Origin of the sequence: Alcanivorax profundi, from assembly GCF_003597125.1 — a bacterium.
Taxonomy (GTDB): domain Bacteria; phylum Pseudomonadota; class Gammaproteobacteria; order Pseudomonadales; family Alcanivoracaceae; genus Alcanivorax; species Alcanivorax profundi.
Window position 1 is genome coordinate 114,968 of sequence record NZ_QYYA01000004.1, and the last position, 57,671, is coordinate 172,638.

The 57,671-nt window shown below is 57.6% G+C and carries 48 protein-coding genes, 1 other RNA gene and 1 pseudogene (2 of these 50 running past the window's edge); 17 read left to right on the forward strand and 33 right to left on the reverse strand.

Annotation, left to right across the window (positions count from 1 at the left end):
* The 8 genes from D4A39_RS13195 to D4A39_RS13230 all read left to right on the forward strand — a co-directional run.
* Positions 1-1,348, forward strand: the 3' portion of a protein-coding gene (locus D4A39_RS13195) for an AmpG family muropeptide MFS transporter (RefSeq protein ID WP_022986257.1). Its footprint begins 197 nt before the window's first position; only the last 1,348 of its 1,545 coding nucleotides appear in the window; its start codon lies off the left edge, out of view; the stop codon is at positions 1,346-1,348.
* A gap of 95 nt (positions 1,349-1,443) precedes the next feature.
* Entirely contained in the window at positions 1,444-2,394 is a 951-nt protein-coding gene (locus D4A39_RS13200) for a GGDEF domain-containing response regulator (protein ID WP_022986256.1), read from the forward strand.
* Between the two features lie 31 nt (positions 2,395-2,425).
* Positions 2,426-3,304, forward strand: coding sequence for a ketopantoate reductase family protein (locus tag D4A39_RS13205; protein WP_119918331.1), 879 nt, complete (start codon positions 2,426-2,428; stop codon positions 3,302-3,304).
* 127 nt (positions 3,305-3,431) lie between these two features.
* Entirely contained in the window at positions 3,432-5,336 is a 1,905-nt protein-coding gene (locus tag D4A39_RS13210; protein ID WP_119918333.1) for a TonB-dependent receptor plug domain-containing protein, read from the forward strand.
* Positions 5,337-5,547: 211 nt separating this feature from the next.
* The gene (locus D4A39_RS13215; protein ID WP_022986253.1) at positions 5,548-6,105 is read left to right on the forward strand and encodes a cob(I)yrinic acid a,c-diamide adenosyltransferase; all 558 of its coding nucleotides are present in this window, start codon (positions 5,548-5,550) and stop codon (positions 6,103-6,105) included.
* Between the two features lie 177 nt (positions 6,106-6,282).
* Positions 6,283-7,635: an ATP-binding protein gene (locus tag D4A39_RS13220; RefSeq protein WP_119918335.1), complete on the forward strand. Its 1,353-nt coding sequence runs from the start codon at positions 6,283-6,285 to the stop codon at positions 7,633-7,635.
* A complete protein-coding gene (locus D4A39_RS13225) occupies positions 7,632-8,306 on the forward strand; it encodes a response regulator (RefSeq protein ID WP_022986251.1) in 675 nt (224 codons plus the stop codon). Before D4A39_RS13220 ends, D4A39_RS13225 begins: the two co-directional genes overlap by 4 nt.
* Positions 8,307-8,539: 233 nt before the next feature.
* Positions 8,540-8,872 carry a Spy/CpxP family protein refolding chaperone gene (locus tag D4A39_RS13230; RefSeq protein WP_022986250.1) on the forward strand — a complete coding sequence of 111 codons (333 nt, stop codon included), beginning with the start codon at positions 8,540-8,542 and terminating at the stop codon, positions 8,870-8,872.
* Positions 8,873-9,028: 156 nt separating this feature from the next.
* Here the strand turns inward: D4A39_RS13230 and aceF are convergent, their stop codons facing one another.
* The 5 genes from aceF to D4A39_RS13255 form a co-directional block, all read right to left on the reverse strand.
* Complete coding sequence (gene aceF / locus D4A39_RS13235) at positions 9,029-10,687, reverse strand: dihydrolipoyllysine-residue acetyltransferase (protein WP_022986108.1); 1,659 nt, start codon at positions 10,685-10,687, stop codon at positions 9,029-9,031.
* A gap of 37 nt (positions 10,688-10,724) precedes the next feature.
* Positions 10,725-13,397: a pyruvate dehydrogenase (acetyl-transferring), homodimeric type gene (gene aceE / locus D4A39_RS13240; protein ID WP_022986109.1), complete on the reverse strand. Its 2,673-nt coding sequence runs from the start codon at positions 13,395-13,397 to the stop codon at positions 10,725-10,727.
* A 203-nt stretch (positions 13,398-13,600) separates the two neighbouring features.
* Positions 13,601-14,443, reverse strand: a complete 843-nt coding sequence (locus D4A39_RS13245) for a hypothetical protein (RefSeq protein WP_119918337.1) — start codon at positions 14,441-14,443, stop codon at positions 13,601-13,603.
* Entirely contained in the window at positions 14,440-15,006 is a 567-nt protein-coding gene (ampD, locus tag D4A39_RS13250) for a 1,6-anhydro-N-acetylmuramyl-L-alanine amidase AmpD (protein ID WP_022985012.1), read from the reverse strand. The genes D4A39_RS13245 and ampD overlap by 4 nt, the downstream gene beginning before the upstream one ends.
* Before the next feature lie 66 nt (positions 15,007-15,072).
* Positions 15,073-17,307 (reverse strand): DUF1631 domain-containing protein, encoded by a 2,235-nt coding sequence (locus tag D4A39_RS13255; RefSeq protein ID WP_022985011.1) that lies wholly within the window; start codon positions 17,305-17,307, stop codon positions 15,073-15,075.
* 197 nt (positions 17,308-17,504) lie between these two features.
* Between D4A39_RS13255 and D4A39_RS13260 the strand changes: the two genes are divergently transcribed.
* On the forward strand, positions 17,505-18,842 hold the full coding sequence (locus D4A39_RS13260; protein ID WP_022985010.1) for an alanine/glycine:cation symporter family protein: 1,338 nt from the start codon (positions 17,505-17,507) through the stop codon (positions 18,840-18,842).
* Positions 18,843-18,941: 99 nt separating this feature from the next.
* Entirely contained in the window at positions 18,942-19,781 is an 840-nt protein-coding gene (nadC, locus tag D4A39_RS13265; RefSeq protein WP_119918339.1) for a carboxylating nicotinate-nucleotide diphosphorylase, read from the forward strand.
* A gap of 93 nt (positions 19,782-19,874) precedes the next feature.
* Here the strand turns inward: nadC and D4A39_RS13270 are convergent, their stop codons facing one another.
* The 5 genes and pseudogenes from D4A39_RS13270 to D4A39_RS18840 form a co-directional block, all read right to left on the reverse strand.
* Positions 19,875-21,146, reverse strand: coding sequence for an O-antigen ligase family protein (locus D4A39_RS13270; RefSeq protein WP_119918341.1), 1,272 nt, complete (start codon positions 21,144-21,146; stop codon positions 19,875-19,877).
* Entirely contained in the window at positions 21,104-22,489 is a 1,386-nt protein-coding gene (locus tag D4A39_RS13275; RefSeq protein ID WP_119918343.1) for a sulfatase-like hydrolase/transferase, read from the reverse strand. The genes D4A39_RS13270 and D4A39_RS13275 overlap by 43 nt, the downstream gene beginning before the upstream one ends.
* 14 nt (positions 22,490-22,503) lie before the next feature.
* On the reverse strand, positions 22,504-23,691 hold the full coding sequence (locus tag D4A39_RS13280) for a serine hydrolase domain-containing protein (RefSeq protein ID WP_119918345.1): 1,188 nt from the start codon (positions 23,689-23,691) through the stop codon (positions 22,504-22,506).
* A gap of 70 nt (positions 23,692-23,761) precedes the next feature.
* Complete coding sequence (locus D4A39_RS13285) at positions 23,762-24,082, reverse strand: pilin (RefSeq protein ID WP_438502577.1); 321 nt, start codon at positions 24,080-24,082, stop codon at positions 23,762-23,764.
* A gap of 14 nt (positions 24,083-24,096) precedes the next feature.
* Positions 24,097-24,214, reverse strand: a pseudogene (locus tag D4A39_RS18840) (pilin); the annotation flags it as partial.
* 412 nt (positions 24,215-24,626) lie between these two features.
* Here D4A39_RS18840 and pilB point away from each other — a divergent pair.
* From pilB to D4A39_RS13310, 5 genes are all read left to right on the forward strand, one after another.
* A complete protein-coding gene (gene pilB / locus D4A39_RS13290; RefSeq protein WP_022985004.1) occupies positions 24,627-26,333 on the forward strand; it encodes a type IV-A pilus assembly ATPase PilB in 1,707 nt (568 codons plus the stop codon).
* 2 nt (positions 26,334-26,335) lie between these two features.
* Entirely contained in the window at positions 26,336-27,562 is a 1,227-nt protein-coding gene (locus tag D4A39_RS13295; RefSeq protein ID WP_022985003.1) for a type II secretion system F family protein, read from the forward strand.
* A gap of 2 nt (positions 27,563-27,564) precedes the next feature.
* Positions 27,565-28,440, forward strand: coding sequence for a prepilin peptidase (locus tag D4A39_RS13300; protein WP_022985002.1), 876 nt, complete (start codon positions 27,565-27,567; stop codon positions 28,438-28,440).
* Positions 28,441-28,520: 80 nt separating this feature from the next.
* Entirely contained in the window at positions 28,521-29,123 is a 603-nt protein-coding gene (gene coaE / locus D4A39_RS13305) for a dephospho-CoA kinase (RefSeq protein ID WP_022985001.1), read from the forward strand.
* 163 nt (positions 29,124-29,286) lie between these two features.
* The gene (locus D4A39_RS13310) at positions 29,287-29,475 is read left to right on the forward strand and encodes a DNA gyrase inhibitor YacG (protein ID WP_119918355.1); all 189 of its coding nucleotides are present in this window, start codon (positions 29,287-29,289) and stop codon (positions 29,473-29,475) included.
* A gap of 152 nt (positions 29,476-29,627) precedes the next feature.
* On the opposite strand, the gene D4A39_RS13315 is transcribed toward D4A39_RS13310, so the two are convergent.
* The 4 genes from D4A39_RS13315 to D4A39_RS13330 all read right to left on the reverse strand — a co-directional run bounded on the left by D4A39_RS13315 (position 29,628) and on the right by D4A39_RS13330 (position 35,907).
* Positions 29,628-30,569 carry a Nudix family hydrolase gene (locus tag D4A39_RS13315; protein ID WP_022984999.1) on the reverse strand — a complete coding sequence of 314 codons (942 nt, stop codon included), beginning with the start codon at positions 30,567-30,569 and terminating at the stop codon, positions 29,628-29,630.
* Between the two features lie 137 nt (positions 30,570-30,706).
* On the reverse strand, positions 30,707-31,909 hold the full coding sequence (gene argJ, locus D4A39_RS13320; protein ID WP_119918357.1) for a bifunctional glutamate N-acetyltransferase/amino-acid acetyltransferase ArgJ: 1,203 nt from the start codon (positions 31,907-31,909) through the stop codon (positions 30,707-30,709).
* Positions 31,910-32,035: 126 nt separating this feature from the next.
* The gene (gene secA / locus D4A39_RS13325; RefSeq protein WP_022984997.1) at positions 32,036-34,756 is read right to left on the reverse strand and encodes a preprotein translocase subunit SecA; all 2,721 of its coding nucleotides are present in this window, start codon (positions 34,754-34,756) and stop codon (positions 32,036-32,038) included.
* A 218-nt stretch (positions 34,757-34,974) separates the two neighbouring features.
* The gene (locus tag D4A39_RS13330) at positions 34,975-35,907 is read right to left on the reverse strand and encodes a M23 family metallopeptidase (protein ID WP_119918359.1); all 933 of its coding nucleotides are present in this window, start codon (positions 35,905-35,907) and stop codon (positions 34,975-34,977) included.
* A 112-nt stretch (positions 35,908-36,019) separates the two neighbouring features.
* Between D4A39_RS13330 and D4A39_RS13335 the strand changes: the two genes are divergently transcribed.
* Positions 36,020-36,472, forward strand: coding sequence for a hypothetical protein (locus D4A39_RS13335; protein ID WP_022984995.1), 453 nt, complete (start codon positions 36,020-36,022; stop codon positions 36,470-36,472).
* Between the two features lie 201 nt (positions 36,473-36,673).
* On the opposite strand, the gene lpxC is transcribed toward D4A39_RS13335, so the two are convergent.
* The 19 genes from lpxC to rsmI form a co-directional block, all read right to left on the reverse strand.
* Positions 36,674-37,588, reverse strand: a complete 915-nt coding sequence (gene lpxC / locus D4A39_RS13340) for a UDP-3-O-acyl-N-acetylglucosamine deacetylase (RefSeq protein ID WP_022984994.1) — start codon at positions 37,586-37,588, stop codon at positions 36,674-36,676.
* Positions 37,589-37,697: 109 nt separating this feature from the next.
* Positions 37,698-38,864 (reverse strand): cell division protein FtsZ, encoded by a 1,167-nt coding sequence (gene ftsZ / locus D4A39_RS13345; RefSeq protein WP_022984993.1) that lies wholly within the window; start codon positions 38,862-38,864, stop codon positions 37,698-37,700.
* A 131-nt stretch (positions 38,865-38,995) separates the two neighbouring features.
* Positions 38,996-40,231 carry a cell division protein FtsA gene (gene ftsA / locus D4A39_RS13350; RefSeq protein WP_022984992.1) on the reverse strand — a complete coding sequence of 412 codons (1,236 nt, stop codon included), beginning with the start codon at positions 40,229-40,231 and terminating at the stop codon, positions 38,996-38,998.
* A gap of 12 nt (positions 40,232-40,243) precedes the next feature.
* Positions 40,244-41,017 carry a cell division protein FtsQ/DivIB gene (locus D4A39_RS13355; RefSeq protein WP_022984991.1) on the reverse strand — a complete coding sequence of 258 codons (774 nt, stop codon included), beginning with the start codon at positions 41,015-41,017 and terminating at the stop codon, positions 40,244-40,246.
* The gene (locus D4A39_RS13360) at positions 41,010-41,933 is read right to left on the reverse strand and encodes a D-alanine--D-alanine ligase (protein ID WP_022984990.1); all 924 of its coding nucleotides are present in this window, start codon (positions 41,931-41,933) and stop codon (positions 41,010-41,012) included. Before D4A39_RS13360 ends, D4A39_RS13355 begins: the two co-directional genes overlap by 8 nt.
* Positions 41,926-43,356, reverse strand: coding sequence for a UDP-N-acetylmuramate--L-alanine ligase (murC, locus tag D4A39_RS13365; protein WP_022984989.1), 1,431 nt, complete (start codon positions 43,354-43,356; stop codon positions 41,926-41,928). Before murC ends, D4A39_RS13360 begins: the two co-directional genes overlap by 8 nt.
* Positions 43,346-44,419, reverse strand: a complete 1,074-nt coding sequence (murG, locus tag D4A39_RS13370) for an undecaprenyldiphospho-muramoylpentapeptide beta-N-acetylglucosaminyltransferase (protein ID WP_119918362.1) — start codon at positions 44,417-44,419, stop codon at positions 43,346-43,348. Before murG ends, murC begins: the two co-directional genes overlap by 11 nt.
* Positions 44,416-45,573, reverse strand: coding sequence for a putative lipid II flippase FtsW (gene ftsW / locus D4A39_RS13375; protein ID WP_102791257.1), 1,158 nt, complete (start codon positions 45,571-45,573; stop codon positions 44,416-44,418). Before ftsW ends, murG begins: the two co-directional genes overlap by 4 nt.
* Positions 45,566-46,891: a UDP-N-acetylmuramoyl-L-alanine--D-glutamate ligase gene (gene murD, locus D4A39_RS13380; RefSeq protein WP_102791258.1), complete on the reverse strand. Its 1,326-nt coding sequence runs from the start codon at positions 46,889-46,891 to the stop codon at positions 45,566-45,568. Before murD ends, ftsW begins: the two co-directional genes overlap by 8 nt.
* A 17-nt stretch (positions 46,892-46,908) precedes the next feature.
* Entirely contained in the window at positions 46,909-47,991 is a 1,083-nt protein-coding gene (mraY, locus tag D4A39_RS13385) for a phospho-N-acetylmuramoyl-pentapeptide-transferase (protein WP_022984985.1), read from the reverse strand.
* Positions 47,991-49,346, reverse strand: coding sequence for a UDP-N-acetylmuramoyl-tripeptide--D-alanyl-D-alanine ligase (locus tag D4A39_RS13390; RefSeq protein WP_052017492.1), 1,356 nt, complete (start codon positions 49,344-49,346; stop codon positions 47,991-47,993). The genes mraY and D4A39_RS13390 overlap by 1 nt, the downstream gene beginning before the upstream one ends.
* On the reverse strand, positions 49,346-50,827 hold the full coding sequence (locus tag D4A39_RS13395; RefSeq protein WP_022984983.1) for a UDP-N-acetylmuramoyl-L-alanyl-D-glutamate--2,6-diaminopimelate ligase: 1,482 nt from the start codon (positions 50,825-50,827) through the stop codon (positions 49,346-49,348). Before D4A39_RS13395 ends, D4A39_RS13390 begins: the two co-directional genes overlap by 1 nt.
* A complete protein-coding gene (locus D4A39_RS13400) occupies positions 50,824-52,545 on the reverse strand; it encodes a peptidoglycan D,D-transpeptidase FtsI family protein (protein ID WP_022984982.1) in 1,722 nt (573 codons plus the stop codon). Before D4A39_RS13400 ends, D4A39_RS13395 begins: the two co-directional genes overlap by 4 nt.
* Positions 52,542-52,808: a cell division protein FtsL gene (gene ftsL, locus D4A39_RS13405; RefSeq protein WP_022984981.1), complete on the reverse strand. Its 267-nt coding sequence runs from the start codon at positions 52,806-52,808 to the stop codon at positions 52,542-52,544. The genes D4A39_RS13400 and ftsL overlap by 4 nt, the downstream gene beginning before the upstream one ends.
* Positions 52,805-53,743: a 16S rRNA (cytosine(1402)-N(4))-methyltransferase RsmH gene (gene rsmH, locus D4A39_RS13410; protein ID WP_022984980.1), complete on the reverse strand. Its 939-nt coding sequence runs from the start codon at positions 53,741-53,743 to the stop codon at positions 52,805-52,807. The genes ftsL and rsmH overlap by 4 nt, the downstream gene beginning before the upstream one ends.
* On the reverse strand, positions 53,743-54,183 hold the full coding sequence (gene mraZ / locus D4A39_RS13415; protein ID WP_022984979.1) for a division/cell wall cluster transcriptional repressor MraZ: 441 nt from the start codon (positions 54,181-54,183) through the stop codon (positions 53,743-53,745). Before mraZ ends, rsmH begins: the two co-directional genes overlap by 1 nt.
* A 397-nt stretch (positions 54,184-54,580) precedes the next feature.
* Positions 54,581-55,387 (reverse strand): oxygen-binding di-iron domain-containing protein, encoded by an 807-nt coding sequence (locus D4A39_RS13420; protein WP_022984978.1) that lies wholly within the window; start codon positions 55,385-55,387, stop codon positions 54,581-54,583.
* Positions 55,388-55,521: 134 nt separating this feature from the next.
* Positions 55,522-55,897, reverse strand: an RNA gene (gene rnpB / locus D4A39_RS13425) — RNase P RNA component class A.
* 117 nt (positions 55,898-56,014) lie between these two features.
* A complete protein-coding gene (rsmI, locus tag D4A39_RS13430; RefSeq protein ID WP_022984977.1) occupies positions 56,015-56,845 on the reverse strand; it encodes a 16S rRNA (cytidine(1402)-2'-O)-methyltransferase in 831 nt (276 codons plus the stop codon).
* A 90-nt stretch (positions 56,846-56,935) separates the two neighbouring features.
* Here rsmI and D4A39_RS13435 point away from each other — a divergent pair, with 90 nt between their 5' ends.
* Positions 56,936-57,671, forward strand: the beginning of a protein-coding gene (locus D4A39_RS13435) for a penicillin-binding protein activator (RefSeq protein WP_119918364.1). The gene runs 1,151 nt beyond the window's last position; only the first 736 of its 1,887 coding nucleotides appear in the window; its start codon is at positions 56,936-56,938; the stop codon falls past the right edge of the window.

Genomic DNA, 57,671 nt, shown 5'->3' on the forward strand with positions numbered 1-57,671 from the left:
CTTCAAGTTCCTGTGGGCACCGCTGATTGACCGCTTGCCGGTCCCCGGCCTCACCCAATGGCTGGGGCGCCGGCGGGCCTGGCTGCTGATCGCGCAGCTTACCGTTGCCCTGTCGATTTTTGGCATCTCCCTGGTAGACCCCACCCAACCCGGGGCATTGAACCTGATGGCATTCGCCGTGGTGATGCTCGGGTTCACTGCTGCCACCCAGGACATCGTGATTGATGCATACCGCATCGAATCCGCCGGCGCCGAGATGCAGGCATTGATGTCGTCGTCCTATATCGCCGGGTACCGGATCGGCATGCTCACCTCCGGCGCGGGATCACTGGTGCTGGCCAGCGTGCTGGGCTCCACCAGCGAGGCTTATAGCTACGCCGCCTGGCAGACCACCTATGGCGTCATGGCCCTGACCATGCTGGTAGGCGCAGTCACCACCCTGATCATTCGCGAGCCGGCCAACCCCCGCCCGTCACCGTATCAATACAGCAGCGGCCAGTACCTGAAGTTTCTGAGCATTTTCGTCGCGGGCATCCTCGCCTTTGTCGCTACCTATGTGCTCACCCGCGGCATCTCAGCCAATGCCCGGGAGGCCCTGGAACTGGTGCTGAACAACGGCGCCCTGGCCGGTCTGGCAGTAGAAAGCCTGCGCCTGGCAGTCGCCATAGGGGTGGTGTTCGTGGTGATTCGTCTACTCGGGCTGACCCCGCTCTACGAAAAGCAACTGGTGCACGAGAGCTACGTTGAACCGGTACTCGATTTCTTCCAGCGATACGGCTCCCGCCTTGCATTGCTCCTGCTGGTATTTGTGGGGTTTTACCGGGTATCCGACATTGTGCTGGGGGTGATTTCCAATGTCTTTTTTGAAGATATCGGTTTTACCAAAACCGAAATCGCAGCGGTGGTGAAAACCTTCGGCCTGTTCATGACCATTGCCGGGGGCTTTCTGGGCGGTTTGCTGGCAATGCGCCACGGCGTGATCAAGGTATTGTACCTGGGCGCCGTTCTGACCGTGGCGACCAACCTGCTGTTTCTGTGGCTAGCCTATGCTGGCCATGACATCCGAATTCTGTATGCGGTCATTTCCGCGGACAATCTGACCGCCGGGCTGGCCAGCGCCGCCTTTGTGGCATTCCTCTCACAACTCACCAATGTCTCCTTTACCGCCGTGCAGTACGCCATTTTCAGCTCACTGATGACGCTGCTGCCGAAAACCATCGGCGGCTATTCCGGTAGTATGGTGGACAACCTGGGCTACCCGGGCTTTTTCATACTGGCCAGCCTGATGGGGGTGCCAGTGCTGGGACTGATCTACCTGATTCAGCGCCACCCCACCTTCCGGAACTGAGTCGCGGCGACGATCCCAACAGGGTCACAGTATAATTTTCAATCAATTCACAAACCGGCTATAGTTGACGTTTACAAAAAACAACAAGAACGCCAATGAACGTGTCGGAAATGGATATTCTGGTGGTAGACGATGCTCGTTTTTCAGCAGCCGTCGTCAATCGCACCCTGGCCGCCGCGGGTTATACCCGTATTCGTCATGCCCATAGCGCCCAGGACGCTCTTGGCCAGCTCGCCGGGCAGCCCGCAGACCTGGTTGTGGCAGACTGGCTGATGCCCGGCATGGACGGTCTGGAACTCACCCGCCGCATTCGCCAGAGCGACGAAGCCAACAATCGTTATACCTATGTGCTACTGCTCACCGCCCGTGAAGGGGTGGACGCCCTCCAACAGGCATTTGATCAGGGCGTAGACGACTTTGTCTCCAAATCCGCCATGACCGAACAACTGCAGCACCGGGTCATGGCCGCCGACCGGATTATCCAGCGCCATAACCGCGTGCAAACCGACTACCAGCGTATGCTGTCGTTCAATCGGCAGCTCAAACGTCAGGCTCTGCTTGATCCGCTCACCGGTTTCGGCAACCGCCAGGACGGCCTTCGCGCACTCAACAGCACCATCAAGCAGGCAGAGAAACGCAGTGGCGCGGCCTGCCTGATCCTGCTGCGCGTGGAAGGCTACGAATCGTTGCTACGTGAGCGCGGTCAAAAGGTCATGCAACAGGGAGTACTCGCCTTCAGTCGTCGCCTCCGTCAGGCGGTACGGCCGCTGGATCATCTATGTCGCCTGCAACCCGACCTCTTTGCCCTGGTCACCTGGCAACCCCATCTGGATAACTGCGACCCCTCTGGTTTCCGTCGTCTGTATGAAAATCTGAACCATCGTGCCTACCAGACCGCCGCCGGTTTTATCAGCCTGCAGGTCAGCATGGCCCTCACCGCCACCGAGGGCGGGACCAGTGCCGAGCAGATGTTCGACCAGGCCAGTGCCGAACTGGACCAGTCCCTGTCCGGCAAACGGATCGTGGCCGTCTCTGCCAGCGCCTGACTTTCACTGGTCGCTGGCATACCATGCGGCCATGACATCCTCTCTCCCACACTGGTTTTTGCTGGGCGCTGGCAATATGGGCACCCTGGCCGCCTGGTACCTGACCCGGGCCGGTCATGGCGTCACTGTCGTCCGCTCCGGCGCGTCCTCAGACCTGAAAAAACAACTCCATCGCGCCGGTAACCCGGAGCTTGCCCTGCAACTGCCCACCCTAGCCCCTGAAGCTATTACAGGCCCTGTGAGGCATTTGCTGGTGGCGGTTAAAACCCCCTACACGCGATCCTCGTTAAGCCCCTTGTTGCCCTGGATAAACGAGGAGACACAGGTGCTGCGACTGCAAAACGGGCTGGGAGCCCTGGATGAGCTGTTACCTTCCGGGCAGGTGGTAGAAGCCGTCTCCACCAGTGCCGTCAAGGGCCAGCATCCCGACCATGAGATCATTGCCGAAAACACCACCTGGATGGGGGGCAACGGCCCACAACCCGACTGGTTTGCCAGCCTGACCCCGCACTGGCCAGATCTTCAATGGTGTGACGATATCCGCGAACCGCAGTGGAAAAAGCTGGTGGCCAACGCAGTCATCAACCCGCTCACCGCGCTCCACGATGTGCCCAATGGCCATATTGTCAGCGACCCAGCCCTGCGAGACGCTGCTACACGCCTTTGCCAGGAAGCGGATCGGGTACTGCAAGCCCTGAACCCGGACTGGCCGGGGCATTCCCTGGACAATGTGCTAGCCGTCGCGCAAGCCACGGCGGGCAACACCTCCTCCATGCGGGCTGATCGACAGCGTGGCGCGCCTACCGAGATCGAAGCCATCAATGGCTGGCTGGTAACACAAGCCAACAGGCTTGGCATCGCCGTGCCGGCACACTTGGCGATCATTGCGTCACTCACGCGCGGCCAGTGACGACGGTCACCCGACCCAGGTTTTTTACCCTGCTACTTTTTACCCTTCTGCACTGGCATTGAGCCGCGTTTTTCGCCATCGTAGCCAGCATTGTTCGCCTACTTCTGTCATCTGTCGTGGAATCCCGATGCAGCGTTCTCTTGTTGTGGCTGTCAGCCTGCTTGCTTCTGGTCAACTTCTGGCCGCCAATGAACTCCAGACCGTCAAGGTCAGTGGTGCCACCAGCACCAGTCTGGCGCGGGAATTGCCTGTTGGCGCAGTGATCCTCGACCGTCACACCCTCAACAGCCTGCCTGCCAGCGACCTGAGTGAGATCCTCGACACGGTGGGCGGCCTGCAAGCCAGCCAGCTGTACGGCATCAATGGCAGCGGCGCCAGCCTGGACTTGCTGGGCTTTGGCGCTACCGGCAACCAGAACACCCTGATTCTGCTCAACGGCCGGCGCCTCAGCGGCATCGATCTTGGCTCGCCAAACCTGACCGGCATCCCTCTTGCGGCCATTGAGCGTATCGAAATCCTTCCCGGCGCCGGTGCCGCCCTGTACGGCAATGGCGCTACAGGTGGCACCATCAACATCGTCACCCGGCAGCGATACGAACAAAGCGCCGGACTGGAAGTGAGCAGTGGCAGCTATAACGCACTGGGAGGACAGTTCCATGCCACCGGGAAACGCGACAGAATCAGTGGCGCACTGGCCTCTCAAAGCCTGATCAGCGACGGCTATCGGGACAATAACGACACCCGCAATCACAGTGTCTTCGGCGATTTGCGTTATCAGGGAGAGGGCTTCCAAGCCTACTTTACCGCCACCGGTGAACAACAATCATTGGGGCTCCCCGGTGGCCGTACCATCGATGCGAGCCAGAACCAATTCCGCGACGACCCGCAAGGCACCAGCACCCCCCTGGATGAAGCCGAGCAGGACAACTACTGGCTGATGCCGGGAATCCGTATTGCCCTGGGGGACCAGAGCGCCCTGACCCTGGATGTCAGCCGTCGACGCCAACACCAGGATTTCGACTATGTCTCCAGCAGCAGCTTCGGTGACACCCGGGTAGACAGTTACAGTGTCACCCCCAAGCTGGAAGGCCAGAGCGCCACCGGCAGCGCAGTGCATAACTGGACCCTGGGTGTCGATCTTTATGAATATGACTACCGCAGCATTACCAGCTTCGGAAACCGGGATCTGGAACAGTCCCAGCGTGCCTGGTATATCCACGACCTGATCAGCCTCACCCCGAAATTTTCCATCAGTGCCGGTGCCCGCAAGCTGGACAGCACACTCAGCGGTGAAGGGGCCAACAAGGACCAGGACGGCGAGATGTATGAAGGCGGCCTGCGATACACCTTCACCGGCAATCTGGCCCTGTTCGCCGGCGCGCAGCGCAGCGTGCGCATTGCCAACCTGGATGAACTGTCGCCCTTCAACCCGCCAGTGGATCCCCAAACCGGCAAAACCTATACCGTCGGCGCCAGCTGGTCTCAGGGATTCCAGTATTCGACCCTGACCCTGTGGCGCAGCGAGATCGACAATGAAATCCTGTTTGACCCGGCCACGTTCACCAATCGCAACCTGGACGACCCCACCGTCCACAAAGGCATCAGCATCAATTCCCGCTGGCAGGTCGACAAGGACCTGACGTTCACCGCCAACGCCAGTGCCCAACAGGCCCGTTTTGATGGTGGCCAATACAGTGGCAACGATGTCCCGCTGGTGCCCGAGCACACGATGGCGCTGATCGCCGACTGGCAAGCGCTGCGCTGGCTGTCTGCGCAGCTCAGCCACCGCTATGTGGGCGACCGTCATTACGACGGCGATCTGGCCAACCAGTACACGAAACTGGAACACTATCGCACCACGGACCTGCAGCTGACCGCCCGCTACCGCGGACTTTACCTGCGCGCCGGCGCCTACAACCTCGAGAACCATCAGGTCGCGGATTACGGGAACTACAACGCCACAACCAACAGCGCCACCCTGTATCCCTTGCCGGAGCGCCATTACCGTATCGCGGTCGGGTTCGAACTTTAAGGACAGCCTCAAGCTCCAAGCTACAAGCGGCAACGCGAAATAAGCTCATCGCAACGTAAACGCCCTGCCCGCGGGCTTAGAAATTGTGCACGGGCGCGGCGTCCAAGGTTCCAGCCCCTGGCTTTCCCGTGTTGCAGCTTGTAGCGTGAAGCTTGCGGCTCCATCGCTTGCAGGCAAGCTCCCACATCGAGCCCCAGGAAAGGATGCTTGTATGACTGAAAAAACCCGTATCAATCGCGTCATTACCCGAACCGGCGACAAAGGCGATACCGGACTCGCGGACGGTTCCCGCGTCAGCAAGGCACACCCGCGCATTCATGCTCTGGGCGAACTGGACGAACTCAACAGTGCCCTTGGGGTACTCCGTGCGCGCTCACTGGATGCCGACCTGGACAGGGCGCTCGATGGCATTCAGCAACGGTTGTTTGATATCGGTGGAGAACTGGCCGTGCCCGGACGCGCTGTGATTGATGACCACGACCTGGTGGAAGTGGAGTCCCAGGCCGACATGATCAATGCCGAACTCCCGCCCCTGAAGGAGTTTGTCCTGCCAGGTGGCCATCCCGATGCGGCCTGGTGTCACCACTGCCGCACCGTCGCCCGACGGGTCGAGCGCGTCCTGGTTTCCCTGCATGATACCGATGAGGATGCCGTAAACCCGGTGAGTCAGGCACTGGTCAACCGCCTCTCCGATCTTTTGTTTGTCATGGCACGGCTGATCAACCTGCGGCACGAACATCCCGAAACCCTGTGGCAACCGAAGGGATAGGGACGAGTTGGAAGGCTTTTCCGTTCTTCTGAAAACCGGGAACGAATTTGGTTTTTCTATCCAATCGAGCATAGCTCGTCGCTATGCTCCGCTCGCTTTATGAAAACATTGTGCAAATGCTCCCCCGCCCACAGCGGCGCGGTACACTGGGTGTTCCAAAACCGTTGAACTGTCGCCATGGGCATTCGCAACAAGTTGTTCCTGATTTTTCTTGGCACCTTTCTGGTCCTGATCCTGGCGGCCAGTGGGTTTTATTACCTGTCATTTGTCCGCAGCCTCAACACTTACCTGGACGAACGTCAGCAGGAACAGGTGGAACGTCTCGCCGAGCACCTTGGCTCCCTGTACCAACAAACCGGCAGCTGGAATTTTCTGCTCGAAGAACCCCGCCGCCTGAAACGTCTGTATCGCCTGGCGGGTGACGAAGACCGTCACCGCGGCAAAAATGATGATCACCGCCACTTGCAGCTGCTCGATACCGACAAAGAGCTGTTAATGGGCCCGCCTGCCCCACCACGACTCCGGGTAGAAGTTCCGATTCTGGCAAACAATCAACTGGCCGGCTATCTCACCTACCCCAATCAGGAGGCCATTCGTGACAAGCTGGACGACCGCTTTCTGGAGCGCCAACTGCGGTTTGTCTTGTGGATGCTCGCGGAGGGTGTCGTACTCTCGCTGTTGGTCTCCTGGTTGCTGGCCCGTCACCTGGTCGCCCCGATTCTGGCCCTGACCCACCACACCCGTGCCCTGCAGGAAGGCGATTACAGCGGCCGCCTGAACAGCCCACGGCGCGACGAACTGGGCCGTCTGGGGCACCAGCTCGACCAGCTGTCCCTGCGCCTTGAGCAAGGGCAGCAAGCCCGCCAGCGCTGGTTCTCTGACATTGCCCACGAGCTGCGCACCCCGCTGGCCATTCTGCAAGGGGAACTGGAAGCCCTCAGCGACGGCATTCGCCCACTGACGCTCGATGCCATCAAGGCGCTGGAAACCGAAACGCGACAGCTCACCCATCTGGTGAATGATCTCCACGACCTGGCGCTGGCAGATGGCGGCAACCTGCGCTACCAGCTGGTTGAGGAAGATCTGGCGCAACTGACTCACGACGTGCTGGACAGCTATCGCCACCTGTTCGACCAGAAGCAATTCATCGTCGACCGCTGGCTACCGGAGTCCGCCTGGCTATTGATGGACCCGGTACGCATTCGCCAGCTGCTGGATAACCTGCTGCAGAACAGCCTCAAATACACCCACGACGGTGGTCAACTGCGTGTCAGCCTGGATTGCACCGGCAAACAGTGGACCCTGGTTCTGGAAGACAGCGCCCCCGGCGTCCCGGACGCCTCCCTTCCCCATCTGTTTGATCACCTCTACCGGGTCGAAAGCTCGCGCAACCGACGCACTGGCGGGGCCGGGCTGGGGCTGGCCATCTGCCAGCGTATTGCCGAAGCCCACGGTGGCAGTATCCGCGCTGAACACAGCCCCCTGGGCGGTGTACGCATTACCCTGACCCTGCCGGGAGAGTCCGTATGAGCCGTATCCTGATCGTGGAAGACGAACCTCGCCTGTCCCAGCTGGTGGCCGACTACCTGCAACACGCCCGCTACGACACCGAGCAGACCGACAGTGCTCAAACCGCCATGGCACTGGCACGGGACGGTGGCTTTGATGCCATTCTGCTTGATCTGATGCTGCCCGATGGCGATGGCATGGACGTGTGCAAATCCATCCGCCAGCACAGCCAGGTTCCCATCCTGATGATTACCGCACGGGTGGATGAAGTGGACCGGCTGCTGGGACTGGAATTGGGTGCCGACGACTATATCTGCAAACCCTTCAGCCCCCGTGAGGTAGTAGCCCGGGTGAAAGCCGTGCTGCGCCGCGCCAACCCGCAACCGGCAGAAGAAGCACAACCCGCACTGGTGCTGGATGACGACCGTTTTGAAGCGCGCATTGCCGGCCAGTCCATCGCCCTTACCGCCATCGAATTTGCATTGCTCAACACCCTGGCACGCCACCCCGGCCGTATCTGGTCCCGGGACCAGTTGATGGATGAAATCTACAATGATCATCGCGTGGTATCCGACCGCACCATCGACAGCCACATCCGCAAACTGCGCCGTAAACTCAGTGACGGCAGCCCGGATGCCCACGACTGGATCGGCAGTGTTTACGGCGTCGGCTACCGGCTGGAAACGCCTTGAGTGAAAAGTTTAATTTTCAAAGTTGAAAAGCGCCATCTGGGGCCTTCCTGAAATGGAACGCTGTTCCCCGCGCCATTACTGGGACACGCAGGCACAGCGGCTCACAACCTGCTGCCCTGATCCGCGTTTAAACTTTCAACTGCTCTTCCACATTCCCTGCATATTCCTTGCAATCTTTACAGTGATACTGACTCCATCAAAACACAGGGACTCATGTCCAGAAGGAGAGCACCATGAAAAAGATCGCTATCGTTGCTGTTGCTGTTTTCGCTATCACTGGCACCGCGTTTGCTTATGGCCCGGATCACCGGGGTGGCGAACGCATGGTTGAGCACATGACCAAGAAGCTGGATCTGAGCGAAGCGCAAAGTACGCAACTACAAGCCGTGTTCGATGAGCAGGGTGAAAAAATGAAAGCCTTGCACGATGAGACCCAGGAAAAGATCAACGCTATCCTGACCCCCGAACAGCAGGAAAAAATGGCAGAGATGAAAGAGAAGCGTAAAGAGCGGATGGAGGATCGCAAGGACAAGCGCAAGGAGAAACGAGAGAAGCGCGGCGAGTAACAGGGTGTGGTCGGACGTCTGAAGTCGGACGTTTGATGCTAAAGCCTGAAAAGCTTTGAGGATCAATTTGAAGTGACGGGTTTGTCATCCAACGTCAGACCAGCCCAGAACGAAGAAAGCCGGCGCTTGCCGGCTTTCTTCGTTCTGGGCGCACCCCTACAACAACACCCGCCGCATATCTGACAACAACTGGCTCAGATAGGTGGTAAACCGTGCCGCATCTGCCCCATCAATGACACGGTGGTCATAGGACAAACTCAACGGCAAGGTCAGCCGCGGGACAAACTGATTGCCATCCCACACCGGTTGCATATCCGAACGGCTCACCCCGAGGATGGCCACTTCCGGCCAGTTCACAATGGGCGTAAACGCCGTGCCACCAATACCGCCCAGCGACGAGATACTGAACGTACCTCCCTTCATGTCCGCCGGGGTGAGTTTGCGATTGCGCGCCTTCTCCGCCAGCTCGCCCATTTCCAGGGCGATTTCTTTGAGGGTTTTCTTGTCCGCTTCCTTGATCACCGGCACCACCAAACCATTGGGGGTATCCACCGCAATACCGATGTTGATGTAGTGCTTGTGAATCAGGGCTTCGCCACTGTTCTCAAGTGAACTATTGAAGCGTGGAAACTCCTTCAGCGCCTTGGCACAAGCGGCCACCAGGAACGCCAGCATGGTGAGCTTGACGCCTTCCCGTTCCAGCGCCTTGTTCTGCTGCTTGCGGAAGGCTTCCAGGTCAGTGATATCCGCATTGTCATGCTGGGTCACATGGGGAATGGTCAACCAGGAACGATGCAGGTTCTGGGCAGACACCTTACGCAATTTGTTCAGCTCTTCGCGCTCGACATCCCCAAACTGACTGAAATCGATCTCCGGCAGATCCAGCGACACTCCACCACTGCCGGTTGCCGGCGCGCTCTGTGATTCCAGGCGCTGTTTCACCCAGGCATGCACATCCTCTTTGAGGATACGATCCTTGGGACCGGTTCCGGTCACCTGCCCCAGATCCACGCCCATTTCCCGGGCCAGCTTGCGCACCGCCGGCCCGGCATGAACTGCCTTGCCGGGAGAGTTTGCCGCTGCGGGAATAGCGGTGGAGGTCTGCGCGGGTTTGGCCTGCTCCTGCTTGTTCTGTTCCTGTTTATCGGAGGCACTGGTCTGCGATACAGAAGCAGACGACGTTGCGGTGTTTTCTGTCGCGTTGGGCGCCGCATCACCACCGGATACCGCCAGCGTCAGCAAGGGATCACCGGTACTGACCTTGTCACCCACCTTGATGATCACGGACTCCACGGTGCCCGCCTGGGGCGCCGGGATTTCCAGCGATGCCTTGTCGGACTCCAGCACCGCGATCACCTGCTCGGCCTCCAGCACATCCCCTGCCGCCACACTCACTTCGATGATCTCGGCACCATCGATATCACCCAGGTCCGGCACCGTCACGGTTTCCGTGCGCGATTCCGTGCCGCTGGCTGACTTGGCTGGTGCCTGCTCAGCCTCTGGCTGAGGCGCGGTTTCCTGCTCGGTTGGCGTGTCAGTTGTTGCTTCTTCCTGCGACGGGGCGTTGTCATCCGCCCCTGAATCGGCCTCGACCTCCAGCAGGTCATCCCCTTCCTTGACCCGGTCCCCCACCTTCACGTTGATGGCAGTGACCTTGCCGGCTTTCGGAGCCGGGACTTCCACTGTGGCCTTGTCGGATTCCAGTACCACAATGGTATCTTCCGCGGCGATGGTATCGCCGACTTTTACGCTGATCTCGATGACGTCAACAGGATCACTGCTGCCCACATCGGGAACCTGAATCTTCTCACTCACACCAGTCTCCTTTTAGTGAGATTGTCTTGAGGTGCGATCAATGCATCACCGGATAGGGTTTATCCGTGTCGATGCCATATTGTTCGATGGCCTGCTTCACTGTGGCGGCATCCACCTTGCCTTCCTTGCGCAGCGCGTTCAGCGCCGCCAGCACCACGAAGTGACGGTCCACCTCAAAGAAGTGACGCAACTTCTGGCGCGAGTCACTGCGACCGAAGCCGTCGGTGCCCAACACGGAGTAAGGGGATTTCACCCAGGGACGAATCTGGTCGGCAAAGCTGCGCATGTAATCGGTCGATGCGATCACCGGGCCTTCGCGGCCATCCAGGCATTTCTCGACCCAGTTCTGCTCGCGCTCGCTGTCCGGATGGAGCAGCTCGTCACGGTCTTTCTGGATACCTTCACGACGCAGCTCATTGAAGCTGGTGACGCTCCACACGTCCGCGGCGATGCCGAAGTCCTCGCGCAGCAGCTCAGCGGCGGCCTCCACTTCACGCAGGATAGTACCGCTGCCCAGCAGCTGAACCCGTGGCGACCTCTTGGTCTTGCCCTTGCCTTCGCGCAGCAGGTACATGCCGCGGCGGATGCCTTCTTGGGCCCCTTCCGGCATGGCGCCATGCACGTAGTTCTCGTTCATCAGTGTCAGGTAGTAGAAGACTTTTTCGTTGTCTTCGTACATGCGCTTGAGGCCATCGTGCAGGATCACCGCCAGCTCGTAGCTGTAGGTCGGATCGTAGCTGACGCAGTTGGGGATGGTGCCCGCCAGAATATGGCTGTGGCCATCCTGATGCTGGAGGCCTTCGCCGTTGAGCGTGGTACGGCCAGCGGTGGCACCCAGCAGGAAGCCTCGGGCCTGGCTGTCACCTGCCGCCCAAGCCAGATCGCCGATACGCTGGAAGCCGAACATGGAGTAGTAGATGTAGAACGGAATCAGGGCAAAGTTGTGCACGCTGTAGCTGGTGGCCGCTGCCAGCCAGCCGGACATGGCCCCCGCTTCGTTGATGCCCTCTTCCAGGATGCGACCCTTTTTGTCTTCGCGGTAATACATCACCTGGCCAGCATCTTCCGGCTCGTACTTCTGACCGCCGGAAGAATAGATGCCCAGCTGACGGAACAGCCCTTCCATCCCGAAGGTGCGGGCCTCATCGGGCACAATCGGCACCACCCGGTCGCCAATCTGCTTGTCCTTGATCAGCGCACTCATCATGCGCACGAAGGCCATGGTGGTGGAGATTTCGCGATCACCACTGCCTTCCAGAAAACTGGCAAACACATCAAGGCCCGGAATAGTCAGCGCCTGACTGGCCTGCTGACGACGCACTGGCATGTATCCACCGAGCTTGTTGCGCTGTTCATTCATGTAGCGCAGTTCCGCTGACTCAGGATCCGGCCGGTAGTAAGGCACGTCCTTGAGTTGCTCGTCGGTAAAAGGCATGTCGAACCGGTCGCGGAATTCCTTGAGACTTTCCAGATCCAGCTTCTTCATCTGGTGGGTCTTGTTCACCGCCTCACCAGCACCGGTGGCATAGCCTTTTACGGTCTTGGCCAGAATCACGGTGGGACGCCCGGTGTGTTTGGTGGCCTCATGGTAAGCCGCGTACACCTTGAACGGGTCATGGCCACCACGGTTGAGGCGATAGATGTCCTCGTCGGACATGTGCGCCACCAACTCCTTCAGCTCCGGATAAGCGCCGAAGAAATGCTCGCGGGTGTAGGCGCCGCCGTTCTTCTTGTAGGCCTGATACTCGCCATCCACGCACTCTTCCATACGGCGGCGCAGCAAGCCCTGGTTATCTTTTTCAAGCAGGGGATCCCACAAACGCCCCCAGACCACCTTGATCACATTCCAGCCTGCACCCCGGAACACGCCTTCCAGTTCCTGAATGATCTTGCCGTTACCCCGTACCGGGCCATCCAGACGCTGCAGGTTACAGTTGACCACAAACACCAGGTTATCCAGCTTCTCGCGGCCGGCCAAAGCCAGCGCACCGAGGGATTCCGGCTCGTCCATCTCGCCATCGCCCATGAAGGCCCACACCTTGCGGTTGTCCTTCTGGATCAGCTCCCGGTTCTGCAGGTACTTCATGATGTGGGCCTGATAGATGGCCTGGATCGGCCCCAGCCCCATGGACACGGTGGGGAATTGCCAGAAATCCGGCATCAGCCACGGGTGCGGGTAAGACGACAGACCCTGCCCGTCCACTTCGCGACGGAAATTATCCAGTTGCTCTTCGCTGATACGCCCTTCCAGATAGGCCCGCGCATACACGCCCGGCGCCGAGTGACCCTGAAAGAACACCAGGTCCCCTTCGTTTTCATCGCTGGGGGCCCGGAAGAAATGGTTGAACCCCACGTCATACAGGGTGGCCGACGAAGCGAAGGAGGCAATATGGCCACCCAGTTCATCGTCGTTGTTCATGTTTGCCCGCATCACCATGGCAAGCGCATTCCAGCGCACCAGGGAACGGATACGGCGTTCCATGAATACATCACCGGGAATGGAGGCTTCGTCTTGCGGGGAAATGGTGTTCAGGTAGGGGGTGTTGAGATGGGTACGGTGGATGCCCTGTTCCTGGGCTTCGTTGGCAATGACATCGAGAAGCCAGGCAGCCCGTTCCGGGCCTTCCCGCTCGACCACTGATTCCAGTGCGTCCAGCCATTCCCGTGTTTCAGCGGGATCCATATCATCAAAAAAACTGCGTTTCTGCATGGGCGTGCGTCCTTTTTCGCGTAGCCAGGCGGCCTTGCAGGATCACTGCAAAACCGCAAAAAAACCCAAGGGTGTCTGGGCCGAGCGGATCACTCGTTGTCATTTATACTAGCCGGGGTGACCGGCGGGTCAAATGACGAAAAGCATCAGTTTTCATGGCGTTAGACTAGCGCGAGCGTCACTGCTGCACCATGCGACCAAAGTCAGGCCAGCAATACCCAGAGCGCGCAGGCGATCAACCAGATCGCCACACAGCGCAACACCAGGCCCTGTAATTCTTCCATCGGCTGCATGCGCTCAAGCAATGAACTCTGTTCGTCAATGGGACTGAGATCCGATGCGGCCCGGGCAGCATCCAGCAGCAGGCTGGCAGCAGCCTCGTCGCTATTGGCCAGAGAAAACCAGCGATGCCGCATGCTATCCATGACAGCGGCGAAATCCCCCGCCAGCGCCATGCTAAGCACCAGTAAACGTTGCACTGGCCAGCTCATCCAGCGATGCAGGGTCGCGATCGCAGAGGACTCCACCCCAACCCGTTGCAACCAGGCCTGATTCATCACCCACAGAAAGGCCCCGGGCAAACCCAGCACCATCAACCAGAAGATCACCGCAAAGACACGAAATTCACGCGCCAGGGCACGCTCGGATAATTGCTCTTGATAGGCAATCTCGGTGGGATCGCCTGTCACACCAAATTCTTCACTGGCCAAGGCAGCGAACCCTTCCGGGTCATTCATGCGTCCACGCACCAGAAGCTCATCCACATGCCGAAACTCACTTTGCCCGCCCATTAACCAGACAAGCACCAGCAGAGCCATCAACAGCCACAACCACTGCGCCCAGAACCCCTGTAACGCACACCCCAGCAACGCCAATAACACTGACGGCAGCAACACCGCCAGTAGATACAGCAAGGGCCCATTCCCCAGCCGGTTACCCAGACTCTGAAGCCATGTCTGGTGACGGCTTCGCAGCGTAAGCCACTGAGGCCAACTGACCTCCAGACGACGCAACCCCAGCACCAGAATCAACACCAGAAACTTCATGCCATTTCCTCCCTGAAACGGACCAGATCGTCACGGTAACGGGCCCATTGAAATGCCGGACCCGGATCGGTTTTGCGCCCGGGCGCGATATGCTCATGGCCAGTGATGCGAGGGTCGGTGATCGCCGGATAGTGTTGCTGGAGCAACACGGTGAGCGCGGCCAGCGAGCGATACTGCGCGGCTTCATAGGGCACCGTATCCGCCCCTTCGAGCTCCACCCCAATAGAGTAATCATTGCAGTTGTCGCGCTGTTCAAACTGCGACACTCCCGCATGCCAGGCGCGTTTGTCACAAGGAACAAACTGCAACAGGCTGCCATCGCGACGAATAAGGAAGTGGGAGGAAACCCGCAGTTCATGGATTTCCCGAAAATAGGGGTGCGCATCCGGGTCCAGCGCGTTGTTGAAAAGCGCCGGAATCCAGGGGCCACCGAACTGCCCCGGGGGTAAGCTGATGTTGTGGATCACCAGAAGGGAGATATCGTCGGGGTCGGGACGATCGTTGAAATTGGGAGAGGGGCACCAATGTGCCTGATCCAGTCGATGTCCGGTGAGGGTAAGCACCCGCGCCAACTCCTTGTCTGCAATGACGGATGTCAGCGGCTAGCGGAGCCCGGGCAGGCAGCCCTGTTAATGTTGCATGCCCGCCTGCATCTTGCGCAGATCACCGATGACAGCTTCCAGGGCCCGGTCAAACAGGGCGCCTTCCTCAATGAGTTTAGCAGTCCCTTCATGCAGGGCAACGGCAAGGCTGTAAGCAGAAAATTCCTGCACTTTGATCCCGCGCCGGTTAGTGAAAACCAGTTTCAGCCCGGCACGAATATTGGCCGCGAGCTTGGCTCGGCGAGGCTCTTCTGCGTCCAGCAACTCAATCCACTGGCCAGGGGCCAGCTGGGACGCCTTTTTCACCAGGAAATGATTGTCAGGCAAACTTGCCTTTTCGGGCTCAGGCTCTGCAGTTTCTTCTGCCTTCACCGCCACCCTCTCAGTTTGGAGCCCCTTGAGCAACTGCTGGTGAACATCACGGAAAGACACCAGCAACTGGCGAGTTTCTGCCTCGTCGTAGCTGATCCGGGAAAGGCCGTCATGCAACGTTTTCAACAGTTTCGGGCTGAGCGCCTTGAGCTTTTCCAACGCAGCCTGATCGCGGTGCTCGAGGACACTCCAGACTACCGCATCCACCACCTTCACGTGCTGCTGCCAATCCGCACTCTGCTCACCTTCTCGCAACCAGGTCAGGTAGAGCACCTGCTGCCAGCCCTGGCGCAATAAGCGGACCACGACATCGGGAAGCTTGCGTCCCGCCATGCGCTTATCAAGGACGGCAACCACTTCCTGGCGCGCGTGTTCAGCCCGGGCCTTCCCTTCTTCCGCCTCCCGAACACGCTGCTCCACCTTCTCTGAGCGAGACTTCTGCCCATCGAAGAAGTGTTGAAACTCCTGTAAAAGTGAGGCGAAAAGGCTGGCATCATCTTCGAAGTCATCGATGATTCGATGGACCGCCTGATTAATCCGTTGATACAGGTCATCCTGAATCCCTTGCTGGGGATCCCACTGACATCCCGCCCGGGCCAGCATGTTGAGCAGCTGGCGCGCCTCATGGTTGTCATTGCTGAAAAAGGATTTGTCGGTGATGGCGACTTTAAGCAGCGGAATCTGCAAACGCCCTAATAACGCCTTGATATCCGACGGCAAGCCTTCGTCATCGAGAATGAAGTCAAACAGCATGGAAACCAGATTAATGACATCATCATCTGCCTGGTCCAGTGCATGAATGGCTTCTCCGTGCTCAGTATCGAGCATCTCGGACAGATCTTCCTTAAGAGTGACCCGCTCACCCTCCTGATCATCAAGGCTACGCTCCACCCGCTGCAGACGATTCAATACTCCCAGCAAATCATCCGAGCTGACCTGATGAACCGACGCAGGATTGGCCACTGGCGCACCGTTCATATAAGGAACGCCATTTTGCATTACCGCCATGGGCGCATTCATAGCTGCCGCGCCACCTGCCCCCGTGGCTGGAGACACACCACCACCCTGCATCCCGCGCATGGTGACCAGCAGCTCCTGCAGCAACCCGAACATCTGGTCATTCATCTGCCCGCCGCCCATGGCATGCCCTTCGCCACCCTCGGCGGAGCGCCCCAGCGAACGATTACCCGGCTTACGAGCAGGCGCGATAGGAGCCGATTTCATATCCGGGAGTACCCCGGCATCAATCAGGATCTTGTTCGCCTCGCTAATCATATAGCCTGTTTCGGCCATGACTTCGCGCTCAAACAACTTCAGCACGATCAGGCGGGCCTTGATGTCGATAGAGAGCTTCTCAAGCCCATCGTTAAAGGCCGACATCAGTTTGCGGGGTTCCAGGGGATTATTTTTTTCAGAAAGAGAAACCTTGCCTTCCAGCAAGTACTCAATGCGGTGAGTAAGTACTCGCATCTGCTCATCGCAGCCGTTTCTGGCGCGTCGAGCCATATTGTCTAGCGCAACGGAAGTTTCCAGCTCATCTTCATTCACCAGGCTCAGAGAGTCCAGATCTACCGGCGCATCCAGAGCCGAAGGCGCTTCGGATAGAGGCTTCATTCCCTGAAACTGATTAACCAATGACTGACGGAAACCGGTTTCAAGGCCCGCCCGCTGGATACGCAGCTCTCGCATGGCCTCGAAATAGCGTTCGCGCTCGTTATCCGTTTCCTTCTCTGCCAGATCGTAAAGGGCATCGTCAGCCCCATCCAGCATGTCACTCAAATAGGCAGATACCAGTTTCAGGTAGCCATCACGGACCTTTTCCAGCGGACGCGGCAGCTGGCTTGGTGCCGCATTGCCGGTCACAGGCTTGAGTTTGGTGACATTGGACATGGAACCCCCAGCGGCGAGTCCGCCTCATCGGGACAAATAATTTGATACTTATAACTTACCACACAACCAAGCATACGAATTTTGAACTAGTTGGCACATGAACCAAAGTATAGGTTTGGCTTCCTGACCTGCCAACGCTTTTCATGCCCGGCGAATTCCCCTAGCCTAAGGCTTTTCAGGGGTTCTGGACGATAGCCATGGATGCAACCGTTACAATTCTCAAACAGATAAGTGGTATTTTGTGGGGATGGCCGGCACTCATCCTCATCGCCGGCACCGGCATCTACCTGACACTGGTTCTTCGCTTCCTTCCCCTGCGCCAGCTGGGCTTTGGTTTTCGCCAGATGTTTGGCCCCCAGACAGGGGTTGGCACCATTGGCGCCAGTGCCGCACTGGCCACCTCTCTCTCTGCCACCATCGGCACCGGCAATATTGTCGGGGTTGCCACCGCTATCCACTCTGGCGGCCCGGGCGCACTGGTCTGGATGTGGCTGATCGCCCTGGTCGGCATGGCCACCAAATACGCGGAAGCCGTACTGGCCGTGCATTACCGCGAAAAAGACGCTGCCGGCCAATATGTCGGCGGCCCCATGTACTACATTCAGAATGGTCTCGGCCGAAACTGGCGCTGGATGGCCCTGGCCTTTGCGGTGTTCGGCATGCTGGCAGGCTTCGGCATTGGCAACAGTGTGCAAGCGAACTCGGTGGCACACGGGTTAAGTGACAGCTTTGGCCTACCCACCTGGGTCACCGGTGTCACTCTGGCCGTGCTGGTCGGACTTGTCGTACTGGGCGGCATGAAACGGATCGCCACGGTGGCGACCTTCATCGTGCCTTTCATGGCACTGGCCTACCTGCTGGCAGGCCTGATCGTGCTGGTGGACCACGCCAGCGCCATCCCGGACGCCCTGGCGCTCTGCTTCGAAAGCGCGTTTACCGGGACAGCCGCGGCCGGCGGGTTCGCCGGTGCACTGGTGAAAGAAGCGATCCGCTTCGGTGTTGCCCGGGGCATTTTCTCCAATGAAGCCGGCCTTGGCAGCGCGCCCATCGCCCACGCCTCTGCCAACACCGACCATCCTGCTCGCCAGGGGTCCATCGCGATGCTGGGCACCTTTATCGACACCATTATTGTCTGCTCCATTACCGGACTGGCAATCGTATCTACCGGGGTCTGGACCAGCGGTGCAGAGGGCGCACCACTGTCCGCCATGGCGTTCTCTGCCACTTTTGGCGACCTTGGCAATGCCATCGTTGCCTGCAGTCTCGCCATTTTTGCTTTTACCACCCTGCTAGGCTGGAGCCTGTACAGCGAACGGTGCACCCAATTCCTGTTTGGCCCCAAGGCCGTCATGCCGTTTCGGGTCGTCTGGGTAATCGCCATACCTCTGGGCGCCGTGGTCAGCCTGAATTTCGTTTGGGCGCTCGCCGACATCATGAATATCCTGATGGCGGTACCCAACTTGATCGCTCTGCTATTATTATCGCCCATTGTGCTTCAGCTGAGCCGCGAGTTTTTTAATCGCAAGGCCCCCTGACAGATTTATAAATGCTTATTTGCCCACGACCACTGCCCGGCAGGCTCTATTGATGCCTGCCTCGCAGTTCCCGTCTGGCTCGATATTCCGGAACAAAACATGCCCGCACTACCTGACTACATTCGTGATGACATCCAGCGCAACGTCGCCTTTGCCCTTGAAGAGGACATTCGGTGTGGCGACATCACCGCACAACTCATTGATGCCAATCGCAGCAGCACCGCAACCATTATTACCCGTGAAAACGCTGTCATGTGTGGTCAAGCCTGGGCAGATGAAGTATTTCACCAGTTAGGTGATGTTCAGGTTCAATGGCATGTCACGGACGGAGACAGACTGGATGCCAACAGCACAATCTGTACCCTGATTGGCAATACCCGCCAGATCCTCACTGGAGAACGCACCGCCCTGAATTTCCTGCAAACCCTGATGGGCACCGCCACCACCGCCCGCCACTATGCTGACACCGTCGCAGGGACGTCCGTGACGATTCTCGACACCCGAAAGACCTTGCCCGGTTTACGTGCAGCACAGAAATATGCCGTACTGTGTGGCGGCTGTGAAAATCATCGCATCGGACTGTATGACGCTTTCCTGATCAAGGAAAACCATGTAGCTGCCTGCGGAGGCATAACCGCGGCAATTGAACGGGCACGGGCACTGGCTCCAAACAAGAAAATCATTGTGGAAGTGGAAACTCTCGAAGAACTGAAGGAGGCAGCAGCGCTGAGTCCAGACCAGATCATGCTGGATAATTTCAGCGCGGACATGTTGGCGCTGGCAGCCCAAATGGCCACGTCATCCGCCCTTGAAGTGTCCGGCAACTTGACTGTGGAGAACGCCAAGGTATTGCCTGCCGGCCGCCATTGGTTCCTGTCTTCCGGCGCACTCACCAAGCATATTCAGGCGGTAGATCTATCGTTGCGGTTGCAACCCTGACTCTGGGCTTCGCCAATGCCTCTGCAGTATCACCCTGCGGAAGATTGCCTACACACGAATTGCTGGAAGGGAGTTTTTCATTTTACTCCCAACTCAACTACTCAATGGCGCTTGGAGTCTCTTCACTTCTGCCAAAATGATCGCACACGCTCCAGAAAAAATTGCCGAAGGCATTGCATGATAAAAAACGCCATCATACAAAGAGAGTACGAACAAGGTTGAGAAGAGAGAAAGGCCGGCATAGAGGTAGACAGAATCTGCCCTCCCCCTTCTGCAACACACAACCCCCCGCAGGAACAAAGACAACACCACAGTGAAGAAAATCACTGAAAATATGCCCCCCCATTCCAAAGTAACCTGCAGAAAGCCGTTATGCGCCTGAACCGCAAAGCCATCAGGAAAAGCACGCACAAATGCCTCACCACCATTACCCAAGAATGGGTGTTGCTTTATTTCATGAACGCTGTCTGCCCATATCGCAAACCGATTCGTACTTATTCCGTTAAGACTCTTAACTTGAACACTTCGATCAAATGCCTTTACCCAACCCATACCTTTTTGGTCTACAGGAAATTTAGCAGAAACCGCCATAGCTGCCACCAAAAGGCCTATATACAAAACCATCACCCCTGGAGCGCGAAGCCTTTCAAAAATAACAAAGAGAAAAAAGCAACCGGAGACGGAAGCCAGAATTGCCCCTCTAGCCCCAGACCAAAGCATCAAAGAAAAAGAGAAGAAAAAAACCAAGCAAAACAGCAGCTTACTCGAAAGAGTCACTTTGGCTCCACCCCAATAACCAACAACAGAAGCAACGCAAAGCAAATACCCAAAGTGTCTTATATTTGCAAAACCGGGAGGGTCATTAAGCCAATCAAAACCTGATGGAAACTCCATCAAATACCACGCCACAATCATCCTAATCCCGCCCCAAACTGCACCGGCAGCAACTCCCAGCAAAACAGCCAAAGCAGCAGAATGAATACGGGATACGAGTACAAAAGTAGCCGCAAAAAACAGGAAGTGAGCAGCCATCCCTGATGCTCGCCCCCAATCCCCTCCTACCAAATTAATTCCAAGTACAGCTATAAAGAAAAAAACAGCTATCCAGACATAAGGACTCCTGACAAAGTCTCTTACCCCGAAAGCAGATAGCACCAAAACTGAGAACACCATCTCAATAGCTGTTACCTTTGAGTTATTCCAGTAAACTGCATCCCCATTTATTACCCCAAACAAGAAAAACGCTACAAACGCCATTCCACATAGCACTTTTTCTTTTAGCCCCAACCCCCCAAACTCGGGAAACATGAAAACACTCCCCATCACATTTCCCTTTCGCCGTTTCCAATCAAAAACCTTACCCATGGAACCTTACCTTTTTTAAAATTTCTTGTTTTTTCCGCATGATCAAGAATTGGAGGCTCATGATCTCCAACCACAATCACAGCAACCCCCGACATGAATGGGTTTTGCGCATACTCCGCAAGGTTCGCAAAGAATTGCGCGTGAAGGTTTAGGTTTCGGCATGACTGCGTTTCATCTCCAATACCAAGCTTCTCGCAATCGACCCTTCTCTTATCTAGATCCCTCAAGTCATATATGGAGTGACTATTTAACGTTAGCCAGTAATAAAAAACCTTCCCTTCTTGTTCGAACGCTCCCTGCAATTCTTCAAACATATCCGCATCACAAGCACCAGGAAAAGAATAGCAGCGCCTCTCCCAGACTTTACTCTCAAAAAAAACTGCTGAGTCAAAACCGACTTTGGGATACCAACTGGTTCGGTCGTACATCAAACCCGCTGCTCCGTGCATAGAAAATGTTTTATAACCATCTTTCTTTAAAATGTTAGGCAGGCACATAGATAGCTCATCGCGATCCTTAAAACTAAAATGTAATGGCCTAAGCGCACAAAGCTCTCTCATTTCCGCGTCAATAGTAATACCGGAGAAGTCGATATCCCCCTGAGAGATTTTAGAGATTACTGAATTTTCAGAATACAACGGCTCAAGAACAGCTTTCATTACCGCTGACTCACTGACCCCCCATGACTCTGCGACAATCAATAGTATTTTTTCTGGTTTTTCACCTCTTCCCTGAAAAAAAACCTCGGTAACGCCAAAGTTTGGCTCTTCCGCGAAGGCGACACCCTCATCGTCAAACCGATCAAAAAATGCCCCCTGCCGACTTTCAAATGCAAACACCCATTGACTGCCAATCAATCCAGTTTTGGAGACTCTCCAAACTTTTTCTCCGCTATCCTCACCTAAAATAGATTCCGCCGCATACAGCAAAACAAAAGCGTTAATAACAACAAGAAAAACCGTTTTATCTACGCGGAATAAACTATACAAAGACAGAGAGACAAACCCCAAGCAGAACAAAACCGAAAACCCGGCAAACACCTGGTAAGACCACGGCGCAACAGGAATAAACCTGGCCAAATAAAGCAAATCAAATACATCAATAATCGGAAAAACCTGGCCAACCAGAGCCAAGGCATCAAAGAAAAATGCCAAAACGACAAGAACCGCCCCAACCCATCGAGACATAAAAACCATTACCAATGCAGAAAAAAAATAATCCACATTGAAAAATGGCCTCCCCATTTCGAAATAACCAGAAAACCCCCACCAAATCGCATTAGGAACTACTGCCAAAACGACCAAAATCAAAACCACATCGTTGAAAATTTTTCTTTTAGTCACCAAGTGGCCCTTCTCTAAATTCCATGAATATGATTGCTTATTCGTACCAAGAACTTTTTCATCAATTCGCCTGAAGCGGCATTTTCAGTATCAGAATTACCAAGCCAGACAAACACATCACCAAACTGGCTCAGGGCAACAACGCCTGCAGCGCCGGGCAGATACCCTTCCTTGACATACAATAATTCACCGACACGGGGAGAATACTCATAGAACGCATAACCGAAACAGTTTCTTATCGCCTTATTATCACAACTGTCTGGGCGCCCTTGCAGTAGCAGCGAGCCAAGATCTGACATGACGATTTCGTGCATTAGAAACGCATAAGAATAGGCACTCCCTGTCATTCCCGCACCTGAAGAAATCGCATAAAAGTCAAACTTTCCACGGTTTATTTCACTGTACATTTGGTTATATCGATAATCATGCCATACCTCATCCTTCTCATACCGATACTCCGCAAACTTGATCCCCCTCCCTTCTAAATCAAAGAATTCATTGACCAGCTCTCGATATTTTTTTTGATACACCTTTTCGAGCATCACACCCAATAAACAATAATTCAGGTTCGAATACTCGACAGGCCGATCTCGATTTACTTTTAAGCTGGCCAGATTTGCCATTGAATAAGGGCACCACGGCTTATCACCAACGACAAAAACAGAATCTCTATCCCTCTGATAAAAACCCGATCGATGAGAAAGAAGATCTCCAACCTGTACTTTTAACGGCCAATCTATTTTTTCTTGATGGCCATTACCATTCCATAGAATCTGGTCAATCTCAGAATCCAGCCCGATTTTCCCATCGGCTACAGCACGCATTACCGCTGCGGCTGTAATCGGCTTGGTCAGGCTTCCGTAGCGAAACCGGGTTTGAACCGAAACCCGTTCTCCCAGGAACTCAAACCGCTGAAGCCCCCCTATCTCACAGTGGCCTACAGAACCATCGCTACGCACCAAGGCTACCTGCCCAGAAAGCGCCTTCAGATCCTTAACAGCCGAAATAAGGGCCGACTCTAACCACAAAGGACTGCCTTCTGAGCAGCGCAGGGTCAGATTCGAAACAGCAGACTCCAAAGGGAAAAAGGCTCGATTGACCTCTTTTAGCCGGGTTGTCGATAAATGAACCACCGCAGCCAGCATAAGGAGCGAAACAGAAAGGAGGAGTAGCGCTGTCTTTGATAACTTGAATTCAGACATATACGGAACACCACAACGCAAAAGGGCACCTCATGGGTGCCCTTTTGCGTTAAGCTTGTTGCAGGTTGGATCAGCCACCAGAACCGGCTGCTGCCTCGCCACAACCGGCAGGCTGGTATTTTTCATCTGCAGAAGTAGTACAGGTCCAGGTGCCAGTCTCTGCACGGGACCAGGTCAGGGTATCACCGTTGATTGCAGCGGAGGAGTTACCACCGAAAGTGGCCTCCAGCTCAGCGGTGTTAGCATCCAGGTCAATAGATGCAGAAAGACCGTCTTGCAAGTCAGCACCCAGCAGGTTGCTGCTGCTCCAACCGAAATCACAGTCGGTGTCGTCCTTGCCTTCCATCATGCAGGTCTCAACCACGGTACGCAGGGCGCCAACTTCACCCATTACACGGCTAACCTGAGACTTGGACACATAGTTCTGGTACTGCGGAATCGCTACGGCAGCCAGGATACCGATGATGGCAACCACGATCATCAGTTCGATAAGGGTGAAACCCTGTTGCATTTGCTTCTTCATGTCGTTTCTCCAACTTTTGGCAAATTTCTTATTGAGCTCACCCCTGGCGAGCATCTGCCGGTACAAATGCATGGACCGGGCCAACTTTTTTATCTCAGACTTTTTTCTGTTTCAACCCCCGAATTCCCTGCCTTTTGGCCTAGGCTCGCCGTTTTCGAACCAGCACCTTGAAACCGTACGCCACGGCAAGCCTCTCACACACCTTGTCACTAGGTGACCCATTTTGTCACACCCCCAGGAATTAATGACTTTCCTTGTCACTGCAAACACACTCTTGGGACCTTATATGAGAAACCCCTCGCAAGATGCTGATTTTCCGACCCCCGGCCTTCCCTCTGCCCACCACAAACGGTATGTTACGAAAAAAGTGTTGGGCATACCGACCATTCTAAGCAATAACAAGCAGGGTGCCATGGCCAGTCAGAACGTCACTTTCAGTGGTTTGCCGCAGCGATTACTAAAGCAGGAGCTGCTGACCGCCGATGCCATTCAGGAAATACAGCAACAGGCTCGCCAGGAACGGGTCAGCCTGGTCCACAAGCTGGTGGAATCCGGCAAGCTGTCCGCCAAAGTCGTGGCCAATGCCGTAGCGGAAGAGTTTGGCGACCCAATTCTTGATTTGAGCGCATTCCAGCGAGACAGCCTGATCAGGGACCTTGTCGATCCGAAACTGATCACCAAACACCATGTTCTCCCCCTGTTTCGCCGTGGCAGCCGCTTATATGTTGCCGTGGCCGATCCGACCAATCTCCCCGCACTGGAAGAGATCCGCTTTAATACGGGTCTGAATGTCGAAACCATTATTGTTGAGGAAGACAAACTCACCCACTGGATCGACAATCTGGAGTCCGAGGCCGATGAGGGCGCCTTTGATGATCTGGATGACGGTCTTGATGACCTGAATATCAGTGCGGCGGAAGAGAAGGACGACGAAACCAAGTCTGGCTCCGACGATGCTCCTATCGTCCGCTTCGTCAACAAGTTACTGCTGGACGCCATTAAAGGTGGCGCCTCAGACCTTCACTTTGAGCCCTATGAAAAATCCTACCGGGTTCGCTTTCGCCAAGATGGCATTTTGCAGACCGTATCCAAGCCTCCCATCAACATAGCCAGCAAGCTGGCCGCGCGCCTTAAGGTAATGTCCCGGTTGGACATTTCTGAACGGCGAGTGCCTCAGGATGGGCGGATCAAACTGAAAATCTCCAAGACCCGGGCAATCGACTTCCGGGTAAACACCTGCCCGACCCTGTTTGGCGAGAAAATCGTTCTGCGAATTCTGGATCCCGAGTCCGCCAAGATGGGCATTGATGCCCTTGGCTATGAAGAGGGCCAGAAGCAGCTGTACCTTGATGCGCTGCATAAGCCGCAGGGCATGATTCTTGTCACCGGGCCCACCGGGTCAGGTAAAACCGTCTCTCTTTATACTGGGGTAAACATTCTCAACACCCCTGAGCGCAACATCTCGACGGCAGAAGACCCTGTGGAGATTAATCTGGAAGGCATCAACCAGGTTAACGTCAATCCCAAGCAGGGAATGGATTTTGCGTCTGCCTTGCGCGCCTTCCTGCGCCAGGATCCAGATATCATTCTGGTAGGGGAGATCCGGGATCTGGAAACCGCCAACATCGCCATCAAGGCCGCCCAGACAGGTCACCTTGTGCTGTCGACTCTGCATACCAACAGTGCGCCGGAAACATTAACCCGTCTGCGGAACATGGGTGTCCCCTCGTTCAATATTGCTACCTCGGTCATTTTGATCATCGCCCAGCGTCTGGCACGGCGGTTGTGTGAATACTGCAAGGAAAGCGTGGATATCCCGAAACAATCACTGCTTGAGATGGGTTTCACGGAAGAAGATGTCGCCAGCGGCTTTACTGTTTATGGCCCCGTTGGTTGTGAAAAGTGCAAAGGCGGTTACAAGGGACGACTGGGGGTGTATGAGGTTGTCCGGATCACAGACGGTATTGCCCGTATCATCATGCAGGAAGGCAACTCCATTGAAATTGCCGACCAGTGTAGAAAAGATGGCTTCAATGACCTGCACCGGTCGGGCCTGGTCAAGGTCATGCAGGGGATAACCAGCCTGGAAGAAATTAACCGTGTAACAAGCGGACATTAATTATGGCAACGAAAGCAGCAGAACAAAAAAACGCAACCTTTCTCTATGAAGGCATAGACCGACAAGGGAAGAAGGTCAAGGGGGAAACCTCCGGCAAAGGCCCTGCACTGGTTCGCGCAGAATTGCGTAAACAGGGCATCAATGCCAAGAAGGTGGTAAAGAAGCGGGAAATCAACATTGGCGGCAAGAAGAAAATCAAGCCAATGGACATCGCTATCTTTACCCGCCAGATGGCAACCATGATGAAAGCCGGGGTTCCCCTGGTACAGGCCTTCGAAATTGTTGCCGATGGGCTGGATAACCCGTCAATGAAAGACCTTGTACTCAAGCTCAAAGTGGAAGTGGAAGGCGGGAATAACTTTGCCGGCGCCCTCTCAAAGCACCCGGATTACTTCGACGACCTGTACTGTAGCCTGATTGATGCAGGGGAGCAGGCCGGCGCACTGGAAACCATGCTGGACCGGGTTGCCCTGTACAAGGAAAAAAGCGAAGCCCTCAAGCAAAAAATCAAGAAGGCCATGAAGTATCCTGCCACCGTCGTGGTCGCCGCTGTTATTGTGACCGCCATCCTGCTGTTGAAGGTGGTGCCGGTATTTCAGGATTTGTTTGAAGGTTTTGGCGCCGAACTGCCCGCGTTCACTATGTTCGTGATCAACCTGTCCAAGGGACTCAGTAACAACTTCCTGTTCATTCTGGTCGGCATTATTGCGTTCGTGGTGGGCTTCAGCACCCTGAAACGCAAGTCTGAAGCCTTCAGGAATGCGCTGGACCGGACCTATCTCAAACTGCCGATCGTGGGTGACCTGACTTTCAAGTCCACTATCGCCCGTTATGCACGAACCTTGTCCACAACGTTTTCCGCTGGTGTTCCGCTCATCGAAGCACTGGATGCCTGTGCCGGCGCCACCGGCAACGTGGTGTACCGAAATGCGGTGCATCAGATCAAGGATGATGTGGCCACCGGGCAGCAGCTTCAGTTCGCCATGCGAGCCACCGGCGTGTTCCCGGCCATGGCCTTGCAGATGACTGCCATCGGCGAAGAATCCGGCGCCTTGGACGCCATGCTGGAAAAAGTCGCCGTGTACTATGAAGACGAAGTAGATAACGCCGTCGATGGACTGACCAGCATGATGGAACCCTTGATCATGGCGGTACTGGGGGTTCTCATCGGTGGCTTGATTGTTGCCATGTACCTGCCAATCTTCCAGCTGGGTAATGTTGTAGGCTAAGAATGCAAGACACCTTTGAATTGTTATCTGAAAGCCCAACCTTACTGGTTGGGCTTTGTGCTTTTTTCGGGCTGCTGGTCGGCAGCTTTCTGAATGTGGTGATATACCGCCTGCCTGAGATGATGATGCGCAGCTGGCGGCATGAGGCGCGCGAGATTCTCGAATTACCCGAAGAACCGGACAACGAGATATTCAATCTGGTGACCCCGCGCTCGCGCTGCCCCAAGTGTCAGCACGCCATTGCCTGGTACGAAAACGTACCGGTTGTCAGCTGGCTAGCGCTTAAGGGCCGTTGTCGCGGGTGCGCCACTCCCATCAGCAAACGCTACCCCCTTATCGAGCTCGTCAGTGGACTTCTCGCTGGCATCTGTGCCTGGCAGTTTGGCTATGGCGGATGGCTGGTATTCACCCTTGCGGCGACGTGGACACTGTTGGCCGCGGCCATGATTGATGCCGACACGACCCTGTTGCCGGATGATCTCAACTACCCTCTACTCTGGGCTGGCCTGCTTGCGGCCCTGCTGGGCATCTCGCCCGTGTCCCTGCCTGATGCCGTGATTGGCGCCATGGCAGGCTACCTCTCCCTTTGGAGCGTGTATTGGCTGTTCAAACTGCTAACCGGGAAGGAAGGCATGGGGTACGGGGACTTTAAACTGCTCGCGGCTCTCGGCGCCTGGGTGGGCTGGCAGTACCTGCCGCTGATTATCCTGCTCTCATCGGTGGTCGGTCTTGTCTTCGCAGTCGGCGCCATGGTCTTTGCTGGCCAGAAACGCACCCAGATCCCCTTCGGCCCCTACCTCGCCACGGCCGGGTGGATTGCCCTGCTGTGGGGCGATAGCATCGTCAACTCGTATCTGGGGATGTTCAAGGTCGGTTGATCCGCGCCCTCCTGCCCGTGTGGGAGCCATGCTCGCATGGCTCCTGCAAAAACAAAAAGTGAGAATACCAAGGAAATGTCATGTTCGTAGTGGGTCTTACCGGCGGCATTGGCAGCGGCAAAACCGCCGCAACGGATTATCTGGCCCAGCTGGGCATTACCATTGTGGATGCGGATCTGGCCTCGCGGGTGGTGGTGGAGCCCGGTCAGCCGGCATTGCAGGCGATTGCCGAGCGTTTTGGCGACCATGTGATCGCGAAAGATGGCGCCCTGGATCGACGCGCGCTGCGCGAAATCGTGTTTGCCGACCCGGACGCACTCAAGGCGCTGGAAGGCATCACCCACCCGGCCATTGGTCAGGAACTTCGCAACCAGATTGCTGCGAGCAAGTCGCCCTACACCGTGCTCGTTTCTCCCTTGCTGTTCGAGACAAGCCAGAAAGACCTGGTACAACGCACTCTGGTCATTGATGCACCTGCGGAACTGCAGGTGAAGCGCACCATGGCCCGGGACCAGGTACCCGAAGAGCAGGTTGCGGCCATCATGAAAGCTCAGTTGGAACGGACCCAACGGCTGGATCAGGCGGACGATGTCGTCGAGAACCATGGCTCGCTGCAGAGGCTACATGACCAGCTGGATGTGCTACACAAACTTTATCTGGATCTGGCCAGCCATCATTCGTAGGCTGAAACGCCTACGGGCTTCGCTGGCAAGCACCTCGCAACGGCGGAGATCGGCTCACGCCGATTTCCACCCTACGATGCTGACGCCTGACGCCTGACGCCTGACGTCAAAGAGGTTAAGATCCAGCCTTTCGCTGTCCACTATCAACTGTCAACTGATCTTTATGTCCGACAACACCACCCGCACCTATCCCTGTCCGCAATGCAAAAGCCTGACCCGCTTTGATAACAACCCCTGGCGGCCATTCTGTAGCGAACGCTGCAAACTCATTGATTTGGGGGACTGGGCGTCAGAGCGACATGCCATCCCGGGTGACCCGGAAGCTCCCGGGATGGATTTCGAGGAACAGTGAAGGCTGCGCGAGCAGCATACCCTGTCAAGTTTTTCGGGTTTTTCCTTGTTTTTAAGCGCATGAGGCCGCGCCCGGAATCCGGGCGCGGCCTCATGCATTGAAGTCACAACCAGTCGCTTATCGCGACACTGTTAACTATTCACTGTTAACTGTTAACTCCAAAAGGCGCGGATGCCTGCGACGCCCACCGCGCCATGCTCTCGGGCAAGGCAGATGTCCTCCGGCCCCACTCCTCCCAGCATGTAGCAGGCAAGGGGTAACCCGCAGGCCCATTGGCCCGCTCTCTCCCAGCCCAGGGCGGGCTGGTCTGGATGAGTGGTTGTCGGGTTAACGGGTGAAATCAGTGCGCTATCCAGACCCAGGCTGACCGCTTTATCCAGCGCCTGCTGATCATGGCAAGCCGCCGAGACCACACCGGAAAAATCGGGACGGCGAGAGCAACCCATCAGCACGCTGGCAGGCAGATGCAAACCGAACACACCCTCCGGCATTCCCCCTGCCATTCCGAGGGGAGAATCTGCCCTCAACCAGACGCGCACCCCGGCACGACGACAGGTCTCCAGAATGCGCTCGCGGGCAGGATGCTGACTCCAGGCGCGCAAATAAACGCCGGTTTGCATACTGTCCAGACGCTCGATACCCGTCAGCAACGTATTAAGCTCAATGGTATCGGGCACAATGGCAAGACACGGGGGGAGCATAATTGCCGTCACAACCGGCTGGTTAGCCGCCGGAAACGACAGTTCTGCCAGATCACTCAAGGCAAACCAGGCAACTTGCTGCCCTTCCCTGCCCGTGGGCACTCCTCGCCACCCGGTCACATCCCGAAAATGCAGGGTCACGTGCAAATCAGGGTACTGATGCGCAATGGTCATAAAAGGAGAAGAGAGGGACGACGCCATGCCCAGCTCTTCATAGAGCTCACGAGCCAACGCCTCATCAAGCCGCTCCCCCGGCTCCACTTTGCCACCGGGGAATTCCCAGCGGCCGCCCTGATGCTTGTGGTCCGGACGCTTGCTGAGACAGATACGCCCATCTTCGCCACGGATAATGGCGGCAACAACGGTAATGGCGGGAGTAGGTTCAGTGCTCATTTATCTGGGTCCATTCGCTCTGGCAGCGACCGGGATAATATCGGAGCGTGCTTGCACACGAAGCAGTGGACTGCCGGCCCAGGCAAATTCACTCTCGCTTGCAAGCAAGCCCCTACAGGGCGATGAAGCCACAGCCTCTAGGTTCGGTATTCCGCGTTGATCTTCACATAGTCATAGCTGAAGTCACAGGTCCAGACCGTGCATTCTGCCTCGCCGGCATTGAGCTCAGCACGGATGGAAATGTCAGGCTGGGCCATGACGGCCGACCCTTTGGCCTCCTGATAGTCTTCCGCTACGCCTCCCTGCTCGACCAGCAGCACATCACCAAGCCACACACTCACCTTACTAACGTCCAATGCAGCAATGGGAGCGCGGCCAATGGCCGCCAGAATCCTGCCCCAGTTAGGATCCGATGCAAACAGGGCGGTCTTGACGAGCGGAGAATGGGCGATAGTTTCCGCCACGATACGGGCATCCGCTTCGCTATCTGCCCCCGCCACCGTAATGGCCACAAACTTGGTAGCACCTTCACCGTCGCGCACCAGCGCCTGGGCAAGCTCGACGAAGACCTCTTCAAGTGCATTGAACAACAACTGACTGCCGGCATTCAGCTCTGTGATTTCCGGCATCTCCGCCTTCGCCGTGCTGATCAACATGCAGGCATCGTTGGTGGAGGTATCACCGTCTACCGTGACCCGATTGAAGGATTTGTCCGCCAATGCTTTTACCCACTGGTCCAACAGCGGCTTGGCGATGGGAGCGTCTGTGGCAATGTAGCCCAACATGGTCGCCATATTCGGCTTGATCATGCCCGACCCCTTCGACATGCCGGTCACGGTCACAGGGACACCCGCCATTTCCACCCGGCGGCTGGCCACTTTCGGGTAGGTGTCGGTGGTCATGATGCCTTCTGACGCTCGGCCCCAATGGTGTTCATCCAGGTTGGCCAAGGCCATTGGTAACCCTTTCTCGAACGCCGGCAACGGGAACTGCTCGCCAATCACTCCGGTGGAGTACGGCAGGATTTCGTCTTCCGCACAACCCGCCACTTGCGCCAGCAATCGACAGCTGGCCAGGCAGTTTTCCATACCCTTCTGCCCGGTGCCCGCATTGGCGTAGCCCGTATTGATCATCAAATACCGTGGCGTGGTTGTTGCCAGTCGCTGCCTGGCCACCTGCACCGGTGCGGCGCAGAAACGATTCAGGGTGAATACCCCGCTGACACGGGAACCTTCCGCCAGTTCCAGCACAACCAGATCCTTACGGTTGGCTTTCTTGATGCCCGCTTCCACGGCCGCAAGCCGGATACCGGGAACAGGTAACCACTCAGTCTGTGTCATAACCCTTTCCTTGAAAAATCAGCTACATGCTTCAAGCAGCAAGCGACAAGCCTAAACAAAGAAAGCACCGGCTTTGCCGGTGCTCTGGTTTCCTTGCAGCTTGAAGCTTCTCGCTTGAGACTGGGTTTATTCAATCTTGCCGTGACACTGCTTGTATTTCTTGCCAGATCCGCACGGGCAGGGTTCGTTACGCCCCACCTTGCGGCCGTCACGAACGACAGTTTTGGGCTGCTGGCCCTCGCGCTCACCTGAGGCCCCGGCTGTTCCATCGGTACCCGGCTCGGCCACCGCCTGCATTTTCATTTTTTCCGCCTGACGCTGCGCCTCTTCCTGCCGCTGCTGCTCCAAGCGCTCCAGCTCATCATCACGACGTACCTGGAAGCTGTGCAACACGCGAATCAGTTCGTGCTGAATCTGGTTTAACAGGGTCTGGAACAGCTCAAAAGCTTCTTTCTTGTATTCCTGCTTGGGATTTTTCTGGGCGTAACCACGCAGATGAATCCCCTGGCGCAGATGATCCATACTGGCCAGATGTTCTTTCCAGTGTCGATCCAGAATCTGCAGCATCAGATGCTTTTCAATACGGCGCAGGTCTTCAACACCAATCTCTGCCTCTTTGCGCTCGTAGTCTTGCTCCAGACTTTCCACCAGTTTCTCGACAACCCCGTCAATATGGAGCTGGTTGTCTTCATTCAACCACTGGCCAACCGGCGCATTGCTCTGGAACTCCGCTTCAAGAATTTTTTCCAGGCCCGGGATATCCCACTGATCCTCCACGGAACCCGGCGCCATATAATTGTGCACCACTTCCTGAAGCACATCGTAACGAATGCCTTTTACAGAATTGGTCAGATCCGCTGTCTCGAGAATCTGGTCACGCTGACTGTATATAACCTGACGCTGATCGTTGGCCACATCGTCATATTCCAGCAGGTTTTTGCGGATGTCGAAGTTGCGCCCTTCCACTTTACGCTGTGCGTTTTCGATCGCACGGGTCACCCAGCGGTGCTCGATGGCTTCACCGTTTTCCAGCCCCAGCGAACGCATCATGCCGCGGATACGATCCGAAGCGAAAATTCGCATCAGGTCATCTTCCATAGACAGGAAGAAACGGGTGTAACCGGGATCCCCCTGACGGCCGGCACGCCCGCGTAGCTGGTTGTCGATACGACGGGACTCATGGCGCTCGGTACCAATGATGTGCAGCCCCCCGGCCTCCATCACCTTGTCATGATTAGCCTGCCACTCTGCACGGATCTTTTCGGCCTGGGCTTCGGATGGCTCATCCATGTGTTTAATTTGCTCTTCCGGGTTACCCCCGAGCATGATGTCAGTACCCCGGCCTGCCATATTGGTGGCAATGGTCACGGCACCGGGACGACCCGCCTGGGCAATAATCTGTGCTTCACGCTGGTGGAATTTGGCGTTCAGGACTTCATGATGAATCTTGTCCTGTTTAAGCCGCTTGGAGAGATACTCAGAGGCCTCAATCGTGGCGGTACCGACCAGCACAGGCGCGCCCTTGTCTACCGCTTTTCTGATTTCGTCAACGATAGCATCGAATTTTTCCTGCAGGCTCAGATACACCAGGTCATTGGCATCCACCCTCACCATGGGTCTGTTGGTGGGGATAACCACCACATCCATGCCATAAATCTGGCGGAATTCCAGCGCTTCGGTATCGGCCGTACCGGTCATGCCGGACAACTTGTTATAGAGACGGAAGTAGTTCTGGAAGGTGGTGGACGCCAGCGTCTGGTTTTCCTGCTGAATGTTCACCCCTTCTTTGGCCTCAATCGCCTGGTGGATACCCTCTGACCAGCGACGGCCGGGCATGGTACGACCAGTATGCTCGTCCACAATCACAATCTGGCCACCCTGGACAATGTAGTCCCGGTCGACATGGAACAGGGCATGGGCCTTCAGGGCCGCGTGCACATGGTGCAGCAGGGCCAGGTTATGGGCTGCATAAAGGCTTTCACCTTCTTCCAAAAGGCCATTGCTGACCAACAGGGATTCGATCTTCTGATGGCCATCTTCGGTCAGTTCCACCTGCCGCTGTTTCTCATCGACGAAATAATCGCCTTCGTCTTCCTCTGTCTGCCCTTTCAGATTTGGCATCAACTTGTTGATCGCCATGTACAGCTCGGAGGAATCCGACGCCGGGCCGGAGATGATCAGCGGTGTACGCGCTTCATCAATAAGAATGGAATCCACCTCATCGACAATGGCGTAATTCAACCCACGCTGAACCCGGTCTTCCAACCGGAAAGCCATATTGTCACGCAGGTAATCGAACCCGTACTCGTTATTGGTGCCGTAGGTTATGTCGGAATTATAGGCGACACGCTTCTGCTCGGAGGGCTGCTGGGACAAGATCACCCCAACCGACAGACCCAGGAACTCATAGAGCGGACGCATCCAGTTGGCATCCCGCTCGGCCAGGTAATCATTCACCGTCACCACGTGAACACCATGGCCGGACAAGGCGTTAAGATATGCTGGCAGGGTCGCGGTCAGGGTTTTACCCTCACCGGTGCGCATTTCAGAAATTCGCCCTTCATGGAGGGAAATCCCTCCCATCATCTGAACGTCGAAGTGACGCATGCCCATGACCCGGGTTGAAGCCTCACGGACCACCGCAAATGCTTCAGGCAGCAACTCATCCAGAGTCCTGCCTTGCTGGAAGGCGTCGCGGAATTCTGTTGTTTTGTGCTGTAACTCGCCGTCAGTCAGATTCGCCAGCGCTTCCCCATGGCTACCGATCGCTTCCACCAGCTTCGCCATGCGCTTGAGTTCACGATCATTCTTGGTGCCGATAATTTTTTTTACGATGGTACCCAGCATAAAACTTCCGATTCAGTAAACAGTCAGGCCACTCCGTCACGTGCGGGAAAAAACCGCCAGAACGAATTGTCGCGCACGCACGACCCCAGCGGACACGAGACGGACTCAGGCAAGGGAGCCATTCTAAACACAATAGTTTGGAGAGATAAGGTGGTATTCACGGTTATCAAGGCCTGCCCATGAAAAACGGCCCCTAAGGGGCCGTTTTCGCTGTCATTTCAGCGTCTTGCACGATAAATATAGGGCTGAGGGTTAACCTGGGCGCCATTTTTCAACACTTCGTAGTGCACATGCGGCCCTGTTGATCGTCCGGAATTACCGACTTTGGCAATGGTGTCCCCGGTCCTGACGATTTCCCCGGACTCAACCACCAGTTCCGCAGCATGCCCATAACGGGTGGTAATGCCGTTACCGTGGTTGATCTCCACCATTTTACCGTAACCAGATCGCTCGCCGGAAAATGTCACTACACCGGAGCCAGTGGCAATGATGGGAGTTCCCACCTTGCCTGCAAAGTCCACCCCCTTGTGCCAGGCCACACGACCTGTGAAGGGATCTGAGCGGCGACCATAGCGGCTGGACATCCAGCCTTTACTAAGAGGGCGGCCGGACAACCAGGTCTGGTCTTCAATCTGCTTGTCAGCGAGCAGATCTTCCAGGATCTCCAACTGACGTTCGCGCCGCTCCAGGGTTGCCGTCATCTGGTCCACAGCCTCCATAAAGGAAGGCAGCTCATAGCTGGCACCTTCATCCGCAGACTCCGGACCACCCAGCCCGGGGATGGTACTGAAATCGAACTCGTCGCTGCCCACATCGGCCACTTCTACAAGCCGCTCGCCCAGCGCATCGAGACGCACCAGCCGCGCCTGGGCCTGGGCCAGTTTCAGGGTCAGGGCGCGAAACTGCTCCTGGCTCAGCTGATCCAGATCCGCCAGCGCCAGCTGTTGCTCATGGAGCTGTTCGGCAAAACGCTCGGTCATCACCGGGGTGAATTCGGGCTGATCGCTGACATGATAGATGAGTTGGTAAGTGCCCACTGCCACCAGTACCGGTAACAGCAGAAACACCCCAGCCAACATCCACGGCCAATGGCGGGGGACAGGCAGGGTACGCGAATGGCCGCGCTTGCTGTTAAGGACTATGATATTCATAAATTCGTGTAACGCACCGGTAAAAAGCCGCTTATTTCGACTAAATTCAAATAGTTACGCCCAACTCTTTATAATCTTTTTTACAATTGGCAGGCTAGTCTAAGTAAAAGCCATGAGCAAGACAACTTCGCCCAAAGCCCTCCTCTCACTGCTCAGCGGTAACGCCACCCTGTCAGCACTGATGCGAGAAGCGAGAAAATCGCCCTCACAGGCCGAGCAAAACCCGCTCGATTGCCTACCCCCCGCCCTGCGCGAGCGGGTGACGCTGATCCGGGATCAACAGCGCTGGCTAGCGCTGGTAGAAACCAGCGCTACCGCCCAGCTGCTGCGATTCCATCTTCCTCGGCTCCAGCAGGCACTACCCGGCGAACAGGTAAAGATTGTCGTGGGCGGCAAACGTCAGCCGGGACTGTCTGCCCACACTTATGCAGGCAAGGCGCGTGCCAACATTCCCAGACTTAGCCAGGAAAGTGCCCGACACATTCAGGCTTTGGCTGACACTATCGAGGATGACGGCCTAAAGGCATCACTGGAGCGCCTGGCCAGCCGCGGAGAAAGCGACTAAACCGCCATTAAACTCGCGATCCAGGCTCACGTCCGTTTGAAAAATGCTGTCACCGTGTAAACGGTGAGGGTTGATGCGCTGAAATTGCGCTCCCGTCGTTGCGGGTAATGAACCTCCGGCATAGCGGAGAGAGGCCCGAAGGGTACCAGCCAGCGGCGGGAGAACCGCCGGCTGGTCACAGGGCTTCGACGTGTGGCGGCCTTATTCGGCTGCCAGCACCGGTCGCATGTAAGAGACAGGTGCGTCGGTGGCATCTTCGAAAGTGACCACCTCATAGGAGTCCTCCTGACGGAGAATTTCCCGCAGTAGCGCGTTGTTGAGGGCATGGCCGGACTTGTGGCCAATGAACTCGCCAATCAGGCTGTGCCCCAGCAGATACAGATCGCCAATGGCATCCAGCATCTTGTGCTTGACGAATTCGTCCTCGTAACGCAGACCGTCCTCGTTAAGGATCCGGTATTCATCCACCACAATCGCGTTGTCTACGCTGCCGCCCAGCGCCAGGTTCTGGCTGCGCAGGAATTCGATATCCCGCATGAAACCGAACGTTCGAGCCCGCGCCACTTCTTTTACGAACGAGGTCGTGGAGAAGTCGATGCTGGACACCTGGTTTCGGTCTTCAAATACCGGGTGATCGAATTCGATGGAGAAAGTCACCTTGAAGCCATCAAAGGGCACGAACGTTGCCGTCTTGTCCCCTTCCCGCACCGTCACTTCCTTCTTGATGCGGATAAACTTCTTGGCGGCTTCCTGTTCCTTGATACCGGCTGACTGCAGCAGGAAGACGAACGGACCGGCACTGCCATCCATGATCGGCATTTCCGGTGCGGAGAGTTCCACAAAGGCATTATCAATGCCCAGGCCCGCCATGGCGGACAGGAAATGCTCCACAGTACCGACTTTCACGCCATCCTGAACCAGGGTGGATGAGAGTGTGGTTTCGCCCACCGCATCGGCGGCGGCCTTGATCTCCACCACCGGCTCCAGGTCCACACGCCGGAACACGATGCCGGTATCAACCGGTGCCGGGCGCACAGTCATGTAAACCTTTTCGCCGGTGTGAAGGCCCACGCCAGTTGCGCGGATCACGTTTTTCAGTGTTCGTTGTCTGATCATCTGTCTGTCACACAGCTGCGGGTATCCTCGGGATACCGCTTTCCTCAACACAAAATTAGGGCGCAATTATACTGCAACTCCCTGATTTTGCACCAATGCCGCCAGACCGTTAGTCGGCCTGACGACGCAGGAAGGTCGGAATATCAATGAAATCCAGATCTTCCGCGGTGTTTACCGCCTGCTGGCCACGACCGCTGGCTGCCTGCTGAGCGGCGCGTTTGCGCTCCACAGCGGGACGATCCAGATCACTGTAGTCCACTCGACCATCAGCGGCGACAGGAGTCTGACGGCCACGCACCACTTTTAGTTCCTGCTGGGCAGCACCCAGACCGGTGGCGACGACAGTCACACTGATGTTATCGCCCATATCCGGGTCGATCGCGGTACCGATGATCACGTTGGCATCTTCACCGGCCAGCTCACTGACGATCTCGCCCACTTCAGAGAACTCGTCCAGCGCGATGGATTCGTTAGCGGTGATGTTGACCAGAATGCCACGGGCGCCGCGCAGGTCCACATCTTCCAGCAGCGGGCTGGAAATGGCCGCACGAGCTGCATCAGCTGCACGTTCCTCGCCACTGGCGGTACCGGAGCCCATCATCGCCGTACCCAGCTCGCTCATTACTGTACGAACGTCGGCGAAATCCACGTTGATCATCCCCGGACGCACGATCAGATCGGCAATCCCTTTCACCGCACCCTGGAGTACGTCGTTGGCCGCCTTGAAGGCATCCAGCAGGCTGGTGGAACCACCCAGAACAGACTGCAGTTTTTCGTTGGGGATGGTGATCAGGGAGTGAACATGCTCCTTGAGCTCCTCGATCCCTTCCTGCGCAGAGCGCATGCGCTTCTTGCCTTCGAAGGGGAACGGCTTGGTCACAACCGCCACGGTGAGGATACCCAGCTCCTTGGCGATTTCCGCCACGACCGGAGCGGCACCGGTACCCGTACCGCCGCCCATGCCAGCGGTCACAAAGACCATATCGGCACCGTCCAGCAGTTCGGCAATGCGATCGCGGTCTTCCAGCGCAGACTGACGACCGATTTCGGGGTTAGCACCCGCACCCAGACCCTTGGTCACCTGGCTTCCCAGCTGAATCACGGTCTTGGCTTGAGCATTACGCAGGGCCTGTGCATCGGTGTTGGCGCAGATGAAATCCACCCCCTCAACTCCGGAACGCACCATGTGGTCCACGGCATTACCGCCGCCACCACCGACACCTACCACTTTGATTACCGCGCCATGGGGCACGCTGTCTTCCAGTTTGAATTGCATGGTTGATCTCCCGTTTGTTGCTTCCCTGTTTACTTCATAACGTCACGTCGAATGTTCCGGTGGTGTTACCGCGGCCCGGAACCGCCGCTTGCGCTCATTGGCGGTGATGTCGCGTTTCCAACAACACCGCCTTAAAAATTGCCTTTAAACCAGTTCTTGAAGCGCTCCATCCAGTCCACCTGTCCGCCACCGGCCTGGGCGCGAGCACTGCCACCGTCTTTTTCCATACGCTGGCCGTACAGCAACAGGCCCACCGCCGTGGAATAGATCGGGTTACGCACCACATCGGTGAGCCCGGCGATCCCTTGGGGCGCCCCCAGGCGTACCGGCATATGGAAAATTTCTTCTGCCAGATCTACCGCGCCTTCGATCTTGGAAGAGCCACCGGTGAGCACGATGCCGCCCGGGATCAGGTCCTCAAAACCGGAGCGGCGAATTTCCGCCTGCACCAGCGTGAACAACTCGTCATAACGAGGCTCGACCACTTCGGCCAGATTCTGGCGGCTGAGGGTCCGCGGTGGACGGTCGCCAACGCTGGGCACCTTGATGGTTTCGTCGGCACCGGCCAGTTGGGTCAGCGCGCAGGCGTACTTGATCTTGATTTCGTCGGCATGCTGCTTGGGGGTACGCAGGGCCATGGCGATATCGTTGGTCACCTGGTCACCGGCAATCGGAATATTGGCGGTATGACGAATCGCCCCTTCGGTGAAGATGGCAATGTCTGTGGTGCCACCGCCGATATCCACAATACAGACACCCAGCTCACGCTCATCTTCCGTCAGCACCGCATGGGCACTGGCCAGCTGCTCGAGAATGATGTCGTCCACTTCCAGATTGCAGCGACGCACACACTTCTCGATGTTCTGGGCCGCATTGACCGCACAGGTAACCAGATGCACCTTGGCTTCAAGACGCACGCCACTCATGCCAATGGGCTCACGGACACCTTCCTGATTGTCCACCACATATTCCTGCGGCAGCACATGCAGGGTCTTCTGGTCGGCCGGAATCGCTACCGCCTGGGCGGCATCAATGACCCGGTCGATATCAGCCTGGGCGACCTCACGATCACGAATGGCGACAATGCCGTGGGAGTTGAGGCTTCGCACATGGGAGCCGGCAATACCTGCGTAGACAGTGTGAATGTGACAGCCCGCCATCAGCTCTGCTTCTTCGACCGCGCGCTGAATGGAGCGCACCGTGGCCTCGATATCCACCACCACGCCTTTCTTCATGCCGCGAGAGGGCTGTGAGCCAATGCCGACGATTTCCATGGTGCCATCGGCAGATGTCTGCCCGACGATGGCCACCACCTTGGAGGTGCCAATGTCGAGACCGACAATCATGTTTTCCGTTTCTGTTGCCATGTCACCTAACTCCTAACTCTGCTCGCCCCAGGTCACCGCCATGCCATCTGCATAACGCAGATCCACGCGGGTGACGCGGCGACTGTCCGTGCTCAGCACACCCCGATAAAGCCGCACAAAGCGGCGAAGTTTGGTGGTGTACTGCTCACGGTCGACCACCAGTTGCATGTCATTATCCAGCGTCAGCCGCGCGGTCAGTCGTGCGTTGACGTCCATACTGCGAATGCCCAGATCCACATCCGCCAGCATCTTGCCCATGCTGTGATAGAAAGCCATGACTTCCTCCAGCCGTTGTTCAGGGCCATTCAGATGTGGCAGGCCGCTCAGGTCGTACTGCTTGAGCGCCTTAAAGGGCTCCCCGCTATCCGACACCAACACGGTTTCGTTCCACACCGCCACCGGGCGCCGCTCTTCCACGGTCAACACCACGGTGTCGGGCCACTGGCGGCGCACTGACACGCCTTCTACCCAGCTCAGCCCCTGCGCCTGCTGGTAGATCTCTTCCAGCGGCACAGAAAAATAGTTTTCATCTCGCACCAGCGCCGCCAACGCGGTCTGGATCTGCTGCTGACGACGCACGTCTGTCACACCGTCAACGCCCACTTTGCGGATGGGATAACCATCCAGTGCGGCGGGCAGATAAATCACACCCAGCAACAGCACCACCGCCACACTGCCCACCAACATCCACGGCACCGCGGCAGACAATCGCTCCTGCAGCGGCACGCCCGCCTTTTTGGCAGGCTTGCGGCGAGCGCCACGGGGCGCCGGGGCATTGTTAGCCACCGGTCTGCTCCACCGCCAGCAGCAGGATTTCACCCACCAGGGCATCGAAATCACGGCCCGCCGCTTTCGCTGCCATGGGCACCAGGGAATGGTCTGTCATCCCCGGCACAGTATTCACTTCCAGCAACTGCCACTGACCCTCGGCGTCGCGCATCACGTCCACACGGCCCCAGCCCCGGCAACCAGCCACACGGAAAGCGGTCAGCGCCAGCTGGCGGATGGCCTTTTCGTCAGCTTCGTCCAGCCCTGCCGGACAGAGATATTCGGTGCTGTCAGACTGGTACTTGGCCTCGAAGTCATAAAAGGCATGGGGCGTCTTCAGACGAATGGCCGGCAACGCCTCGTCGCCCAGCAACGCCACGGTATACTCCGGGCCGTTTACCCAGGCCTCGACCAGCACATCAGAATCGAACTTGCCCGCTTCCTCGAGCGCGGCGGCCAGCTGTTCCGCGTTATCGGCCTTGGCCATGCCAATAGAAGAGCCCTCATGGGCAGGCTTGATCATCAGCGGAAAGCCCAGCTCCAACTCCTCGCGACCGGCCACATAAAATGCCGGTGTCGGCAGCCCCGCGCCTTTCCACAATTGCTTGGTGCGCACCTTGTCCATGCCAATGGCCGAGGCCATTACCCCGGAGCCGGTGTAAGGGATGCCCAAGTGTTCGAGTACGCCCTGGATAACACCGTCTTCACCACCACGGCCATGCAGGGCAATAAAGGCAGCATCGAACCCCTTGAGGGTATCCACACTCTTGTCCGCAGGATCCACCAGCTCGGCAATCAACCCCAGGTTGCGCAACGCCTGATGCACGGCAGCACCACTTTTCAGTGACACCGGACGCTCGGCGGATTTGCCGCCTGCCAGTACCGCTACCCGGCCAATGCTGGCCAGTTGCTTCTTCAGCAGCACCTTATCCACGCTTGGCGCCTCCCTGTTCAGCCAGTTCCTTCGCAATGGCCCCGACGTTACCGGCCCCCTGAGTGACCAACAGATCACCATCACGAAGTTGGGTATTCAAAATAGTCGCCAATTTGGCCGGGTCATCCACAAACACCGGCTCCACCTGACCACGCTTGCGGATGCTGCGACACAGCGCCCGGGCATCAGCGCCAGGAATCGGATCTTCACCCGCGCCATACACTTCCAGCATCAGCAACACATCCACCCCGGACAGGACTTCCACGAAATCCTCATAGAGATCCTGGGTGCGGGTATAGCGATGCGGCTGGAACAGCATGGCAAGACGGCGGCCAGGCCAACCGGCACGAATCGCATCAATGGTCACTCCAACCTCGCTGGGGTGATGACCGTAATCATCCACCAGGGTCGCGCTGCCACCGTCAAAGTGATATTCGCCCTGCACATCAAAGCGGCGCCCCACTCCCGAGAAATTATTCAGGCCACGAACGATAGCCTCGTCATCGGCGCCTTCGTCAGCCGACACCGCAATGGCTGCCAGGGCATTCAGCACATTGTGCTTGCCCGGCATGTTCAGAGAGATCTGCAGCGGCTCCCCTTCCTTGCGGATGACACGGAATGTGGTCGTCATGCCTTGCTGCTGAACGTCTTCGGCACGCAGGTCCGCATCTTCGCTGAAGCCGTAACGAATCACCTGACGATTCACCCGTGGCAACAGCTTTCGCACCACGGGATCATCCACACACATCACCGCCACACCGTAAAACGGCAGATTGTGGAGGAATTCAACAAAGGTGTTTTCCAGTTGCGCGAAATCACCACCGTAGGTGTGCATGTGATCGGCTTCGATGTTGGTGACGATGGCGCTCATGGGCTGCAGGTGCAGGAAGCTGGCATCGGATTCGTCAGCTTCTGCCACCAGGTAGCGACTCTGGCCAAGACGGGCATTGGTCCCGGCACTGTTAAGGCGCCCGCCAATAACGAAGGTGGGATCAAGCCCGGCTTCTGCCATGATCGCCGCCGTCATGGACGTCGTCGTTGTCTTGCCGTGGGTGCCGGCGACGGCGATGCCATGGCGGAAACGCATCAGCTCCGCCAGCATCTGTGCACGCGGCACCACCGGCACTCGCCGGGCATGGGCCTCGGCCACTTCCACGTTCTCGGTGTTGACCGCCGTCGACGTCACTACCACGTCGGCACCATCAATATTCTCGGCTCGATGACCGATTTCGACGCGCACACCAAGGCTGCGCAGGCGAGCGACCACCGGCGATTCCTTGATGTCACTGCCACTGATGGCATAGCCCTGATTGGCCAGCACCTCAGCGATACCGCACATCCCTACACCACCGATACCCACAAAATGGATACCGCGAATTCGGCGCATCTCCGGCACCGTATGGATGTTGTCGTTATCGGCCATTGGCCACCTCCTCACACAGCGTGGCCGCGCGCTCGGCGCTATCGACCACGGCCTGCTCACGAGCTCGCTGTGCCATTTGCGACAGCGCACCCCGTTCTGCAACCGGTTTCAGTGTCGCGGCCAGGGTGGCCGCGCTCAGTTCCCGCTGGGGCAACAGCAGGGCCGCGCCCCGGTCTGACAACCAACGGGCGTTCAATGTCTGGTGGTCGTCCACTGCCGTGGGCAATGGAATGAACAGTGCCGCCACACCTGCGGCTGCCACCTCAGCCACCGTCAGGGCACCGGCGCGACAGATCACCAGATCCGCCCAGCCGTAGGCCTCTGCCATGTCATCAATAAACTCACTGACCTGGGCATTCATGCCCAGCGCGTCGTAAATCGGCGCGGCCTCGGCCGTGCGTCCCGCGCCACACTGATGGCGAACCTGAATATCGCGGCCCAGCACCGCCAACAGCAGTTCCGGCAGGTCCTGATTAAGCACCAAGGCTCCCTGACTGCCACCAACGATCAGTACCCGCAGGCCACCCTGATGCCGGGCATAGCGATTGACCGGTTCGGCAATGGCCGCAATGTCAGCCCGCACCGGGTTACCCACCCAGCACGCCTGCTTGCCAATGAACGCGCCCTCGAACCCTTCCAGCGTGACGGTGGCCATTTTGGACAGCAGTCGATTGGTCAATCCCGGTACGGCGTTCTGCTCATGCACTACCACCGGCACCTTGCACAGTCTTGCCGCCAACCCACCAGGGCCACTGGCAAAACCGCCAAACCCCACCGCCAGCACAGGCTGGCGCTGACGAATAATCTGACGCGCCTGCAGCACCGCACGTAGCAGGTTGAACGGCGCCGTCAGCTTGCGCTTGAGACCACCACCGCGCAGACGCGATACCGACAGCTCGGCAATGTCATAGCCATGTCGCCGCACCAGCTGGCCTTCCATTCCGTGCTCCGCTCCCAGCCAGAGAATGTCGAAGCCTCGCGCGCGCAACTGGTCTGCGACGGCAAGGGCAGGGAACACATGCCCCCCCGTGCCGCCAGCCATGATCAGGATGGTCCGACTCATCGCGCCGTCCTCCCTCTGGCTTTCAACTGTTCGGCTTCGGCCCCGGCCCGCAGGATCAACCCGATCATGGCGGCAGACACCAGCAGCGAAGAGCCGCCATAGCTGATAAAGGGCAGCGTTAGCCCCTTGGTCGGCAACATGCCCATGTTCACGCCCAGATTGATAAAGGCCTGGGAACAGAACACAAACGCACAGCCATAAACCAGGTAGGCGTGATACAGAAAACCGCGCTCTTCCAGCGAATGGCCCAGCCGGAAAACCCGCCAGCCCAGCAAGATAAAGCCGCTGATCAACGCGATATTTCCCAACAGCCCCAGTTCTTCTGCCATCACGGCATAAACGAAGTCGGTATGGGCTTCCGGCAGGTAAAACAGTTTCTGCACGCTGTTACCCAGGCCCACCCCTGTCAGGTGCCCACGGCCGAAGGCAATCAGGCTCTGGGTCAACTGATAACCCGCCCCGAACTGGTCAGACCAGGGATCGGTAAAGGTCATCAGGCGCGCCACACGGTAGGGTTCGGCCACGGCCACCAGCGCCCCCAGCCCCACCGCCATCAGACCAATCAGCAGAAAACGCAGGGTCGGCACGCCAGACAGGAACAACATGCCCATGGCGGTAATACCCAGCACCACCACTGCACCAAAGTCCGGTTCCAGCAGCAGCAACAGCATCAATACGCCCAACAGCCCCAGCGGCAGCAAAAACGCTTTCCACTCTGCCTCCAGCGCCGCCTTGCGTTCTGCCACGTAGCCAGCCATGTACAACACGAAGCACAGCTTCACGATTTCCGATGCCTGGATTGTCAGGCCCGGCAGGGCAATCCAGCGAGTCGACCCGTTCACGGTGCGCCCCAGCCCCGGGATAAACACCATCACCAGCACCACCAGCGCCACCGGCAGCATCACAAAGCGCAGGCGCTCCAGCAGGGCCAGCGGGACCGCGTAATACACGAATGCGCCCACACCCAGTCCCAGGGCAAGGTAAATGCCATGGCGCAGGGCATAATAGAACGGGTCACCGAGACGGGTTTCGGCAATCTGCAAGCTCGCGGAGGACACCATCACCAGACCAGCCAACGCCAGCAGGATCGCGGTCCACAGCAACGGTTTGTCGACCCCTTTGCTATCCAGTTTCAGGATCATGCGCTCAGTCATGGCACACCTCCCGAACCCGTGATGCGAAATCATCCCCACGTGCCGCGAAGCCACTGTACATATCGAACGAGGCGCAGGCGGGCGACAACAGCACGGCATCACCAGGTTGGGCCAGAGCATGGGCCCGGGCCACAGCAGCCTGCATGTCAGCCACCAATTCACAGGGCGCCGCAGACATGCCTTCGGCCAGTACGTTTCGGTCTTCACCCATCAGCAAGGCCGCACGCAGATACTGACGAGCAGGCTCTGCCAGCGGCGAGAAATCCTGCCCTTTGCCCTGCCCGCCTCCGATCAGGATGACCTTGCCCTCAATGCTTTCGCCAATCCCTGTCAGCGCCGCCAGCGTGGCACCCACATTGGTCGCCTTGGAATCGTTGAACCAGCGCACGCCGCCAGTATCGGCAACCAGCTGACAACGGTGGGCCAGCCCGGTGAAGGTTTTTACCGTGGCCAATGCCTTGTCACGGTTCAGCGCCAGCGCATCGCTGATGGCCAACACCGCGAGGATATTCATGGCATTGTGATGGCCGGTGAGCGCCAGCTCCGACAATTCCAACAATGGCTCACCACGGCACAACAACTGTCCGCTCTCACTGTCGAGGCGGTAATCGGCTTCCGGGTGTGCACCAAAGGTCACTTGTCTCGGCACCGTCGCAGGCGGACGGGTTGCCGGATCATCCCGATTCCATACCGCCACCTGACACCCGTCGTAAATGCGCTGCTTGGCCGCCAGGTAATCGGCAAAGCTGGCATAGCGGTCCAGATGGTCCTGAGAGACGTTAAGAATGGTGGCCACATCGGCGCTCAGGCTGTAGGTGGTTTCCAGCTGGAAGCTGGACAACTCAAGCACATAGAGCCTGGCCTGATCACTCAACAGATCCAGCGCAGGCACACCCAGATTGCCGCCGATGCCGGGATTCATTCCACAGGCATCCGCGACCTGACCCAGCAACGTCGTCACGGTGCTCTTGGCATTGGAACCGGTAATCGCCACGACGGGCTCACTGGCAGCGCGCGCAAACAGCTCCACATCACCAATGACTTCCTTGCCAGCCACAACCTGCTCGGCGATGGCGGGCGTAGAGACCGCCACCCCGGGGCTGACAATCAACCGACGGGCCTTTTTCATCCAGCCGGCCTTGAAGCCGCCGGTGTGAATTTTCACCTCAGGGAAGTCGGCACGCAGGGCATCCAGACCCGCCGGCTCGGCACGGGTATCCAGCGCACGCACAGGCATCCCCTGATCCGTCAGATAACGGATCACGGAACGCCCGGATACGCCGAGGCCGATGACCAGATCGAAACCGTCTTTCGCCATATGCCTAACTCAAGCCCCTATCGGATCTTCAGGGTCGCCAGACCCACCAGTACAAGAATCACGGTGATGATCCAGAACCGCACAATAATCTTCGGCTCCGGCCACCCTTTCAGTTCAAAGTGGTGATGAATCGGCGCCATACGGAAAATCCGCCGGCCGGTAAGCTTGAACGAGCCCACCTGCAACATCACCGAGACCGTCTCCATCACAAACACACCGCCCATGATGAAGAGCACAATTTCCTGGCGGACGATCACCGCCATCACACCCAGCACGGCACCCAGTGCCAATGCCCCCACATCGCCCATGAACACCTGAGCGGGGTAGGCGTTGAACCACAGAAAACCCAGCCCGGCCCCACACAGTGCCGCAGAGATAATCACCAGCTCACCGGCACCGGCGACGTAGGGGATCTGCAGGTAGGTGGCAAATTCGGTATGCCCACCGGCATAGGCAAAGATGCCCAACGCACCACCCACCAGCACGGTAGGCATGATGGCCAGCCCATCCAGCCCGTCGGTAAGGTTCACCGCGTTGCTGGTGCCGTTGATCACAAAGTAAGTCAGCACGATGTAGAACCAGCCCATGTTGATGGCCACGTTCTTGAAGAACGGCACAATCAGCTGGGTTTCCACCGGGCTTTGGGCCGTAAAGAACAGCGCAAACGCCGCCCCCAGCGAACCCACTGATAACCACAGATACTTCCACCGGGCGGGCAGACCGCGCGGGTTCTTTTCCACCACCTTGCGCCAGTCATCTACCCAACCCACGGCACCAAAAATGAACAGCACCCCAAGGGTGATCCACACAAAGCGGTTGCTCAGATCCGCCCACAGCAACGTGGAAATGACAATGGCCACCAGAATCAGCGCACCACCCATGGTCGGGGTGCCGGCCTTACTCAAGTGGCTCTTGGGACCATCCTCACGAATTGCCTGCCCGACCTGCTTTTCACGCAGCTTGCGGATCATGATCGGGCCTACCCAGAAGGCGATGAACAACGCCGTCAGCACGCTCAGGATGCCGCGCAGGGTGATGTACTGAACCACCAGAAAACCGTTATGGAACTGCGCCAGGTATTCAGCCAGCCAGAGCAACATCAGTGCGTCCCCTTTGTTTGTGTATGAGGGCCAGCGCCCAGTGTCAGTTGTTGCACCACCGCTTCCATGCCGGCCGTGCGCGAACCTTTCACCAACACGGTGCCGCCGTCTTGCAGCACCGGGGCACTCCAGTCCACCGCCTGTTGATGCTCATCGGCAATCAATGCCTGATCGCCAAATTCACTGGCCGCCGCTTGCGCGCCGCGCATGACGACCAGTCTGTCCAATCCTTTTTCACGGGCATACGCCCCCAACTCTGCGACCAGAGTGTCGGCCTGCGGCCCCAGCTCGCCCATGGCACCCAGCACCAGCATCCGTGGCGCCGGTTGACTGGCCAGCCAGTCGATTGCCGCACGCACCGAACCGGGATTGGCGTTGTAGGTATCGTCAACCAACACGCCCTGCGCTACCGGGTGCAGGTTCATACGCCCTGGCACCGGTTTGAGCGTAGCCAGCCGCGGCAGCACTTCGGCCAGCTCAACACCCAGCGCACGAACCGCTGCACATGCCATCAGGGCATTGTTGACCTGGTGGGCCCCCGGCAGTGGCACAGTGACCGTTTCACCCAGCGGCTGCAGGACAAATTCAGCCCGGTCCTGATGCAGAACAATTTGTTCGGCATACAGGTCTGCCGCCCCACGGGTGCTAATGCGAATCACATTGAGCCCGGCCTTGATGGCTTCGCCCGCAAAAAACTCGGCGAAGGAATCATCGTTGTTGATGATGGCCCGACCACCCGGCACACAGCCGCCAAAAATTTCCGCCTTGGCATTGGCAATGCCCTGCATGGAGCCAAATCCTTCCAGATGGGCACCGGTCACATTGGTCACCAGCACCACCTTCGGTTTGGTCAGTTGACTGGTCCAGGCGATTTCCCCCGGAGCATTGGCTCCCAGCTCAATCACTGCATAACGGTGCTCGGCCCGCAGCCGTAACAGGGTCAACGGCACACCAATGTCATTATTAAAGTTGCCCGCGGTGGCCAGAGTGTCGCTACCCAGCATGGCAGCGGCCATTTCCTTGACCGTGGTTTTCCCGGCATTGCCGGTCACCGCCAGACGCTCGGCGGTAAATTGATCGGCATAACCGCTGGCAAGCCGACCCAGCCCCTGACGGGTATCAGCGACCTGCACCGCAGAAGCAAAGACCTCCTGCTCACGATCGACCAGCGCCGCACTGGCACCGTTTGCCTGCGCTTGCGTCAGGAAATCATGGGCATCAAAGCGATCGCCCTTGAGGGCAACGAACAAGCTGCCCGGGGTCATGTTGCGAGTATCCGTGACGACCGCGGGCACGGTCAGGTCTTCACCCTGCAACCGGCCACCTGTCCACTGTGCTACCTGGGAAAGTCGCATCACTGCACACCCCCCGGTTTGCGGTAAGCGGCCAGCGCATCACGGGCCAGCAGGCGATCATCGGAAGGATGTCGCACGCCGTTAATTTCCTGATAATCCTCATGGCCCTTGCCGGCCACCAGAATCACGTCCTGTGCAGAGGCTGCTGACACCACTTGCGCAATGGCCGCTGCCCGGTGGGTATTCTCTTTCACGCTGTCGGGGGCACGCAGTCCTGCGCGCATCTGATCAATGATGGTTTGAGGGTCTTCACTGCGTGGATTGTCGCTGGTAAGCATCACCGCATCGGCCAGGCGCTCCGCCACCGACGCCATTTGCGGACGTTTGCCGCTATCCCGATCGCCACCGCAGCCCACAATGCAATGCAGCTTGCCATCGAAATGGGCGCGGCATGCCTGCAGGGCTTTTTCCAGGCCATCAGGAGTGTGTGCATAATCCACGATGACGGTCGGACCCTCATCGGCGGTCACAGGTTCCATACGTCCTGGCACCGGGGTAATTGCCGACAAGGCCCCGCCCAGTGCGGCAGCCTCGACACCCTGCCCATGCAGGATGCCCGCCACCGCCATCACATTGCTGAGATTGAATGGGCCAAACAGCGGCAGCGCAATCGAGACACTTTCGCCTCCCACCATCAGAGTGGCCTGCATACCGCTGTCGTTATAGGTCACGTCGTCGCAACGCACGGTAGCGCCCTGCTGGGCACCGAAGGTCACGCAGCGAACGCCATCGGCCAGGCAACCCACCAGCGAGCCCGCAGCATGATCATCGCAATTGATCACTGCCAACTTCACCCCGTCACGGGTGAACAGCACCGATTTGGCTGCCAGATAGGCTTCCATGTCGCCGTGGTAATCCAGATGGTCACGGCTGAGATTACTGAACACCGCCGTCATGACCGGAGTGTTGCCAAGCCGCCCCTGGTCCAGAGCATGGGAAGAGACTTCCATGGCCACCGTATCAGCACCCGCGTCACGGGCGCTGGCCAGGGCGGCCTGCAGGGTCACAGGATCCGGGGTGGTGTGACCGGTCTGCTGCTCTTTTCCCTTGAGCCCAACGCCAAGCGTGCCAACCAGGGCGCAACGATGGCCCAGTGCATTCAAGGCATCACGCAGAAACCAGGTGATACTGGTTTTGCCATTGGTGCCGGTCACCCCGGTAATTGACAGCCCTTTGGCCGGCTCACCGTACCAGCGCGCTGCCACATCGCCCACCTTGTCAGCCAGCCCTGGCACCTGCACACAGGGCACCTGCTGCTCGAATGACAACGTAAAGGTATCGCCTTGTGCCAGCACCGCAGCGGCACCGGCGCGAATCGCCTCGGCGATATAACGGCGACCATCGCTGGCCACACCCGGCACGGCAATGAAGGCATCACCGGAACCCACCCGACGGCTGTCGAGTTGCAGCCCGGAAACGACAACGCCTGCCGCATCGGCAGGCAGAGTGTAGTCAGGAAGCAGCTGCTGCAGACTCATCATGAACGGTCCTCCGGATCAGGACCGCCAGCCAGCAGGCCTTCGGGCTTGTCTGGTGGAACATGCAGGGTACGCAGAACCCCACTCATGATGTTGGAGAAAGCAGGCGCCGCCACCAGCCCCCCGTAATAATCTTCACCGCGGGGGTCGTCGATCACTACCACCGTAACAATGCGCGGGTCCGTGGCGGGTGCCAGCCCGGCAAACAAGCCAATGTAATTATCGTCGGCATAACCGCCCGCGACGACCTTGTGCACAGTGCCGGTCTTGCCAGCCACCTGATATCCGGGCACCTGCGCACGACGCGCGGTCCCCACACGGCTTACCACGGTTTCCAGCATCTGCACCAGCTGACGGGCTGTGGTCTTGCCCAGCACCTGTTCGCCCTGGGGAATGCCGTCAACCTTCTTCAGGGTCAGCGGCACTTTCACCCCATCATTTGCCAACACGGCATAAGCCTGGGCCAACTGAACTGCTGACACGCTCAGGCCATAGCCGTAGGACAGCGCCGCGCGCTCCACATCCCGCCACTGACTGCGCAGCGGCAACAAGCCGTCACTTTCTCCGGGAAAGGAGATCCCGGTCGCGCGCCCAAAACCGAAGCGCTCCAGATAATCCGGCAAGGCTTGCTGGTCCATGGCCAACGCCAGCTTGCTGGTACCCACATTGGAGCTCTTGGTCAGCACGGTAGTGATATCGATGACCCCGTAATCCCGATGATCACGAATCGTCTTGGACCCCACGCGCAGGGTACCCGGATGGGTGTTGATCGTAGTGGAAGGCGTCACCATGCCCATTTCCAGGGCGGCGGCTACCGTAAACGGCTTCATGGTTGAACCCGGCTCGAACAAGTCGGTTACCGCCCGATTACGTAGTGCTGCCGTATCCAGGTTGCCACGGTTGTTGGGGTTGTAGGCTGGCTGGTTGACCATGGCGAGCACTTCACCGGTGCGCACATCCACCACCACCGCACTGCCGCCACGGGCCTTGTGTTTTTGCACGGCGCCCAGCAATTCGCGATAGGCCAGGTACTGCAGGCGCAAATCGATACTCAGGGTGATATCTTCACCGGGCTCTGCCGGCTCCAGCACCTCGATATCCTGGATGACACGCCCCAGCAGGTCGCGGACCACCTTCTTGCGGCCACTGTGACCGGACAGGTGGTCATCCATGGCCAACTCCGTCCCTTCCTGGCCTTCGTCATCGATGTTGGTGAACCCCACCACATGACTGCTGACTTCACCGGCAGGATAGTAACGGCGATATTCCGTCAGCGAGTGGATCCCGGGGATATTCAGGTCCAGTACCTGTTTGGCTGCTTCAGGTGCCAAGCCGCGTTCCAGATAAACGAACTCGCGGCTCTCGTGCCGGCGCACTTTGCGGGCGAAGTCCTTCTGGGTGACCACACTGTTACCTGCAAGGCGCGACCACTGCTCCGGGTTCTCCAGCGCCTCCCGGGGGTTGGCCCACAGGGTCACCACCGGAGTACTCACGGCCAACGGGCGCCCGGCGCGATCACGGATCACACCACGGTGCGCCGCCAACGGCTCAACCCGCAGGTTGCGGATGTCACCCTGATGCGCCAGGAAATCATGCTGAACAACTTGCAGGTCGACGGCCCGGGCCAGCAAAAGACAGGCACAGACCATCCAGAACCCCAGCACAAAGCGCCAGCGCATCCGGTGGTTAGGTTGCCGTGTCTTGCGGGCCTGTTTTTTCATGGCCGTATCAACACTCTCTCATCGGTCTTCGGTAACTTCATGCCCAGCTCTTCTCTGGCCAGGCGCTCAACCCGGGCATAGCTGCCCCAGGTGCTGTGCTCCAACAACAACTGACTCCACTGACTCTCAAGACGGGTCTGCTGTTGCTGCAATTTCTGGCTTTCGTCGGTCAGACGGCGCGCTTCGTGGACGCTGTAGCTCACCGCCAACGCGGATACCGCCACCGCCACAACCAGAAAGCGAATAACCCAGGGGGCTGTCACGCCACCTTCTCCGCCACCCGCAATACCGCACTACGCGAGCGAACATTCACTTTCAGCTCGCCCTTGCTGGCGCGCATGGCCTTGCCTACTGGCTCCAACCGCTGGGGCATTTCCTCACCCAACGGCAAACCGCCGCGCCCCCTGGGGGCCCGACCGGAATGATCGCGAATAAACAATTTCACGATCCTGTCTTCCAGAGAATGGAAGCTAATAATGGCGAGACGCCCGCCGATGGCGAGCGTCTCGAGGGACTGTTCGAGCACTTTGTTCAGCGCATCCAGTTCCCCGTTTATATGTATCCTTAATGCCTGAAAGCTGCGTGTCGCCGGATGCTTGCCGGGCTCGCCGCGCCCCAGCACCGACTCAATCAACTCCGCCAGCTGCAAGGTGCGAGTGATAGGCTGCTCGCCGCGCACCTCACAAATACGTCGTGCGATGCGCCGCGATTTGCGCTCTTCACCGTAGCGATACAACACATCGGCAATCGCCTTTTCTTCTGCCCGTGCCAGCCATTGCGCGACACTTTCACCACTGGTGGGATCCATGCGCATATCCAGAGGACCATCGCGCAGGAAACTGAACCCCCGGGCGGCATCATCCAGCTGCGGCGACGACACACCCAGGTCCAACAACAGACCATCAATCGGACGGCCCAACGCTGCCACCGCCTGCGGCAAACAGTCGAAGCGATTGGCGACAATCTGGAAACGGCTGTCTTCAGCCGCCAGCGCGTCACCGACCGCAATGGCCTGGGGATCACGATCGATACCCACCAGCCGCCCCTTCGGGCCCAGCTTGGCCAGCAGCGCGCGGCTGTGCCCACCTCGTCCGAAGGTGCCGTCTACATAAGCTCCATCGCTGCGGCTGAACCACATTTCCAGCACCTCTTCCAGCATCACCGGCTGGTGTTCGTACTGCGTCCCTGTGTCGGTCATCAGAAGGACAGCTCCTGCACACTTTCCGGAAGGGCTTCCGGATCCAGCGTGCTGTCCTCTTCCAACCAGCTTTCCGCTTTCCAGATCTCAAAACGATGCATTTGGCCAATCAGCATGGCCTGCTTTTCCAGGCCGATGGCGGTGCGCAACTCCGGCGGCACCAGCAGGCGGCCATTGCTGTCCATATCAATTTCCACCGCCTGCCCCAGGAAACGTCGCTTGAGCTGGCGCACCTGCGGACTGGAGTCACGCTGGGCTGACAGCTTGCGAGCGGTTTCCATGAATTCGTCTCGTGGGTAGAGCGCCAGACATTCGTCATAGGGATGACGAGTAAGCACAAGCTGGCCGCCGCAGGCTTCGTTCAACGAAGCACGATAGCGGGTCGGCATGGTAAGCCGCCCCTTGGCATCCAGATTGAGTGATGTGCTCCCAGTAAACACTGGCTGTCCTCGGTCTCTTGGTTATGCGGTTCCTTCCCGGGCATCGGCGCTTTCGCCCCACTTCATGACACCCGCCAATCGAAATTTCCCACTTTTTCCCACTTTTCACCACATTGCGACACTCTAGGGCTTCTGCAAACCCCAAGTCAAGCGAGAGACAGACGGCAAACGTAAAAGAATTTCCAGACAAATCAGCCTGTTAGACGAACAAGTCAGCCTTCAATGGCGAAATGGGAAGTGACGAATGGAAGGAGTTTCGAGACGAATCAGAGCGCTGGGGCGCGCAAGTGAGAAAGCACTTTAAGTGTTAGACAAATTAGTTATCACTAACAACGATTTAAATTCCATAAAAGACTAAAGGACCGCCAAGGTAGAGCCCGGCAGGACTCTCGCCCACTCAAACCACCCTCAAATCAAGAGCACTCTCTGCCGGCAAGCGATAGTCATCTTCCGCCAGCAGATCCACTCCGCAATCCAGCTCTGCCAGCCAATCCAGAAATCGACCAACCTGCGCACCCGCAAAATAGCCCCCATGCTGCGGCACAATCTTGGCAGGCCCGAGCTTTCGCACCATGGAAACCCACAGCCGGCAGGCACGATTGCTTGCCATGTAGCGACGATGGAAGCCAGCCATACTGTGGATGTGATCCGAAAAATCGGTTACCTCACCTTCTTCTCCCCCCAGAGAGGCTCCGATATCGCCGGAAAACAGAATTCGACTGATCGGGTCATAAAAGCTGAAATTACCCACTGAATGAAGAAAATGCGCGGGCAGCACCCATAGCTCGCTGTCGCCGAACGGCAGCACCTTGCCTCTGTCTGCAATCCCGAGGATTCGCGACTGCAGCGCTTCGCCCATTTGACCGGTGACATAACTGGACGCCAGATGAGGCAAAAATCGCGACCACAGCCGGCTCACCACCACCTGACACCGGGTATGCATCAACCAGCGGGGAAGCGAGGCGATAATATCCGGGTCCTGATGGGAGGCGAGAATATACTCCAACCCCTCGAGCTTGATCAGTCGGCTCAAGGCGATATTCAACGGGGTGTAAGTCAGATCCCCCCCGGGATCAATAAGCGCAGCACGCTCGTGGCGGCGAATACAAAACTGATTGGCCTGGACCCCCTCCCCCACCACGAGATCGGCAAATCGCAGCACCTCGTGCTCCCCCTCTTTAAACAGGATATCTACCTGAGCCATGCGCCGCTCCTCCGGTCTTTTCGCAAAGAGAGGCACCATAGCAAGGCGCCAACAAAGCGCCCTGACCCAGGTCAAACAGGCGAGAGTCCATAGCAAAGAGCCCGATACGCTTTCACGTATCGGGCTCTTCAAAAAAGGTGGATCGGTCGATAAGCCGGGTTCTGTCGTGGACAGTCATTCATCTGGGGCTGGCGTCGCCACCAGCCTCTAGCAACCTACCCGGATCCAGCGCGGGCCACGCCATAGGATCCCTATTTGGTCTTGCTCCGGGTGGGGTTTACCCTGCCACCACTGTTACCAGCGGCGCGGTGCGCTCTTACCGCACCTTTTCACCCTTACCTGATCACCCAAGGTGGAACAGGCGGTATCTTCTCTGTGGCACTAGCCGTAGCCACACCGTCACCAGTGTGGCCCCCAGGCGTTACCTGGCACCCTGCCCTTCGGAGCCCGGACTTTCCTCCAGCATCCCCTTCCTAGAAAGGCGCTGCCAGCGACTGTCTGACCGATCCGCAAGCGAGTTTAGATGAAGCAGTTGACAGTTGACAGAGGAGAGTTGACAGCGGGAAGAAAAAACATGACCCGACCCCATAAGTCGTTTTTGTTTTTGGAGGTTTTAGCTGTCAATTATCAACTATCAACTGATTGCAGCAGCGCATACACCGCCTGCCGTTTGAGCCCCGTGTGGGCCGCGAGGATCTTGGCGGCGCGGGAGGCCGGGAGTTCGGCAAGCAGCAGCTTGGCCAGCGCCTGGTCCCTGTCACTCCAGCCCGCCGTATCCGCTGCGGGAGAGAGCACCAGCACCAGCTCTCCGCGTTGCTGGTTGCTGTCCTGGCTGACCCATTCGCAAAGTTCGCAAACCGGTCCTCGACGAATCGTCTCGAATTGTTTGGTGAGCTCGCGGCACAGGGTAATTTCACGGTCAGGTTCCACAACGCCAGACAGGGCTTGCAAAAAACTCAATACACGGTGGGGCGCCTCATAGATGATGCTGGTCACCGTGGCGGCCGCCAACCGCTCGATCGCCTGCTGCCGCGGAGCCCCCTTGGAAGGCACAAAGCCTTCAAACACAAAGCGATCTGACGGCTGCCCTGCCGCCGCCAACGCTGCCAACAGCGCAGACGCCCCCGGCACCGGCACCACTGCAATACCCGCGTCCTGGCAAGCACGCACCAGCCGGTAGCCGGGATCACTGACCAGCGGCGTTCCCGCATCACTGATCAACGCACCTTTTTCACCATTTTGCATTCGCTCAACAAGCTCGGCACTGCGCTGACCCTCATTGTGGTCATGACAGCTGATCAGGCGGTTTCGGATACCCAACTGTTCCAGCAAACGCTGGCTATGCCGCGTATCCTCTGCCGCTACCCAATCCACACTTTCCAGCACAGAAATGGCGCGGCGGCTAATATCGTCAAGATGACCGATGGGTGTACTCACCACATAAAGGACAGAGTTCATAATTGTCGCGCTTCCTGGAGCTGGGTCGCTGGTGACCCCGGTACGAAGCGCCTACAATAGCCGCTCCATTCTGGTAATACGACTCTCAATATGATCAGAAAGCCTTTCGTAGCATTGGTTGTTGCTGCAACCCTCGCCGGCTGTAATACCTCTCCGGTAGAGCCTCGACGCCCCGCCGCCGAACTGCCGGCAAAACCGGCGGCCGCCGACATAGCCCCGGCACCGGAATCGCTTTCCGCGGCTCGCACCCAGTTGAGCCTGATGGCTGCTGAGAATCGCATTACCAACACCCTGACATGGGCAGGCGAATACCTGCAACAAGAGCGCGCAGAAGATGCCAAACAACTGCTGGCAGAATTAAACCCGCAAGCACTCAATCAACAGCAACGATTTCAGCTGACACTGCTTCACGGTCGGGCCACCCTGGCCCTTCAAAACCCCCGGGAAACCCTGGCGCTACTGACCCAAGAACAAGACAACATTCTTCAATACCCCGCCGATCAGCAAGCTCAACTGGATCTGCTTCGCGCCGACGCCCTGGCCATGAGCGGCCAGCTTCTCGATAGTCTTCAACAGCGAGTCGCCGCACACCCGCTATTGAGCGACAAGGATCAGGAATACAACCACAACATGATCTGGCAGCTGCTGATGCAGCTACCCGCCACTGACCTGGCCGGCGCCATCGATAAAAGTAGCGGCGACCTGCTTGGCTGGCTGACGCTGGCGCAGCTTTACCGTGATCCCATTGCCGACCTGGATGCGCAAGTCACTCGCCTTAACCAGTGGAGCGCACAGTGGCGCACCCATCCGGCAGTGAACGACGTGC

Coding starts and splice junctions, on each gene's coding strand:
- rsmI (WP_022984977.1), bottom strand. CDS start 56,845: ATGAACTCTGTCCTTTATGTGGTGAGTACACCCATCGGTCATCTTGAC.
- D4A39_RS13300 (WP_022985002.1), top strand. CDS start 27,565: ATGCAAGACACCTTTGAATTGTTATCTGAAAGCCCAACCTTACTGGTT.
- D4A39_RS13335 (WP_022984995.1), top strand. CDS start 36,020: ATGAGCAAGACAACTTCGCCCAAAGCCCTCCTCTCACTGCTCAGCGGT.
- aceE (WP_022986109.1), bottom strand. CDS start 13,397: ATGCAGAAACGCAGTTTTTTTGATGATATGGATCCCGCTGAAACACGG.
- D4A39_RS13230 (WP_022986250.1), top strand. CDS start 8,540: ATGAAAAAGATCGCTATCGTTGCTGTTGCTGTTTTCGCTATCACTGGC.
- D4A39_RS13285 (WP_438502577.1), bottom strand. CDS start 24,082: ATGGGTGAAGTTGGCGCCCTGCGTACCGTGGTTGAGACCTGCATGATG.
- ftsW (WP_102791257.1), bottom strand. CDS start 45,573: ATGACTGAGCGCATGATCCTGAAACTGGATAGCAAAGGGGTCGACAAA.
- D4A39_RS13210 (WP_119918333.1), top strand. CDS start 3,432: ATGCAGCGTTCTCTTGTTGTGGCTGTCAGCCTGCTTGCTTCTGGTCAA.
- D4A39_RS13280 (WP_119918345.1), bottom strand. CDS start 23,691: ATGTCTGAATTCAAGTTATCAAAGACAGCGCTACTCCTCCTTTCTGTT.
- murD (WP_102791258.1), bottom strand. CDS start 46,891: ATGGCGAAAGACGGTTTCGATCTGGTCATCGGCCTCGGCGTATCCGGG.
- D4A39_RS13215 (WP_022986253.1), top strand. CDS start 5,548: ATGACTGAAAAAACCCGTATCAATCGCGTCATTACCCGAACCGGCGAC.
- nadC (WP_119918339.1), top strand. CDS start 18,942: ATGCCCGCACTACCTGACTACATTCGTGATGACATCCAGCGCAACGTC.
- D4A39_RS13330 (WP_119918359.1), bottom strand. CDS start 35,907: ATGAATATCATAGTCCTTAACAGCAAGCGCGGCCATTCGCGTACCCTG.
- D4A39_RS13200 (WP_022986256.1), top strand. CDS start 1,444: ATGAACGTGTCGGAAATGGATATTCTGGTGGTAGACGATGCTCGTTTT.
- D4A39_RS13245 (WP_119918337.1), bottom strand. CDS start 14,443: ATGAAGTTTCTGGTGTTGATTCTGGTGCTGGGGTTGCGTCGTCTGGAG.
- D4A39_RS13395 (WP_022984983.1), bottom strand. CDS start 50,827: ATGATGAGTCTGCAGCAGCTGCTTCCTGACTACACTCTGCCTGCCGAT.
- D4A39_RS13220 (WP_119918335.1), top strand. CDS start 6,283: ATGGGCATTCGCAACAAGTTGTTCCTGATTTTTCTTGGCACCTTTCTG.
- ftsA (WP_022984992.1), bottom strand. CDS start 40,231: ATGGCAACAGAAACGGAAAACATGATTGTCGGTCTCGACATTGGCACC.
- D4A39_RS13205 (WP_119918331.1), top strand. CDS start 2,426: ATGACATCCTCTCTCCCACACTGGTTTTTGCTGGGCGCTGGCAATATG.
- D4A39_RS13255 (WP_022985011.1), bottom strand. CDS start 17,307: ATGTCCAATGTCACCAAACTCAAGCCTGTGACCGGCAATGCGGCACCA.
- argJ (WP_119918357.1), bottom strand. CDS start 31,909: ATGACACAGACTGAGTGGTTACCTGTTCCCGGTATCCGGCTTGCGGCC.
- D4A39_RS13295 (WP_022985003.1), top strand. CDS start 26,336: ATGGCAACGAAAGCAGCAGAACAAAAAAACGCAACCTTTCTCTATGAA.
- murC (WP_022984989.1), bottom strand. CDS start 43,356: ATGGCCGATAACGACAACATCCATACGGTGCCGGAGATGCGCCGAATT.
- pilB (WP_022985004.1), top strand. CDS start 24,627: ATGGCCAGTCAGAACGTCACTTTCAGTGGTTTGCCGCAGCGATTACTA.
- mraY (WP_022984985.1), bottom strand. CDS start 47,991: ATGTTGCTCTGGCTGGCTGAATACCTGGCGCAGTTCCATAACGGTTTT.
- D4A39_RS13390 (WP_052017492.1), bottom strand. CDS start 49,346: ATGCGACTTTCCCAGGTAGCACAGTGGACAGGTGGCCGGTTGCAGGGT.
- rsmH (WP_022984980.1), bottom strand. CDS start 53,743: ATGACCGACACAGGGACGCAGTACGAACACCAGCCGGTGATGCTGGAA.
- coaE (WP_022985001.1), top strand. CDS start 28,521: ATGTTCGTAGTGGGTCTTACCGGCGGCATTGGCAGCGGCAAAACCGCC.
- ftsZ (WP_022984993.1), bottom strand. CDS start 38,864: ATGCAATTCAAACTGGAAGACAGCGTGCCCCATGGCGCGGTAATCAAA.
- D4A39_RS13310 (WP_119918355.1), top strand. CDS start 29,287: ATGTCCGACAACACCACCCGCACCTATCCCTGTCCGCAATGCAAAAGC.
- lpxC (WP_022984994.1), bottom strand. CDS start 37,588: ATGATCAGACAACGAACACTGAAAAACGTGATCCGCGCAACTGGCGTG.
- D4A39_RS13270 (WP_119918341.1), bottom strand. CDS start 21,146: ATGGGTAAGGTTTTTGATTGGAAACGGCGAAAGGGAAATGTGATGGGG.
- D4A39_RS13315 (WP_022984999.1), bottom strand. CDS start 30,569: ATGAGCACTGAACCTACTCCCGCCATTACCGTTGTTGCCGCCATTATC.
- secA (WP_022984997.1), bottom strand. CDS start 34,756: ATGCTGGGTACCATCGTAAAAAAAATTATCGGCACCAAGAATGATCGT.
- D4A39_RS13400 (WP_022984982.1), bottom strand. CDS start 52,545: ATGAAAAAACAGGCCCGCAAGACACGGCAACCTAACCACCGGATGCGC.
- D4A39_RS13260 (WP_022985010.1), top strand. CDS start 17,505: ATGGATGCAACCGTTACAATTCTCAAACAGATAAGTGGTATTTTGTGG.
- D4A39_RS13420 (WP_022984978.1), bottom strand. CDS start 55,387: ATGGCTCAGGTAGATATCCTGTTTAAAGAGGGGGAGCACGAGGTGCTG.
- murG (WP_119918362.1), bottom strand. CDS start 44,419: ATGAGTCGGACCATCCTGATCATGGCTGGCGGCACGGGGGGGCATGTG.
- D4A39_RS13225 (WP_022986251.1), top strand. CDS start 7,632: ATGAGCCGTATCCTGATCGTGGAAGACGAACCTCGCCTGTCCCAGCTG.